This window comes from Psychrobacter sp. PAMC 21119 (assembly GCF_000247495.1).
GTDB lineage: Bacteria > Pseudomonadota > Gammaproteobacteria > Pseudomonadales > Moraxellaceae > Psychrobacter > Psychrobacter glaciei.
In genome coordinates, this window is the sequence record NZ_AHVZ01000024.1 from 1 (window position 1) to 57,671 (window position 57,671).

Sequence of the window (57,671 nt, forward strand, 5' to 3'; positions counted from 1 at the left end):
AAAATAGTATGTCCTGCCTCTTCAAGAAGTACTTTGGTATCAAGCCGTTTGTGGAAGGTGGCATTGTCCATGACAATAACACTATTCTTGGGTAGTTCAGGTACTAACAGTTGTGTCACCCAACTGTGAAAGAGATTGCTATCGATGCTACAGTCATAAAGCCCGACCGCGAATAGTTGGTTGTTACGAATGGCACCAATGGCATTGGTCTGATTTTTTAACTGCCAATTATATTCACCAAAGCACTTTTGACCTTTGTAGCAATAGCCGTGAGGTCTATTGTCATGAGACTTAAAGCCACTCTCATCTAGGTAGATGACGGGTCTATCTTGGTCTTCAAATTGATGCAATTGCTCAAGGAATACGCGCCTTAATTCGATATCTGCTTTTGGATGATTAAGTGTCTTTTTTTTGAGAAATACCCAGTCTTTTTAAGGCCATACCAATGCCTCTTGGACTACAACTAAGCCTGATAGCACGCTCATGATGATAGCTGTCAGGATAGGTAGCCACATCTTCTATCAGTTTTTGGTTGTCAATTTTTAAGGGACGAAAAACACGTTGCTTGCGCTTAGGGTTTTTCTTCCAACGTTGTATAGTCGCTGGGCTAAGTTGATATTCTGCTGCAAGTTCTCGAAAGCTATCACCTTCCTCAAGCTTGCTTAGTATCATTTGTCTGTAATCTTCTGAGTATGCCATTTGATTAGTGTACTTGTTCTATTTTGCTTTTACTATAATATCGAAACTGACATCAAAAATAAAAAAGTCCGCTTATAGGCGGACTTTTTCGTCAAAAATATGATTAAGAATATCGGTGTAATTTTGAACGAACCTCGAATCAATTAACCCTAATGCCATAGTCGGTTCAAGAACATTCAGGTACAAGGAAGGCAAGTTAAAGCACTACAAATAGTAGACTGAACGAGCCTGCCACCGTACCTGATTTATAGTGGATTGACTATATTAAGCAAGCAAGACATCACCATGCTCATCACGTAAGTTATTTTTCATCATTTTCCCTGCGCCGTTGAGCACAATATTATCTACAAAGACGACTTTATCAGGTATTTGCCAACTGGCCACTTTACCTTTATAGAACTCAAGAATCTGCGCTTCATCTACTGCCGCATCTGCTTCTTTGACGACAATTAAGACTGGACGCTCGCCCCACTGCTTATGAGTCGCTGCAATCGCTGCGGCCATCTTAACCTCTGGATGCTCCACAGCGATATTTTCTAATTCCACAGAAGATATCCACTCGCCTCCTGATTTGATCAAATCTTTTGAGCGGTCACGGATATTCATATAGCCGTCAGCATCAATCGTGGCGATATCACCGGTATCAAACCAGCCATCTGCAGTAATGGCATCTTTATTTTCAGTAAAATAATCATCAATGACCCAATGCCCACGAATCTGCAAGCGCCCTTGTGACTCGCCATCTTCAGCAACTGGCTTATCTTTTTGTTCCGTATCCATCAGACGTATCTTGACACCATAAGGAGGCCGACCTTGCGATTTACGCAGCTCATTAATTTCTTCTTTACTGAGCGACTTGTGCTTGGCTTTTATCTGATTCATCGTGCCGAGCGGACTGGTCTCAGTCATGCCCCAACCATGTATCGCATCACAGTTAAAATCCTCTCTAAAGGTTTTGATAATTGATGGCGGACATGCTGCACCGCCGACGATTGTACGCGTCATACTGTCCAGCTTACTGCCTTTGTTTTTGGCAGCGGTTAGCAGACTTTGCCAAATAGTTGGCACACCCAAAGCCACAGTCACTTTATAGTCATCAATTACTGCGACTAAGCTGTCACCATCAAGATTTGGACCGGGCAATATCAAAGAGCAGCCAGTCAGGGCAGCGGCATAAGGCGTGCCCCACGCGTTGACATGGAACATCGGCACTACTGGTAGCAAGACATCTTGGGCAGACAACGAGGACACATCGGGCATACACAAAGCCATCGCATGCAGAACTGAGGAACGATGAGAGTACAAAATGCCTTTGGGATTGCCTGTCGTTCCTGAGGTATAACAGAGTGAGCTTGCAAGTTTTTCATCAAACTGCGGCCAGTAAAAATCAGGGCTATTATCTGCCAGCAACTCATCAAAGAACAGAGCATTCGGTAACTGCTCCAAGACTTTTTCGTCTCTATCACCCAAATAAATAAAGTGCTTAATGCCTTTGATATGCTCTTTGATAGCGGTAATTAGTGGCAAAAAAGTAATGTCAAAGAATAAAGCTTGATCGTCCGCATCGTTAATGATGTAGGCAAGCTGTTCGGGGAATAAACGGGGATTAATAGTATGGCAAATCATACCGCTACCCGAGATTGCGTACCACGCTTCTAGGTGACGGCGATTGTTCCATGCCAAGGTTGCGATGCGCTCTGATGACTTAAGTCCCAGTGCTTGTAGCGCATTTGCCAAACGTTTTGAGTTATTGGAGACGGTCAACCAATCACTCTTGGTCATCTCGCCATTGACTTCTTTTGACAAGATAGCGGTATCACCATGATATTGGGCGGCGTGCTCAATGAGGCTGCTAATGAGCAGCGGCTGATACATCATTTTTCCTAACATCTGAATATCCTTATAGTGATTTTAGTGCTCGTCCGTGGGCATATTTTATATATGGAGCCTCATCAGTATACGTCAGTCTGAACAGTTAGAAAAATTAATTTCGTCTGATGGAAATAAAGGATAGATCTTTTTTTCTTAATTAAGTAGCCGTTGTAGATGTCCTTATCAGTCTCTTTATTAGCGCTTTCAAGACTGCCTATTACGTGTTCGTTCATCGGATGAACATGCTTATTTACACTTATGTTTGCCCGTTATTTTCTAGAAATATACTGTCTCAACTTACTTTCAACAAGACATATTAAAAAACGAAAGTCCGCACCTGTTTATGACCCAGACTGCAATACAGCATCAGGTAAGCTTTGTACCGCTCTGTTTGCCGCGTCAATAGCCCCAGCGACATAGCCAGGAAACTGCGCTGACCATTCGCTACCGCAACCAGTCAGACTGTCTTGCCACACACCTGTTGTTGGCTTGGAAGCAGGTGCTACTGCATGCTGACCTGCGCCACTGGCATCAGCAGGCATCGCCGTAAATGGATCTTGCGCCCAGTCTTTGATATATTCAGCTTTTGGAGTACCTGCTTGCACACCAAATAGACGTACCATCTGCGCGCGGCAATGTGCTTTTAGCTCCATCTCTGAGACACTTTGGCGCACTTGCGCAGGGACGCCAAAGAAACCAAACACAGCGCCTTCACCCTCTACCAATGAGGCATCATGTATCTCAGTGAGCGGCCCTATCGCACTTCGTGCTGCACCCGAGAGACCGTTATCTCGCCAAAAGGGCGAATCATAAACGGCCACATACTTGGCATGTGGCGCCATCCAAGTGACGGTCTCTTGCCACTCCATCGCTAAATCGTGCGGTAAAGCAGGTTCAAATACGATATTACTAATCGCCAACCGAGGTGGTAGCGCAAGTAGTACATGCTGTGCTTGATAAGTGATGAGCTGACCAGCCTTGATATGTTCAGAGCCACACTCGCTGTCTATTTTAATATGCTGACCAGTCTTGGTTAAGCGCCTTACTATCTGACCCTTAACGATACGCTTGGCATCTAAGCGAGCGTATAAAGCATCAGTTAGCGCCGTCATTGCACCCACGAGGCGCATGGATGGTGGTGAGCTCTGATAGCCTGGCGCACGGATAGGCAACTCACTGGCGCCACGTTCAACCATCATGTCGCCTGCTTCAAATTGAGCGAAACGTGGTAAACCTAATGCCTCGATAAGACTGCTCAGCTGTGGCTGATACTCCGGCCAAAACCAAGACGGCCCTAAATCAAATCCGTCGTTTGATTTTTCATGATCAACACTTTGGCTGCTAGCATTCATATCTGCTGATGACTTGGCAATAGCAATGCGACCGCCCAATCTATCACGAGCCTCTATCAATATATAGTCGATGCCTTTTTGCTCTAATAAAAATGCCGCATATAGACCGCTTAAGCCACCGCCAACAATCACAATAGGTACATCTTGCATATAAAATTATTCCTACTTAGTTGAGATTATTCAGCCAATAACTTAGTCAGCATCTCATCTATCTCAACCTTAAACTCTTTATCTTCAATCTTATTGGCCGTGATTTTGGCATTTTGTAGACTTTGAATAGCCGCTTCTTTGTTACCTGTCTCAAGCTGTAACACCGCCATAGAAAAAGCAATCGACGACAGATGATCTTTCGAATTGATTGCCGTGGCTTTGGTTAGTGCTTTGTCATAAATGACCAGTGCTTCGTCCAAGTCTTCTGTAAAGTCAGCCAACGTCTCCCACTGCTCTGGATGGTCTTTGTCCGTATTTTCATTGTCGGTACAGATGGCTTTTAAGTCGGCATAAAATCCATCAAATGCTTCTTGATTACCGATACGATCAGCCTCTAGTAATTCTTCTGCCAATTTATAAATAGATTTATATATTTTGGTATTGATCATTGCTTACAACCTTTTATTGACTTGGGTATAGATTATTTGGTTAGGATTATAACGTAATTCTAGGGCGTGTCCTCATTTTAAAAATGGTGATAAAAATGAGATAAATTGCAGTCAAACAAGGAAAATAGCGCAGATAATATCAGGATATTAACCAGCTATTTAACGATGTTTGGCAAAATTTAGCCATTTTTAGCCCGTTTAGATATGATCAATTGAATTGAGGACACGCCCTAGCGAGCGGCTCAGATGATTGCCACAGAAAAGGACACGATATTTATATGGCTGTTATTAAGATTGCTATGAACCTTATTAGGGTTGCTATTGAGGCTATAACTCTCGCCAGTGCAACCAAAGCCGCGTATCTAGCTCAAACTGATGATATTCAGGCTCCATATGGCAGCATAATTGATAAAAAGCTTTGTTATGGTCATGCTCTTTAAAATGCGCCAACTCATGCACGACGATCATGCGCAAAAACTCAGGCGGTGCTTCTTGAAACAAGCTGGCCACCGTGATGCTGTTGTGCGATTTGAGCTTGCTACCTTGTATGCGAGACTGGGTGGTATGAATACCTAGCGCATGTTTGAGAACTTTTAACTTGCTGCTATAGCTGACATTCGATAGCTGTCCCACTTTGCGCATATACTGATTTTTAATATCATTGATATACTGATAAAGAGCCTTATCACTTTTTATTTGGTGCTGAGTGGGATACTTTTTTTCTAGATAAGCACCCAAGTTACCATCGCTAATAAGCAATGCCGCTTGTGTTTGAACTTGCTCAGAATAATGAGCGATGTACTTTAATGTGGTCACAAATTTATCCTTTGCTGAGTCGTTGGCGCTTGTCTCTATAGATTTTACCCTATATCTACTATCTGCCTATCATTGGTTCATAAATAAACCCCATAAGTTGAATTCAACTTATAGGGTTATCTCTTACAATACTTTTATTTAGAACCTACCACGTATAGATGGTTTTATACGCGATTGCCAATGAATTCATTAACGCCCTAAATGTAGATACTGCAAATGGCGCTCGTATTGATTTAAGATATCGACCAATACTTGCTCTTTGGAGTAGCCAACCAAGTCATACTCTTGCGAGCCTTCACTTAAGAACACTTCCGCACGATAATAGTACTCTGCATTCTTAGTTGAGGTGCTCAATGTAAAGTTAGGACGCTCAGCTTTGATCAAGTTAACTTCATAAATAAAGTCATCTTCATCGCCATGTCCAACACGCAATTTGAGACCATCTATTTGACCGCTACTCTCATCCATACCTTCATCTATATCTTGTCCGATATGTGCAGGGTTACGGATATCCAAAGACGTTTTTAGACCGCCTGCGGCAAACTCTTTTTCAACTTCCGTCATGGCAGGTCTGACCACATTTTGTAAGAACTGCTCCACTTGTGCATGTTTAGGGAAACTGACGATACGTTGCAAGCGTGCTTTCCAGCTCTTACCGCTATCGAGCACGTTAGCCGTACCAATCGTACTGGCTTTGCGTTTATTGCCTTCTTCTTTTAATGATCTCCACATCGCCACCATATAGAGCACAAGGATGAGTGAGAATGGCAGACCTGCAATCACAGATACTGACTGTAATGAGGCGAAACCACCAGCAAACAATAAGCCTAAGGTAATAAGACCGGTCGCTGCTGCCCAAAACAGACGCAACCAAACAGGTGCATCCGTATCATTGGTCATACCACGTGAGCTCAAGTTTGCTAATACTAACGCGCCTGAGTCAGCTGAAGTCACAAAGAATACTAGCCCAATCACAACACCTGCAAATGATAGCACTTCGCTGTAAGGAAAATACTCAAACAAGGCAAACATGCCCATTGCCGCATCATTAACTGCGATTTCACCCAGCTCAGTGGCACCATTGGCAACCAAGTCTATTGCTGAATTACCAAAGATAGAGAACCAAGCAAAGATGAAACCAAGTGGGATAAACATCACACCAAATACGAACTCACGCAGGGTACGACCACGGCTAATACGTGCAATAAACAGACCTACGAACGGTGCCCAAGCGACCCACCATGCCCAGAAAAATATCGTCCAGCCTGATTTCCAGTCAGCGCCAGCTTGACCATCATAAGCATAAACATCAAAAGTTTTGAAAACGATGGTTTGGAAGTATTGACCAATATTTTGGGTAAAGGTATTCAGCAAATAAACCGTATTACCCATTACCAATATCGCGATTAATAGCAATATCGAAGACAGCATGTTGAATTCGGATAAACGGCGGACGCCTCTTTCCACACCAGTCATCGCAGAGATCGCCGCGGCAGCGACAACACCTATGATGATAAAGGTTTGAACCATTTTGCTGGATTCAATCCCAAACACATGAGTCAAACCCGCATTGGCTTGCAATACACCAATACCCAAACTGGTCGCGATACCCATCAAGGTACAAACCACACCAAAGGTATCAATACCATCACCAAGCCAGCCTTTGATTAAGCGTTCACCAAAGATAGGTGTCAACGGCGAGCGTAGCGCCAATGGCATGTTTTTGCGATAAGCGAAGTACGCTAGCGCCATACCAATCAGTGCATAAATACCCCAACCATGCAGACCCCAATGCAAAAAGGTCTGCGCAAGTGCTTCACGCATAGCCGCCTCACTGGCAGGCTCTAACCCCGTATGCGGCGTCAGGTAATGCATCAACGGCTCAGACGCACCAAAGAATAATAAATCAATACCGATACCAGCGGAGAACAGCATCGCGGCCCACGCTAAAAAGGGAAATTGCGCCTTTTCGTGGTCTTGACCAAGCTTGATATCGCCATACTTAGAAAAGCCAACAAACAAGGCAAATATACTATAAGCAGCAACCACCAGCATGTAATACCAGCCAAAGCTCTGGGATACCCATGCCATACTTGAACTTAATAATGCCTCACTATAATCTGGAAACGCAATCGTCCAGATTATCAATAAAATAGAAATAATAGCTGAGCCTAAAAAAACCGTCTTATTTAGAGTCAGGGGTTTCGTCGCATCCTTTGATGGCGAGCTGTACATAAAAGACCTCAATAGGTAAATTAAACAGGGTCTGATATTGCTTTGTCCGTCATAATCTTATGACTGATAACCGCATAACATACAAATAACTGCATGACGCACAAAGCAGTACCAATAAATAAAAATTTGTTGCTCAAGTAATGATCACTTCCATAATGGCTACTTCAGTAATTACTTAAGCAACAAGGTAAGTCATTAAAAAATCAATTTTAATGGTGTTCGTTTTCTAAAACAGTAGCGCGGATAAAAAAGACCTTTATAAAAAGGCCTTCTTATTAGGGTCTGTTGAACATTCAAATGTGGAACTGGCAGTGGCTATTTTTTAGACAATACGCAGTGAAATTTTTGACGCCTAGTCATTCTAGGTTAGACAATTTCGCCATGTATTGGCAAAAAATAGCCCTGCCCTGAAAGGCTGATACTAAAATCACCCCAAACGTTGTTGTAAACCTAGCTAAGGTCTCGACATTATCGTCGGTTTACGCCTGATTTGATAAAAGGTTTGATGCGATTTTAGCAATCAGCAGTCCTAATATTTGAATGTTCAACAGACCCTATATCAACAATGGAAAATGGACTTATGATTACTTTGCATGGTTTTGCTGCGAGCAACTATTACAATATCGTGAAACACACCCTTTTATTCAAAGAACTATCCTTCCAAGAAAACCTTGTCTACGGTAGTAGTGACGAGTTGATGAAAGTCAGCCCAGTTGGCAAAGTACCTGCCATCACAACCCCTGACGGCTTTGATTTGTCAGAATCGAGCGTTATTTGTGATTTTTTAGAAGAAACTTACCCAGAAAAGCCGTTATATCCTAAAAATTCGGCAGAACGCGCAACTGTGCGTCAAATTATGAAGATAGCAGAGCTTTATTTTGAGCTGCCAAGTCGTAGGCTAATCCCTTATGTTTTTTCAGGCACCGATGCCCCTGAATCTGTCAAGGATGAAGTACGCCAAGTATTGAGCCGCGGTATTATTGCCTTGAATCGCTTGTGTCAATTCTCGCCTTGGATTGCAGGGGAGCAGTTCACGATGGCTGACATCTATGTTTATTATGTGAATACTATTGTCAGCGCATTTGCCTCTACCCAACTTAACTGGGATGTGCTGGCAGAAATCTCAGGTATGAAAGAGTGGAATGCTGCTATGAGAGAGTCTGATACTGCCAAACAAGTAGAAGAAGGTCGTCTAGCAAACATGCCAGAGTTTATGCAGCATGTGACAGCCCAAATTAAAGCCGCAAACGCTGGCTAGTTTGATATTAAAAAGTACTTAACTACAGAACAACTTTTGTATTCAATAACCAAAAAATAGGGCCAATACAATACCGTCATTGGTTCAATAACTATAACGATTTGCAGGAGCAAACCCTATGACTGATAAAAACATCCAACTGACTTCAACCATCAGCGAAGACAACAAATTGACATTGGCATTACAAGAGATTGATATGCCGCAGCCTGGTGCCGATGAAGTCGTTGTGCGCATTGAAGCGGCACCATTGAACCCATCTGATTTGGGGGTTATGTTCAGCGCCGCCAATATGGCAACAGCTGTACAATCAGGCACCGACGAAAACCCAGTCATCACGGCTGATGTCCCCGCCCAGTTTATGCCATCGCTAAAAACACGTGTGGGTAAAGCCACGCCTGTGGGCAATGAAGGCGCAGGGACTGTGGTCGCAGCGGGCTCATCAGATGCCGCACAAGCATTGATGGGTAAGACGGTAGCTGTGATTGGCGGTGGGACTTATCGTCAATACCACTGTGTCAATGTACAGAGCTGCCTAGAACTAAAAGAAGGCACCACGGCTAAAGAAGGCGCCTCTTCTTTTGTGAACCCGCTTACTGCGTTAGCGATGGTTGAAACCATGCATGCTGAAGGGCATAAAGCCATCATTCATGCAGCGGCAGCCTCTAGCCTTGGTCAAATGTTAAACCGTATTTGTATGGCTGATGGCATTGATTTGATCAATATTGTACGTAGAGATGAGCAAGAAACGCTACTGCGTGATATGGGCACAAAATATGTGGTCAACTCAAGCAGTGACAATTTCATTGCTGATTTAACGGCAGCGATTATCGAAACAGGTGCCACTATCTCATTTGACCCTATTGGCGGCGGTCAGTTAAGCAGCGATATTCTTAACTGTATGGAAACTGCTATCACTCGTGATGTAGAAGAATACAGCGTTTATGGGTCTGACACTTTTAAACAAGCTTATATTTATGGCGCACTAAACCGCGGCCCTATTACATTGAACCGTAACTTTGGTTTTGCTTGGGGTGTTAATGGATTCTTATTGTTCAATGCGCTAGGCAAACTGGGCACCAAGACAGTCATGTCGATGCGCAAACGTGTTGCAGAAGAAATCACCACGACATTTGCCAGCAGCTATACGCATGAGGTGTCATTGGCAGAGGCATTAAAACTACAATCAATCGCCGCTTACGGTAAACAAGCGACCGGTGAGAAGTACTTAATCACGCCTCAAAGCTGATCTTTGCCTGAAGATAGCTACTTAAAGATAGCCACTTAAAGAGTGACTTTGAAATATAAAAAATCAGATATCGATTATGATATCTGATTTTTTATTGATTGATTGATATCTTTGGATATTCTCTCAATGATTAACAATCTCCCATTTTAAGTTGTGAATATCTAATTCAGCATATTGCTTTTGAAACTGCTCGTTACGCCCATGATCTCGATAAAATTGCTCTAACACATCTATTGGTGTATTAGGCAGATTTAGGATCAGCTCATCAATATCTATGTTTCCTGCCTGATCAGCAGAAAGATTCATTAATTCTTTAAATTTCAAAGCTACCTCACAATGTAAATTTCAGAACACCTTGTAGATAATAGAGAGCTTTTACATGTAACAGATTAAAAAATCGCCCGCTATAATGGCCAAAAGCGCGTATTACCCTTGTTAAGACTGAGACTTGCCAGCCTAACTAATCATTGGTTTCGCGATACAGGGTACTCTGCGACTCTTCTCTAAAATCCTCGTAAGTAATCGCTGCTTCGTTGTCCAAGCCATCGGTAGTTGCTTCTACTATCTGCTCTGTCTCTTTATCCGCTGCGACACTTGATGGCGCATCAGTTTGATTGGGATTGGTCACTGCTGATGGTTCAGCATCAGCCACTGGCGGATTATTCGAGAGGGTTATCGCCTTAGCTGCCTTAGCCTGAGTCTTAGGTTGAGTATCGCTACTGGCATTGGTCTCAATATCGCTCGCCACCTCTTCAGAGGCGCCAGACACTGTACCTTCTGTCGAAGGAGATAAGATGCCACTGGCATTAATGGTTAACACAATAATAGCGGCCAATAATGTCCCGATAGCAATCCCAATGATGAGAGGCTTTTTATTACTGGCGAGCTTACTCTGCGGTTTTATTGCTGCGTTGTTAACAGGTTCTGCCGTATTTTCAACGACTGTATTTTCAGCAACTTGCTCATCATTATGAGCTGGGTGAAAAGTATCAGTATCGTCACTGGTATGCTCAACATGATGGCTGTCTAGTTCAAGGTCTGAATTTTCATCCAAATCATAGCCATCCAGATAGTCTTTATTTGATGATTGAGGCGTATCTGCTAGTGATTCATCGTTGCCAAAGATTTTCTCTTCATTAATAAAGTCAAAGCTGACATCTGTAGTTGTCGTATCTGATATATCAATGTCTATCCCCTCATTACCCTCTGAGGTGGCAAAAAACTGCAATTCTTCTACGCTTAAAGACTCATAATTAGGAGATTGTCGTATATTTTCCCATGGCGTTAAGTGGTCAGACTTGCCCTCATTTTGATTGTTGTCTTCTGTACCGTCAACACGACTGATAAAGCGTTCATAGATATTATTTTTGACAAGCTTACGCGATTTTTTATTAACAAGTTTGGTCAACTCCTCGTCGAAATCAGTACCGATGTCTTTTTTTTCATCGTTCATAGAATAACACCAAGCCAGTTTATTCTACTGGCGTTAAATGACTGCTAAAATGAAATTGTAATTTTTCTTGCGCAAGTGTAACAATGTTACCCACCCTCAATATAGTTGCTCACCTCACTATCTTCAAGCATAATTTATTCGATATCACTAATATTTATACGTAGCCTCTCAAACAGTAAGGTGAATACGTATGGAAAACCGATCTCTATAGAGACACCCTATACCATAACAGGCGCAATAATATGGATTTAAAACAGCTCAATGCGTTTATTGCTGTTGCAGATTTGCGTAGCTTTAGCGCAGCAGCGACTAAAACTGGATTGTCACAGCCAAGTCTGAGTCGCCTGCTCAAACAGCTTGAGACCGATATGGGCGTGGTACTCATTGATCGCTACCATCGACCGCTCCATCTGACTGAGGCGGGTGCGTTTTTTTACGATAAAATCAGTACCATACTGACAGAGATCGATACCGTTACCAGCATGACGCAACGCTTATCAGCGCCAAGTAGCGTCTTAAACATCGGTTTTGTACCGTCAGTGCTGTATGGACTACTGCCTGAAATAATTGCAACGCTCAAACAATCCAATCCTGATATCGAGGTCAATTTAAAGGACATTAGCTCTTATCAGCAAATGGATGCCCTAAAAAGTGGTGAAATTGACATTGGTTTTGGTCGTTTTGCTCATCAGGATGCATGGATTCAACAGATATTATTGCGTCATGAGCGTTATGTGGTGGCGCTTCCTAAAGCCCATCCGTTGGCTCATGTGCGTGAGCAGCGTTTGATTGATTTGGCAAACAACCGCTTGATTCTATATCATCAAACGCATCTGCCAGTCTTGACGACAGCCAGCACATTAACGGCTGATACAGGAAGTAGCGCGGTAAACGCTAATAATGAGCAGCCACCGCTGAATGAGCCCATCACCGAACCTTTGCTACATCTGTTTGCACAATATGGTATTTCACCATTTATGACCACCACAGTGAGCGACTTGCAAGTCGCACTTGGTTTGGTGGCTGCGGGCGAAGGTATTACCCTAGTGCCTGCCAGCCTACAAACGGTACGCACCGAACAAATCAGCTATCAACGTTTGGTTCATGAAAACGTCACCTCGCCTATTTTTCTGCACACCCTCAAAGATTTTGTGCATCCAAGAATACCTGATTTGCTCGTCGCCATTTATCATGTCTATGAGCGGCGCGGCATCACTTACCGGCAGCAAAAATTTGTGTCAGAGCCTTAAATTATCAGCTATCGAATGAATATTGTGTTATAAAGAACCGCCAAAAAATAATCAATCCTAATGCTTGATATTATGGATTGATTATGCTAACTAAAAAGAATGGCAATGCAAACAAATAGTAATAATGACTAGGGTGTGTCCTCATTTTAAAAATGGTGATAAAAATGAGGTAAATTGTAGTCAAACAAGGAAAATAGTGCAGATAATATCGAGATATTACCTAACTATTTGACGATGTTTGGCAAGATTTAACCATTTGTAGCCCATTTAGAGCCCTATCGATTGAATTGAGGGCATGCCCTAGAATAATCGTTCTCCTGAGTAGCATTGGTGTGCTAAAGTCGATACAAGATGAATCGTTTTATATTTAAGCAAGTGATAGACCGATTCTCTAATGATCATTGGCAAGCTGACACAGGAAAGTGATAATTTGCCGTTTTAACCATTTCGAGGTATTTATGACCACACAACGTATGAACAACCCTGATAGCGCTACTGCCCAGGAAGGCTTTAGTTGGCGCATCTTTGGTCCCGGCATTCTAATGGCAACGGCTGCCATTGGTGGCTCGCATTTAATTTCATCAACGCAGGCGGGTGCTATATATGGCTGGCAGCTGGCAATCATGATTATTTTGGCCAATGTCTTCAAGTATCCGTTCTTTCGTTTCGCAACAGATTATGTCTATGACACGGGCGAGAGTTTAATCGCTGGCTATGCCAAACGCTCAAAAGCCTATCTGTGGATTTACTTTATCTTATCCATTTTATCAGCCGTCATCAGTACTGGCGCAGTCTCTTTGATCGCCGCAGTGATATTGGGCTTTATGCTCCCCGCCTCCCTCGGGTTATCAACGATGGCGTTGTCGTTAATCATCGTTGCCGTTTCTTGGTTCTTTTTGATAGCAGGACATTATAAGCTGCTCGATGGCCTGACCAAGTGGATTATGATTGCGCTGACGACGGCGACCGTCGCTGCCGTGATTATTGCTGCTGGCAAGCCGACAGTGATGACCGTTGACTTTGTTGCTGCCTCTCCTTGGAATTTGGCGACCTTGGGTTTCATCGTCGCGCTAATGGGCTGGATGCCAGCGCCGCTCGAATTTGCCGCCATTACCTCTATGTGGACGTCTGCTAAAGTCAAAGCCGACCATACAACCAAGCGTCAAGGGTTACTGGACTTTAATGTTGGTTATTCAATTTCTGCTATTTTGGCATTGTTCTTTTTATCGCTTGGTGTTTTTGTGCAATATGGCTCGGGTCAAGAGATTGAGCTGGTCGGCGGTGCTTATATCAATCAGTTGATCAATATGTATACGGCGACCATCGGTGAATGGTCGAGACTGCTAGTCGCTTTCGTTGCCTTCATGTGCATGTTTGGCACCACGATTACCTGTGCGGATGGCTACGGTCGCGCCAATGCAGAGTGCTGGCGTTTGATTAAAGGCGAAAGTGAAATCACCAAAAAACAAATTGCTTTTTGGACGACCTATGCCATCGGTGGTGGCTTGGTTATTATCACTTTCTTTACTGGACAATTAGGCTCTATGCTCAAATTTGCTATGATCTCCGCTTTTGTCTCCGCGCCTATCTTTGGCTGGTTAAACTACTCGCTGGTTCGTAGTCATCAAAAACTATCGGCAGGCATGAATGCGCTATCAGTTGCAGGCTTAATCTTCTTAGGCGGCTTTGCGCTACTATTCCTAGCTAATTTGGCGGGTCTGTTTGGTTAAATAAACACTGATAACCTAACGCGTCTAGTCGTATGTCATAAAAGCCCTAATAGCTGAGTTATTAGGGCTTTTTTAATGGCTACTGATAAGTAGACAAAGCGATAGTGCTTCCAATAATTGTAACTAAATGTAAAAAATTAGTCATAAGAATTTTGATTGCTTGAGAAAAATGAATAGTCAACCAAGCAGATCGTTATAAAACGCATAATGCTATTCACTTTATGAATATTATTAAAAATACTACATTTGCTTATTAAAATAAATAAATAATAATTCAATTCATAGCCTTTGCAAGGGTGATTAATTGGGTATAATCAACAACAACGATAACACTATCCCTCCACGTAAGGACTACGACATGACCTCACCATCGGCTGGCGCGCGCTTCCGCAGTGCAATGAAACAAAAAAATGATAACAATCAACCATTACAGATCGCTGGTGCAATCAACGCCTATACAGCGATGATGGCGACGCAGGTCGGTCATCAGGCTTTATATCTATCTGGGGCTGGCGTGGCCAATGCCTCATTCGGCTTACCTGATTTGGGTATGACTAGCCTTGATAATGTCCTAGAAGACGCCCGCCGTATTACGGATGCGGTTGATACGCCGCTGCTTGTCGATATTGATACTGGCTTTGGTGGCGCATTCAATATCGCCCAAACCATCAGAAAAATGGAAAAAGCAGGCGTGGCAGCGGTACATATCGAAGATCAAGTCGCTCAAAAGCGCTGCGGTCATCGCCCAAATAAAGAAATCGTTAGCATCTCAGAAATGGTTGACCGCTTAAAAGCCGCTCTTGATGCCAGAACGGATAAGGACTTTGTCATCATGGCTCGTACTGATGCCTTATCTGTTGAAGGGCTTGATGCAGCCGTTGAGCGCGCCGTTGCCTTTCAAGAAGCGGGCGCTGACATGATCTTTGCAGAAGCCTTAACCGATATCGAGATGTATCGTAAGTTTACTGATGTACTTGATATCCCAGTGCTAGCGAACATGACAGAGTTTGGTCAGACGGATTTGTATACCACAGAGCAATTATATGCCGTTGGTGTTGATATGGTGCTGTATCCACTATCAGCTTTTCGCGCGATGAACAAAGCGGCATTAAACGTTTATCAGCATCTATTGAATGATGGCACCCAAGACAAAGTTGTAGATACCATGCAAACCCGCATGGAGCTGTATGATTTCTTGAATTATCATGAATTTGAGCAAACGCTAGATAACTTGTTCGCTGATAATAAGTAGTTAGTCATTAATAGTTAGCACCTGGCAACGCCGTAAAGATAAATCACCTTTGGGCGTTTTTATCTCTATGAAATTCGTCTTTATTTAATTTTAGGTTATTTATGTCATTTTTTAATTCTAATTCTGTTGTAAAAGCTTCAATACTTAGCAGCACGCTTGCCGCTTTGTTATTCACAACAGGCTGTGATAAAACACCAGAAACCGCTGATGACACGACCAGTGATGCAAGTGACGTTGCTATTGCCGATACGTCTGCTGCACAGCCAGCCAGTCAAGATGATCTGGTAATGACAACAATTACGCTAGATACCGTCAACAGTCTGTTGTTCGCTCCGATTATCACTAGCGGTGCGCTCAGTGCAGAGCAAGTAAGCTGCCTTGAATCGCGTGACAAAGACTTGGGCAAAGCGGAAGTCGATAGCTTCTATAAAAGTCAGTTCACCGATGCTGAGTTAAAAGAGTTGGATAAGTTTTATACCTCAGAGGTAGGGGAAAAGTTGATTGCGTTTGGCAATGAGCAACTGCGCGTCATGAATGGTGAAGAAGTTGCAACGCCAATGGCTGACCCTACCCCAGAAGAAATGACTGAAATCCAAACCTTTATGGAATCACCGCTTGGCGTTAAGTACATGAAAATTAACAATGCAGAAGGCGCAGGCAGCGCGATGGAAGTATTAAATGTGCCTATTGAAGCTGAGTTTGAGCGTTGCAATGTCGATTTAGATGATACACAGCCTGAACAGCCTACGTAGCTGTCAGTTAGCGATATAGTAAGTCATAAATTAACGGTAAGAAATACTCCCTTTTCAATTCAAAAAAGCTACCCACAAAAGGAATTTAATCATGGCAGCACAGAACCCATCAACAAAAGTATTGTCAGGCGCAGGACTACGCGGTCAAGTCGCTGGCAAGACTGCTTTATCTACCGTTGGCAAATCAGGCTCAGGCTTGACGTATCGCGGTTACGATGTGTCAGAGTTGGCAGACAAATGCATCTTTGAAGAAGTCGCCTATCTATTGCTTTATGGCAACCTACCTATGCAGAGTGAGCTTGATGCGTATCAAACCAAGTTAAAAGGTCTACGTGGTCTATCTCAGCCGCTAAAAGACGTGCTTGAGCGTATCCCAAGCGATGCCCATCCGATGGATGTCTTGCGTACTGGCTGCTCTATGCTCGGTAACCTTGAGACTGAAATGAGTTTCGACGAAGAAAACGACCAAGCTGATCGTATGCTTGCTGTTTTCCCATCTATCATTAACTATTGGTATCGCTTCACGCATGACAATGTATGTATCGAAACCGAGACGGATGATGAAACCATCGGTGGACATTTCTTACATCTACTAAAAGGTGAGAAACCAAACGAGCTACATACGAAAGTGATGAACGTTTCGCTTATTTTATACGCTGAGCACGAGTTTAACGCTTCAACCTTTACCGCGCGCGTCTGTGCCTCTACCCTATCTGATATCCATTCTTGTATCACTGGTGCAATTGGCACCTTACGTGGTCCTTTACATGGCGGTGCCAACGAAGCCGCGATGGATATGATTGAAGGCTTTAGCTCACCTGATGAAGCTGAAGAAGAAATGATGGGGATGCTGGCTCGTAAAGACAAAATCATGGGCTTTGGTCATGCCATCTATAGTGAGTCAGATCCACGCAATGTCGTGATTAAAGGTTGGGCGGAAAAACTGGCTGCTGACGTTGGTGATGAAGTGCTGTACCCCGTATCAGTACGCTGTGAGGAAGTCATGTGGCGCGAGAAGAAATTGTTCTGTAATGCTGACTTTTTCCATGCGTCTGCCTATCATTTCATGGGTATTCCAACCAAGCTGTTCACACCTATCTTTGTTTGTTCACGCTTGACGGGCTGGGCATCTCATGTATTTGAGCAGCGTGCGAATAACCGTATCATTCGCCCAAGTGCCGAATATACGGGTGAAGAGTTGCGTTCTGTACCAGATATGAGTGCGCGTTAATTTAGCACTTAATGTTGAGTAAGTTTTAGCTTGATAGGGTGTGTTCCATCGTATTAATAACGACTTTCAGGTACACAGGTCGCACCCTACATTTTCTTACTCTTACCTTTATTTTCCTTGCAAATTTATACCGTTTTTTTAGCAAAGCCTGCCAGCACTACTAATGACAACATTAGCGATAACAACGGCATAGCAATGATTTTGCTAAAAAAATTTCAACCTAAATTAATCAGCCAACCGCCAAAGGTGACTTATGGACAACGCCCTAGTACAACCCATGAATGAGCAATTCAAAAAGCCATTACCTGATACGGATTTATATTACTTTGATACCCGTGAAGCCGTTGAGAATATCGAAGTGGGCGCATATGACAAACTACCGTACTCATCCAAAGTACTGTGTGAAAACTTGGTTCGTCGTTGCCCACCTGAAGACTTAACCGCCGCATTGACCCAGCATATTCAGGGTAAGCAAGACCTTGATTTTCCTTGGTATCCGGCTCGCGTCGTTTGTCATGATATCTTGGGTCAGACAGCGTTTGTTGATTTGGCGGGCCTGCGTGATGCCATCGCTGAGCAAGGCGGTGACCCATCGAAAGTAAACCCTATCGTTCCTACTCAGCTCATCGTTGATCATTCACTAGCTGTTGAGCATGCAGGCTTTGAAGAAGACGCCTTTGAGAAAAACCGTGCTATCGAAGAACGCCGTAACGATGACCGTTTTCACTTTATCAACTGGTGTGAATATGCCTTTGATAACGTCAACGTCGTACCGCCTGGTAACGGCATCATGCATCAAATTAACTTAGAGAAAATGTCGCCAGTGGTACAAGTCGTAAAAGGCAAAGACGGTCGTGAAGTGGCCTTTGCTGATACCCTCGTTGGTACGGATAGCCATACGCCTATGGTTGATGCCTTAGGTGTTATCTCAATCGGTGTTGGCGGCTTAGAAGCCGAGAGCGTCATGCTGGGGAATCCATCCTATATGCGCCTGCCTGATTTTGTTGGCGTAAAATTAACCGGTAAATTGCAAAAAGGCGTTACTGGTACCGATTTGGTCTTGGCAATGGCTGAGTTCCTACGCAACGAAGGCGTGGTCTCTACTTATATTGAATTTTTCGGTGATGGCGCACGCCAGCTAACCGTTGGTGATCGTGCTTCTATCTCTAATATGACCCCTGAATATGGCGCAACGGCAGCGATGTTCTATATCGATGAGCAAACCATCGATTATCTGCGCCTTACCGGTCGTAGTGAAGCGCAAATCAAACTAGTCGAGCAATATGCTAAGCAAACTGGCCTATGGGCTGATGGCATGGAAAACGCCGAATATGCGCGCGTCCTTGAGTTTGATTTGTCAGCAGTCGTACGTAATCTGGCTGGCCCTTCGCGTCCACATGCACGGGTATCGACCACGGATTTGGTTGCCAAAGGCATTGCTCATGGCGCTGACGAAAAACTACCTGAACCAAAAGACGGTCTGATGCCAGATGGCGCGGTTATCATTGCTGCCATTACCAGCTGTACCAACACTTCTAACCCTCGCAACATGGTTGCGGCAGGCCTCGTCGCCCGTAATGCCAATGCAAAAGGCTTATTACGTAAACCTTGGGTGAAAACATCACTAGCCCCCGGCTCTAAAACGGTAAAAATGTACCTAGAAGAAGCCGGTCTCATGTCTGAGATGCAGCAAATAGGCTTTGATGTGGTTGGCTTTGCTTGTACCACCTGTAATGGTATGAGTGGCGCGCTTGATCCTGATATCGAAAAAGAAATCATCGATAACGATCTATTCACCACCGCAGTTTTATCAGGCAATCGTAACTTTGATGGTCGTATCCATCCTTATGCCAAGCAAGCCTTCTTAGCATCACCACCACTGGTTATCGCTTATGCTATCGCGGGTAATATTCGCTTTGATATTGAAAAAGACTCATTAGGCCAAGACCAAAACGGTAATGAGGTTTACCTAAAAGACATCTGGTTCGACGATGACGAAGTGGATGCTATCGTGGCAGAAGCCGTGAAGCCTGAACAGTTCAATGCCGTCTATATCCCGATGTTTGATGAGGCCAAAAAAGACACGGGCAAGGCTTTAAGCCCATTATACAACTGGCGCGAGATGACCACTTATATCCGCCGTCCGCCGTATTGGGAAGGCAAAATGGCAGCGATGAACAAATTAAAAGGTATGCGTCCGTTGGCAGTATTGGGCGACAATATCACGACCGACCATATGTCACCATCGAATGCTATTTTGGGTGATTCAGCGGCTGGTGAATATCTTGATACCATGGGCTTGCCTGCCGAGGACTATAACTCGTATGCCACCCATCGCGGTGATCACTTAACGGCACAGCGTGCCACCTTTGCCAATCCTAAGCTATTGAACGAGATGGTACTCGACGACAGCGGTGAAGTCATCCAAGGCTCACTGGCGCGCGTAGAGCCAGAAGGTCAAGTCATGCGTATGTGGGAAGCAATTGAAACCTACATGAACCGTGAGCAGCCGCTCATCATCATCGCAGGTGATGGCTATGGTCAAGGCTCAAGTCGTGACTGGGCGGCCAAAGGTGTGCGTCTCGCTGGTGTGGAAGCCGTCGTCGCTGAGGACTTTGAACGTATTCATCGTCAAAACTTAGTTGGCATGGGCGCGCTACCTTTACAGTTCGAAGAAGGTACGACTCGTCATACATTAAATATCGATGGCACGGAAACCTTTGATGTCACGGGCGAAGTCTCTGCTGGCGGGTTGATGACACTAGTTATTCATCGTACTGATGGCAGCACTACTGAGACACCTATTATCTGCCGTTTAGATACGGCTGATGAAGTCAAAATGTACAACGCAGGCGGTATGCTACAACGTTTTGCCAAAGAGTTTATCGAGGGTACGCTAGATATTGTGTAAATCCTTGCCTTTGCTTCAAGTTTTTTAAAACGTAGAGACAAAAAGAGCTGCTTTAAGAGTGGCTCTTTTTTTAATTTTCGCTAAATTAATGAACAAAATTCAGCCTTTGTTCTCTTGCTATAGGTTTCAAACCCGATTGATTTATAATATACTGGTTTGGTTCACAAAGTATTATCCTGATAATTGCATTATTTCATTGAACTCTTATCAGTTTTTGTTATTTCACTATTTACTGTAAAGACTATAAGGATAAATAAGATGGCATTATCTATAGTAGACATCAAAAACACAGTGAGCCCTCAAGAAGACAACCGCCGTCATATCGTATTGATTGGTGCAGGCTTTGCCGGTATTCGCTGTCTTGAGCAATTGGCCAAATATAGCGCTGATCGTATCACCTTAGTTGACCGTAATGACTATCACTTTTTCCCACCGCTGATATATCAAGTCTCTGCTGGATTTTTAGCGTCATCAGATATTAGTTATCCGCTACGACGATTCATCGAAAATTATGACAATGTGCGCTACCGTCAAGGCAATCTCCTTCGTATCAATACCGAAGATAAAGTCGTGACCCTTGATACAGGCAATGTGTCTTACGATCGCCTGATTATCGCCACTGGTGCTGAGACCAATTATTTTGGTAATAAGGATATTGAAGCTTATGCACTGCCTATGAAGACGATCAAGGATGCCTTGAGTATTCGCAATCATATGCTGGCGCAATTTAATTACGCTGCCTCTTTGCCAGTAGAAGAGCGTGAGCCTTATCTCTCTATTGTGATTGCAGGTGGTGGCCCTAGTGGTGTTGAGCTGGCAGGTGTAATGTCCGAGATTCGCTTATATACGCTACATAAAGAATATCCTGAGCTACTAGAAAATGTCGGTGGTATCACGCTGGTCACGGCTGATCCCGTTTTGCTCGCACCGATGAGTGCTGAGGCGCAACGCTATACCCAGCTGCAAATGGAAAAATTCAACGTTGATCTTGTTTTTAGTGATCCTGTAGCGCGTTACGATGGTCATATAGTCACACTAAAAAGTGGTAAAACCCTTCACACACACAATCTGATTTGGACGGCGGGTGTCACTTGCGAGCCTATAAACGGTCTTAATGTCGATGATTATGGGCGCGGAAATCGCTTAATGGTCGATGCTCATTTGGCTCTGATAAATCACAAAGATATCTATGCGCTTGGTGATATTGCACTGGCGACTCATGATGACCACTATCCTAATGGTCATCCTCAATTGGGACAGGTTGCGAGTAGTCAGGGTACGTACCTTGGAAAATACTTAAGTGACAAAACAGTTGAACCATTTCAATATAAACATAGTGGTGATATGGCGATGATTGGACGCTTAACAGCAGTCGCCGATATAAAAGGCATGCACTTAAAAGGCATCATAGCTTGGCTTGCATGGGTGGTTATTCATATCTTGTCGCTCAGCACTGCCAAAAATCGTTTGGCAACAACTTGGAATTGGATGACTGCTTTTTTGACTGGCAATCAGTCGTTTCGGATGGGTATTCAGCCTCACGAAGACAAGTTAACCCTAACCAAAGATAGTACAGCGGCAAAAGAGTCGTAAGTCATAATGATATTGAATGGTTGTACTTAATAGCGTAATATGTACGATATATTGTACAAGTTATAGAGTATGTCATGAAAGGAGTAAGCCATGAGAGTCGTTAGTTTTTCAGAAGCCAGAAAGCACTTAAAGTCCGTCCTAGACACAGTAAATGATGATGCCAACGCCACTATCGTGACCCGCCGCGATGCTGATGATGCAGTGGTTATGTCACTAGACTATTACAACAGTCTGATGGAAACCGTCTATCTATTAAAATCTCCTGCCAATGCGGCGCACTTAGCGGATTCTATTGCCCAATATAAAGCGGGCAAGACTGTTACGCGTGAGCTAATTGATGCGGCAGAAGGCAGTGGTAAAAGTGATGGTAGCAGCGGTGATAGTGAGCATACGGATAGCAACATTGAGAATGCTTGAACTCAAAGGCTTTAATAACCATAAAAGGTCTGATAATGAGTGATCAATTAGCATGGACAGATGCTGCGTGGAAGGACTATTTGTACTGGCAGACACAAGACAAAAAAACACTCAAACGTATCAATAAGCTCATCATCGAATGTAAGCGTAATCCGTTTGATGGTATTGGCAAGCCTGAGCCCCTAAAAGAGAATCTATCAGGGTTTTGGTCCCGACGCATTGATGACGCCAATCGTTTGGTCTATGCCGTCGATGATAATTACCTCACGATTATTTCTTGTCGCTATCATTATTGAGAGTCACTTTAAAACTGATTTAAACGACTATCTAGCTAAAAATTTACTCAACATTCATCAATAATTTATGCATAATAACGGTCGTATTTATCACTGAAAAAAATTGAGAGGGTTATGGGTTGGTTTAAACTATTGATTGCCGCAGGAGCACTATATTTGGCTCAAAGTTATTATTTACTGACCCCCAGTCATGTAGAGACGTTTTTGATGGAGCATCAGACGCTGGCTATGAATGATCCTGTCGCTGCTTGTGACAACTACAGCGATGAGGTAGAGGTGACGATCAATCACAAAACGACTGACGGTACATGGGAAGTTGAGGGTGGTAAAAATGAGCTGTGCGGCTATTTGAAGCAATCTCAGGCGGCTTTTGTCATTATGCAGGCGAGTACCTCGGGTCATTTTGAAAACGTGGACGTTATCTCAAGCTTTCCTTGGCAAAAATCCCGTGCCAGTTATGACGAAATCAATAACGTCAGTATGGGCGCGATAGGCGCAATCAGTAGTAAAACACATGACACACTCAAAATTAAAAGAACCCTAACGGGTTTGGAGATTGTCTCTGTCACCTCTGTGGGTGGGACGACCAATTCAATGAGATAATAAATAATGATACTCTGACAGATGATGCGGTTATCATGTTACTTGATTATTATAATGGCTTGATAGAGACTGTCTATCTGATCAAATCACCTACTAATGCGGCTCATTTAGCTAAGTCCATTGCGCAGTATTGAGCTGCTAAGAAAAATCTCAAAGCAGTAATTTAACATCACGATAAAAATTCTCATGTGTACCAATCATTAATAAGGTAAGGACAAGCTGCCCATCATCAATTTGATAAGCCAATAAGGTTAACTGCTTTAGCATTTTAAACTTGTAGACACGTACAGAGGCTAAGTCACCTACCTTCTGCACACCTAAATCAGAATTTTCAATGATGGAACGTACAGCATTATCTAAATCAGCCTTTTGATTTTTATGCAATTTTTTAACCGCTTTTTTGAAACTGTGCGATTGGATAACGCTTAAAGGCTGAGTCATTATTTATCCAAATTCATAAGGTTGAACCATACCAGCATCAACTTCTGCTTGTGCAATCAAAAGCTGACGAACAAATTCATAAGATAAATCAGGATTGTCTTCCATGATTTGCCCAATGGTTGCCCAATGTTCAATTTGCTTTGGTGGAGTACGATGTTGTGCTTTTGCAATGGCATGTGCTTTATCAACTAATAATCGGTCAAGACGGATACTGGCTGTGGCCATAATAGTCTCCTCAATATACTAAAATGAAGTAAATTTCTATTAAACTCAGTAATTTACAATACTGTGGTATTTTACCACAGATAATCAATATGAACGAATTTAATTACTTTAAGTCAGAAAAGGATGTCCAAGAATGACTCAACCAACTTCTCAAAACAAAGCAAAATTCGCCCCGCAAATCTCCGTCCCAGCCACCTACATGCGCGGTGGCACTTCAAAAGGTACTTTCTTTAAATTGTCCGATTTACCTGAGCGCTGCCAAGTTGCTGGCGAGTCGCGCGATAGTTTCCTATTGCGGGTTATCGGCAGCCCAGATCCTTATGGCAAGCAAATCGATGGTTTGGGTAATGGTAGCTCCAGCACGTCAAAAACGGTGATTTTATCGGCCTCTGACAAATCAGATCACGACGTGAACTATCTGTTTGGACAAGTCAATATCGCCAAGCCAATGATTGATTGGGCGGGTAACTGTGGCAACTTAACCGCAGCAGTCGGTGCGTGCGCTATTAATATGGATTTGGTCAATGCCGATAAAATTGCTAATAGCATCGATGAAGGTGCTGAAAGCGGTATTTGTGAAGTACGCATTTGGCAAGAGAATATCGGTAAAACGATTATCGCTCATGTCCCAGTCTATAAAGACGCAAATGACAAAGTACAAGTTCAAGAGACGGGCGACTTTGAATTAGATGGCGTGACCTTCCCAGCTGCTGAAGTCAAAATTGAATTTATCGACCCTGTAGATGCCACCAGCGATATGTTCCCTACTGGCAACTTGGTCGATGACTTCGATGTTACCGGCTGCGGTCTAAACGCTGATAGTGTCAAAGCCACCTTCATTAGCGCTGGTATCCCAACCATCTTTATGAAAGCGAAAGATTTGGGCTTTACCGGTACTGAATTGCAAGGTGATATCAACAGTGACGGTGAGCTACTTGCCAAGCTGGAGAAAATCCGTGCCAAAGGTGGTGTGGCGATGGGAGTGTTTAAAGATATCAGCGAGGCGCAGACCAGCCAACACATTCCTAAAATCGCTTGGGTGGGCGCAGCACAAAGTTATACGGCCTCTAGTGGTAAATCGGTCGATGCAGGCGAGATTGATTTAGTCGTACGTGCCATGAGTATGGGTCAGTTGCATCATGCCATGATGGGTACAGCAGCAGTTGCTATTGCTGCCGCGGCAACCACACAAGGCACGCTCGTCAATCAAGCGGCAGCTGGTGAAGGTCAATCTGAAAAGCAGCTTAATGAAGTGCGTTTTGGTCATCCATCAGGTACATTGCTCGTCGGTGGAAAAACTGAACTGGTTGATGGACGCTGGCAAGCCAAAAAAGTGTCTATGAGCCGATCAGCAAGGCGTATCATGGTTGGTGAAGTTTTTGTGCCAGCGGATGCTTTTTAAACGTTAACTCTCGTCTCACCATATATCATTAACATCCCACCTATAGTAACTAAGGCTAAGCCAGCGATTTTATAGATATCTATCGCTTTAACCTCTAAGCCAAACAATCCAGTTTGGCTTAGTATCAGGGCAAAATACATTTGCCCAAGAAACACCCAAAGCAGCGTATTCCCTGCGCCTATCTTTGGCGCGGCAATGAACATGAATAAGATATAAAAACTGCCCAAAAATCCTGGCAACCACATCCACCACGTCGCGTTTTCGATCATTGGCGGCTTGATACCTCCGCTCATTATATACGATAGTACTAAAGAAGCTAATGCACCTCCTAAGTATAAATAAAAGGTAGATTGTATTTGAGAGGCTTGTGTACTTTCTCGAAAAGCATTGACGATAGCCAGTTGCAGCGGAACAATAGCACCACCTAAAAGGCTGATTAAGACGTAAGGAAGGATTTTCAAACGGTATTCACCAAAATTAAATAAAAAATGTCTTTATATAATACTAAACTTTATTTCAATAATTTAATATAAATACGATTTAGTGAAATATTAATACCTATGAGTTAAGCGTTTATGCCAAATTCTCCCCAACCGAGCCGCGTGTCACTAGATAAGCCACTAGACAAGAGACCTCCGATCAAGAAAACTGAACGGCGGGCGTTGCTGTGGGATATTTTAAAAAAGCTGGCAGTATTTGCCGCGCCTTACAAAACCTTAATTATTGCCACTTTAATATTAACAGTGCTTGGTTCCTTTACCGCTCAGGTCAACGCCTTTGTACTGCGTTATACCGTTGATACCTTGACTGAAATTGCCACGCTTGCTGATCCATGGCAGGCTGGTCTGCGTATGCTAGGTATTATTAGTGCGGTGCTTTTGACCAAAGAAATACTGTCGATATTTATCTCTTTTGGTCAGCGCTTTTTTGGTGAAAAAATTCGTATTAACTTGTCTCGCGATTTATCGCAAAAAATCATTGAGCGCATTCTCACTTATCGAATGGCGTTTTATACCAGTAGTGAAAACGACAGCGGCAAATTGCAAACGCGTATTGATTATGGGGTCAGTAGCTTAACCAGTTTAGTGCAAAACTTCTTTATCGATATGCTGCCGCTGTTTGCCAGTGCGATCGTCTCACTCATTATCATGTTTTCGACCAATTTTTGGATTGGTCTGGTCGGTCTTATTATCATTCCCATTTACTTTTTCATCAGTCAAAAACAAGCGCGGCGTCTGCAAGGCTTCCGTCGGCAGATGCGTGGCTATAGAGAAGCTAAGAGTGGTTTGGTTATCTCGCTGATTAACTCTATCAGTGTGGTGAAATCCTTTGTCCGTGAGTCCATCGAAGCTGAGAAGCACTTAGCCATTCAAAAGGAAATGACCGACAACCAGCTGCGTATTCGCAGTATCGGTTTTATTTATGATGCGATAAAGACCTTTATCGAGCAGATTGGTGTGGTGGTTATCATTCTTCTCACGGCTTATTTTGTGTTAAAAGGCGAGATGACGATTGGCATGATTTTGTTTCATGTCATGCTGTTCCAAAACGTCGCGGCCCCTATCCGTCAATTACATCGTATTTATGATCAAATCAATAATGCCCTGACCTATGCCGAAGGGTTTTTTGAGATATTAGAAGATGACGAGCAAGTTGAAAATATCACTGGCAGAAGTAGTCAAGATTTAAAAGGTCACATTGAGCTAAAAAACGTCGATTTTACCTATCCTAATGGTACACAAGCACTAAAAGATGTCAGCTTTACTATTAAGCCAAATCGTATCACTGCACTGGTGGGCTTAAGTGGTGCTGGCAAGAGCACGATTATTAGCTTATTGGTAAAATTTTACGCGCCGGATGCTGGCATGATATGCTTAGACGGGCATAATTTAGCCGACTGCGATACGCATGAATTGCGTCAAAATATCGGTCTGGTACTACAAAGCAATCATATTTTTTCCGGTACGATTAGCGAAAATATCCGTTATGGTGATATGAATGCGACTGATGAAGATATTATCATTGCAGCAAAAAAAGCCTCCATCCATGAGCAAATCATTAATTTATCTAAAGGTTATGAGAGCACCGCAAAATCCCTATCAGGCGGTCAACAGCAGCGTATTGCCTTGGCAAGGATGTTTTTAAAAGACCCGCCTATTGTGTTTTTGGATGAGCCAACCGCCAGCCTCGATGCCATCGCCAGCCAACAGGTAAAAAAAAGCCTAGATCTCATCAAAAAAGACCGTACCGTGATTATGGTCTCACACAATATTGCCCAAATCATCGATGCTGATGACTTGGTCGTGATAGAAGATGGTCGCGTGGTTGAGACAGGTACGCACGAGGCACTTTATGCCCAGCGTGGCAAATACTTTGAAATCTTTAGCGCTATGTCGGATAGCCTAAACTTAGATAAGATCAGCCAGACCCTAAACGGTTAGGAATGGTTAATACCTGCCTAAATCGTTATAATGCCCATTATTTTACCGCCTATTGCCAGAAGCTAGCCCACTATGACTTGTGAATTTTCTATAAAAACCTTTGACGAGCTGACCGCAGTTGATCTTTATCATATTTTAAAAGCGCGCTCGCAGGTCTTCGTTGTCGAACAAAACTGTGCGTATCAAGATATGGATGAGGTGGACTTTGATTGTCTGCACTTAGTTGCGCATAAAAATGAAACGTTGATTGGCTATTGCCGCATCATTCCACCTGAATTCAATAAGCTGAAATCAAATCTATCAGTCGCCGATCCTGCGGTTAAGACCAATCATACGTCTATGCCTGCCATCGGTAGAGTGCTGGTATTATCAGAGCATAGAGGGGACGGCCTAGCACGGCAGATGATGAATCAAGCCATTGCGCACTGCCGCAAAAAGTATGGTAAGAAGCGCCCGATCATACTCTCTGCACAGGCTTACTTACTCAGCTTTTATGAGTCTTTGGGTTTTGTGCCTGAAGGCGAGCATTATCTTGAGGACAATATCGAGCATGTGAAAATGGTGCTATACGTTGCTAAGAAAAACAAAGTCAAAAAAGAGAGCACGGATACCGCGACAACGACGACCAAAATTTTGGGGTTTTTGCTGTTTATTATGGCCGCTTTGTTTATTTTAGGTCTGCTGTATTTAATGATTTAAACGGCTGCTAACGTCTTAATTCTTAACATAATTCAATTTGGTTGTTCCATATTGAGTATGCTACTTTTAAATGATGACTGCTTTAAAAGGATAACCAAGATAATTGGTTAAAGAAGTAGCACACTCAAGGAAAAGGAGACGACCATGTCAAACAGCAACTCAGATACGACCAATCCGGATATAAGTAGTGCGACAGTAGAAAGCAACGTCCGTCCAGAATATGACGATGAAATCCAAAAAATCGCCGACTATGTTTTAACTTACTCTATCGATAAAGACTCCGAAAACAGTGATGATGCTTGGAGTACCGCCCGTTACTGTTTAATGGATACACTGGGCTGTGGTTTACTGGCGCTACGTTTCCCTGAATGCACCAAGCATTTGGGTCCCGATTGCCCTGATCAAATCACTCCAAATGGCGCGCGTGTGCCCGGCACGAATTATCGCCTCGACCCTATCAAAGCCGCCTTTGACATAGGCTGCATCGTACGCTGGCTAGACTATAACGATACGTGGTTGGCGGCCGAATGGGGACATCCGTCAGACAATCTCGGTGGTATTTTGGCAGTCGCAGATTATATTAGTCAGCAAAACGTCAGCCAAGGTCGCGCACCGCTCACCATGAGAGACGTGCTCGAATCGATGATTATGGCGCACGAAATCCAAGGCGTATTGGCACTAGACAATTCCTTTAACCGCGTTGGTCTTGACCATGTCTTCTTAGTAAAATTGGCCTCAACTGCGGTCGTCGCCAAGCTCTATAACCTACCGCGCGAGCGTATTATGGCGGCTATCTCACAAGCCCTCGTCGATGGACAAGCACTACGCACCTATCGTCATGCGCCCAATGCAGGTAGCCGCAAGTCTTGGGCCGCAGGTGACGCGACCAGCCGTGCCGTACGCTTGGTAGATATCACCAAACGCGGTGAGATGGGTATTCCTGGCGCATTAACCGCACCGCAGTGGGGATTCTATGATGTGTTGTTTAGCCACACCAATAAAGACTTAGCCACCAAACCCGAAAGCGAGCGTCGCTTTACCTTCCAGCGTGACTTTGGCAGTTATGTGATGGAAAACATCTTATTTAAAATAAGCTTCCCCGCTGAGTTTCATGCGCAGACGGCATGCGAGGCGGCCGTTATTTTGTACCCGCGTATCGAAGACAGAATTGATGACATCGAAAAAATCGTTTTGACGACCCATGATTCAGCGATTCGGATCATCTCCAAACAAGGTGAGCTTGCCAATCCTGCTGACAGGGATCATTGCTTGCAATACATGGTGGCTGTGCCGTTGCTCACAGGAGACCTAATGGCAGAGAACTATGAAGACGATTATCATGAGCAGCATCATATATTGATCGATGAGTTGCGCCGCAAAATGGTGGTAGAGGAAGATCCGCGATATTCAAAAGACTATCATGACCCAAGCAAACGTTCGATTGCCAATGCCATTCAAGTGTTCTTTAAAGATGGCACCAGTACCGATAAAGTCGCTGTAGAATACCCTATCGGTCACAAACGCCGCCGTGAAGAAGGTTTGCCTGTATTAGAAGCCAAGTTTCGAGCCAGTCTGGCGACGCGTTTTATAGACAGTCGCTGTGAGGCTATTTTTGCGTTATGCAGCGATCAAAAACGCTTGGAGCAGACGCCCGTGCATGAGTTTATGGACTTGTTTATGGCGAACTAAGCATTTTCTCACCTAGAGATTTACGCTTAATTTATCCTTGTATTATCAATAAAATAGGGCGTGTCGTTAATATCATGATAACGACACGCCCTATTTTGTTCTATTGAATTGAATCAATTTCAATGTTCAATCGTTTGGCGCTACCAAGGTATAGATTCCCCTGCCCAATCAACAAAGCTGCCCGATTGCGCAGCCTTCATGCGACTTAGCACTTCTAATAAGCATTCTGCACTATAGGCTGGCGAGAATAACTGCCCATCAGCCACATTACCTTGAAAAGGCGCTGACAGTTGCGTGTTGACGGTTCCGGGCTGCATGACGACCACGCACACATCCTTTAGCGACCGTGACCATTCGATACTCAGATTTTTCATACCCATATTGAGCGCCGCTTTGCTCATCCTATAGCTATACCAACCGCCCAACTGATTGTCACTGATACTACCGACTCGTGCAGAAATAGTGGCAAAAACGGCAGGATTGTCATTACTACGCTCAGATTTGGCCAATAAAGGTTTAAAGTGCTTAGCAATAAGCAGACCGGCTAAGGCATTGACCTGCATATTTATTAAGAAAAAATCCGTCTCAATCTGACGTAGTGATTTTTCTGGTTGCTGCGTCGCGGTATGTAGAAGTCCTGCACAGTTAATGAGCCAATCAATATGGCTGGTATGCTGGCTAATGACATCCGCCGCTTGTTTGATACTTTGTTCGTCACAGATGTCCATGGGCACCCAATAGAGATTGTCCGCTGCAAAATCAGGAACGCTCTTATGATAAGTAGCAAAGACGCGCAGGCTATCCTTGTCTCCACTATTGGCCGTACTCTCTACCAATTGCTCTACCATGGCTTTGCCAATGCCACCCGTACCGCCGATGATTAGATAAGTTTTGGTACTCATAACGATTCCTTTTTTTGTATTTCTAAAATGAGGACATGCCCAGTATATGGCTTATCTTTATGGTTATGACTATCCTGTCTATCATTCATTCTGGCTGATTTTTATCACCTTTACCATGACAAAAATGCTTAATAACGGCTCATTTAGTTAGCATTGGTTTATGACGCTGCAAAATAACAGCAGTAATCGTCATTATATATACGCTACAATAATCAAAAATTGTCTTCTAAATGAACGCTTTTATACGGATATTATCACCTTATGCTCTCACCACAAGATCAATTGACTGAGCTGGTACGCACGCTTGAGACGCAGCAGCATGTCTTTGCCACTGACCCGCTACTCATCACGGAAAAACTGCAAAATGAGGACGGAAAACCCGTCCAAAAACTGCATCGCCGTGCCTCACGTATCGATAGTAACGGCGCGCTGGCACGAGTATTGGGCAAGATTGATGGGCGCATCAAAGGCATCATGGTAGTCATGAGTGTGGTCTGGTGCATCTCGGGGTTTTTAGGATTATTTACCTTACTACAAGCCAATGTCGTCAATTTCTTTTATGTCTTGGTCTGTTTGCTTGGGTTTCATACCCTTATGCTGGCTGGTTGGCTGGTCATGACCTTGCTTAACCAAGGTCGTCAGTCGCCCAGCTGGTTTGCCAGTTTTGTCAGCCCTAGTTATCTTATCCGTGGTAAGGACGATGTCACCCAAGCGGCGGTTGACTTGTACGAGCGTCAATTACAGCACAGTGGTATGCGCTGGTATCTGGGTCGCTTTAGTCATCAGTTATGGCTTGCCACCTTAACCGGTATGCTCTTTGCGATTATATTCTTATTGATTGTGCGCCAGTATAGCTTTAGTTGGGAGTCGACGCTGCTATCCGATCAGGCACTGATTACCCTCACCCAAGTGCTTGGCTGGCTGCCCAGTATGGTCGGATTTGGTGTACCTGACAATGCCGCTATCGTGCAGAGTCGACTGGTGACAGATGCCATGCCATTGTCTGTCGCGCGGCAATGGGCAAGCTTGTTAATTGGTAGTTTGCTGATGTATGGTATCGTGCCACGGGCGATAGCGTGGGCGTTTTGTGCCTTCATGTTCCGTCGTAAAAAAATGCGCTTAGATATCAAGCTGCCTTATTATCAAAAAATCCTAAATTTCTGGCAGCGTCATGTGGTTGATGCCGACGATTTTACGGAGGTAGCGGCGCCTATCGCTCCAAAGGCAACTGTTAGCGCTGGCAAGAAGCTGGTTGCGCTACTGGAATATCCTTCAGAGCAAGATAACTGGTGGCAAAAAGGTCTTGATGCCAATACCGATAATAATAGTGAGATAGAGAATTTCGGCATCGTTGATGACCGTGATGATATGGATCGATTAACCGTGTATCTAAAGACCCATCCAGTACAAGTATTGCTCGGTATTCATAGTAAAGCACTGCCTGATCGTGGCACGCTACGCAAGCTTGATCAAATTGCGGCGCATGCTAAAGACGGGCTTATTGTGCAGCTACTTAATGATGCGCCTGACACTACTGACGCCTTGCAACAAGATGTGCGATATCAACAATGGCAAACAGCTCTATCAGCACGAAAGATTGGCTTGGTAAGTACTTATACTGCTTAATAAAAAATGATAATAACTTTTTCAAATTTTCACCAGACTCTAATAAATATAATACGGGATCAGATGATGGATAATAATAAAACAAAGAATGAGCCTGTCGGTCTCTTCGCCGACAAGGCTCTAAAAGATGAGCCTATCAACGTAGAAAATTCAATGACAGCACCTACCCAGCCTATTAATATTAATAAAACCAGTGCTAGTCATACAACCGACGTCGCCACTTCCATCAATACCAGTTCTAATTATGAAGCAGAAGATTCAACAACTCGCGAGAGTAAGAAAACTACGATAGCCAGCGGTGAGGCATTAAAATTGGCGGTGGTTGGTCATACCAATACGGGTAAGACCTCTATTTTGCGTACCCTATTACGTGACGTGTATTTTGGGGAAGTCAAAAACGAAGCCGCGACGACACGCCATGTCGAACGCGCCCAACTGACCGATAGTCAGAGCGGCGAAGTATTGGTGGCGTTATATGACACACCAGGTCTAGAGGACGCATCGGGATTGATGGATTGGTTGGAGGACAATACCGCCAGTCGTCGCGATGGTATTGAACGTCTACAGCAATTTTTGGCAGCTGATATCGCTCAAGGTGGTGATGCATTAAGTAGCAATGAGAACTATAGCCAAGAAGCCAAAGTTATCCGCCAATTGCTGGCAAGTGATATGGCGGTTTATGTCGTCGATGCGCGTGAGCCAGTACTGGGTAAATATAAGGATGAACTCACCATTTTATCGTGGGCAGCGATACCTGTTATGCCGGTGTTCAACTTCACTGATAGCCAAAATGCCAATATTGATGAGTGGCAGACCATGCTGGCAAGACGCAATCTGCACATTTCTACCCGCTTCGATTCAGTCGCTTTTGAATTCGAAGATGAAATGCATTTGTGGCAAAATCTTGCGACCATGCTTACCCATTCAGAGATGCTTGAACAGCTCATGCAGAGACGCACAGAAGACTGGGCACAGCTATACGATGAGGCTAATATCATCATTGCGGATTTTTTATTGAATGTTGCCGCTTTCGTGCGTGAGATTAGCGATGATGACGACCCGATGCCAGTATTGCAGCAAATGCAAGAAGCCGTTAGGCAGAGTGAGCGCGCGATGCAGCACAATCTGCTTAATTTATATAAATTTTATGATAATGCGGTAGCAGCGACTCCGCTTGAGTTACAAGCGTATCAGCAAGATCCTTTTGACCCTGAATTGCTCAAAAGCTATGGCATTCGTACGACATCGGGCGCGGCAGCTGGTGCACTGCTCGGATTGGGCATTGATGCGGCAGCACTTGGCACGACGTTGGGATTGGGTGCGGCAATAGGTGGTATCGCAGGTGGGCTATTATCAAATACCAGTAGCATCGCCGACCGGATTACTGGAGTAAAACGCTTATACATTGACCCTGCTACCCTAACCTTGCTCGCCACTCGTGCGATAGATTTACTCACTGCCCTACGCCATCGTGGTCACGCTGCGACTGATGCCACGCAGCTATTATACAAAAGTGATAAAGACAGTAACGATCTGTCTGGAGAAGACAATAACGTGACACCATGGCCAACGAATAAGCTACCAAGCGAGCTAAAAAAAGCACGGGGCAAACCGCAATGGTCATCGCTCAGCAGCGGTAAAGCAGAGCTTGCCCAAAGTTTACGGTTGGACATGGCATGGTCACTGTCAGGAAAGCTACAATCACATAAGCGTGAGTCATAAATTGCTAGCGAACTATCTATGTACTCTATGCATTTAACAGCGCACTCAATGCTTCAGTGCCGCGTACGTCAGTTTGCTGCAGATAAATTGGATATAGCGGATACTTGGTAAAAATTCTCTCTATATCTTGCATCAATTGCTGCTGCCTATCTGCCCGACGCTGCCAGAAATCATCCGACTGTGTGGGAGTTATCAGCTGATTGATGACTATCGCTGCTGGCGTGAGCTTACTGTCTTCTAACTGTTCGATAGCACGTTTGGTCTCAGCCAATGGTAAGACATCAGCGGTCATAACCAATACGATCGCCGTTTGGGTACGGTCATGTAGCAGTGCTCCCGCCTGACTAAACAACTCTTTACGTTTCTCCAGCACCGATACTGCTTGCTCCCAGCGATCAGATTTCTTTGCGGCAAATGGATTTGCAACATCGTTTTTGAGGCTGTCTGTTTGATCGCCCTTTTGATTGTGACTGTCCAAATGTGTTGCTACCGAGCGCAGTTTGGCTTGCCTTCGTTGCTGAGCCAGTAGACCATCCGTCCATGCACCCATCATCTCTGGTAGTACCAGCAATCGTAAGGTATGACCTGTCGGCGCGGTATCAAATATTATATGATCATAACCAGCATGTGCCGCCTCGACTAAATGGTGGCACATGGATTCAAGCATCGCTGCTTCTTGGGCGCCAGGTGCCGACTTAGATAGTCGTAGATGCTCACGAATTTTTGGCATCATATCTGGATTGGCATAGGATTTAATCGTACGTTCAACTTGAGCAAAGTGCGCATCGATGATCACGTCAGGGTTTAACTCAATAGCATCTAGATAAGGCGATATCGTGGTTTTTTCGTTCTTTAGACGCATATTGAGCACATCGCCCAAGCTATGTGCTGGATCGGTCGAAACAATCAGTGTTTTTTGCTGCTGGCTTGCATAATAGCTGGCTAGTGCAGCAGCAGTGGTGGTTTTCCCCACGCCGCCCTTCCCTCCGATAAATATAATCGGCTGCGTCGCCAGCTGCTCTACCAATCCATGTAAAGGGTGTAATGCCATATTTTTATCTCGTTATTCAATCAATACTTATTTTTTATAATCAACAAATTCTTAGCAGCAACCAACGTGATCAAAGGGACATCTCTCCATCCCCATACGCGTGTGCCATTCGTGGAAATTTTCTAAAAACAATGGCTGTAGCTCTAGTGTATAAAAGCTGGCTGGGTTATCAATTCCCAAGCTCTCAGCAAACATAAGCAACATAAAAAAATCTTCTTCATCACGAGCAGCGCGCGCCATCGTCTGTCGATAAGGCGCATGGTAAAACTCATTCAATCCAGCCACAAACCGTTGCCACCATGGTTGGGTGTTTTCTAGCTCATTTGGTGTGTTTTCGTCGTCCATAATGACCTCTTATTTTATTTAATACTTATAATCCATCATGCCTATCCGATACAAAAAACGCCAGCAATTGCTGCTAGCGTTTTTTGTTAGATAGACATTCAGTATGATTTAGCGTTTAAGCGTCGCCGCTTTTACCCTTGTGTATCGACCACTCTTTACGCAATACCGATAGACTCTCAAATGTCACTAAAATCGTGGCCACCAATATAATGATATCCATAATGATAAGCAGCCAATTGCCATCAGTAAAGAAGGTTTTGAGCTGAATCAGCAGTGCAAATACGGTCATAACTAGTAAAAATGATAATGGTGCTAAGGTATACCAGACTGGTTTGCCTTTACGTAACAAAATAACAGTGACAATCATGAGTGTTAGTGCCGCCATTAACTGGTTAGTCGTACCAAATAGTGGCCAGATAATCATACCACCAGCACCATCGATACCACCGGCACCAAATGCCAATAGCAAGCAGCTTCCGACAGCCAATAGTGTTGCGACGACACTTTTATTCAGTACAGGCAACTTGTAAATCTCACCAACTTCTTGGAAGATATAACGTTGCAAACGTACGCCAGTATCCATTGTAGTACCTGCGAATAGCGCAGCCATTACTGTCAACATCGTTTGTGATAGCACCATATCGATACCAACACCAGCATTCAAGATGGTCGCGCCGCCATCGATGAAAGCACCAATAGAGCCATCGCCAAATTTTTGATAGACCGCTTGCCAATCACCAAGCGTAGCAAAACCTGACGTTGCCGCCAAAATTGCACCGAGTGCGAGCATACCTTCACCCAACGCACCGAAGTAACCAACGAAACGAACGTCTTCTTCTTTATCAATCTGCTTGGATGTCGTACCAGTTGCCACTAGACCGTGGAACCCTGATATCGCACCACAAGCAATTGTCACAAATAACAATGGCATGAGTGACGGCGTGCCAATTGGCAACGCGGTGTTGATAGCGGGCGCGACAATATTTGGCGTAGCAATAAAAATAGCAGCATACAGCAGAATCAAACCGACAAATAGCTGCAGGCCATTGATATAATCGCGTGGTTGCAACAGCATCCAGACAGGTAATAATGAGGCGACCGCCGCATAACCAAACAAAATAAGAATCCAGACAGCGTTATCAGGTAAACCCATGACGGTTTCAGGTAACACAATAGGGAACATAGGGCCAAGATAGATCAGCCCATATAGAGCACTTACTCCGATAATTGATACCCAGACCAAATTCATCTTGTAGCGATAAATACACTGTCCAATGATAAAGGCAACCACTAAGGCACCCCAGACTGGTAACACAGCAGATGGGGTTTTGATCATCATATTAGCAATAGCAACACCAAATACAGCATTCACCATTAGTAATAATAAGAAAATAACGACCATCATCAAACTACGGACACGTGTGCCCATAACATTACCAGCGATAGAGCCAATCGACTGGCCTCTATTGCGCATACTCGCCCAAATGGCCGACATATCATGCACACCAGCCATAAAAATAGTACCCAATACCACCCAAATGATGGCAGGCACCCAGCCCCAAATAACCGCAATTGCAGGACCAATAATCGGTGCTGCCCCTGCCACTGACGTAAAATGATGTCCCCACAATACATACTTATTGGTAGGCACATAATCCACCCCATCTTTCATTGTATGTGCAGGCGTTGGACGACTGTTGTCCAAGGCTAAAATTTTGGTGGCGATAAATTTTGAGTAAAACACGTAGCCGCAGAGCATAGCAGCCACAGCGAATACAAGTACAATAGCACTATTCATCTTATCTCTCCCTAGACAAGTATCGGTAGCCTTATAAGTTCAAGCTTTTTGAATTAAAATATGAAAAATATGCTAAATTAGTATGCGATGATTGACTCAGCTCACCTATCGTTTAGGTAAATCCTAGCAATTTGTAAAACTATTGCCAATCAACAAAGTCATCCAAAAGTCATGTATTTTATAACTAGGGCATTTCACTAATTCGCATCTCGTGTGATGAGCCTGAGATTAAAGACTTTGTTTAAATAATAACCGATTTGACGATAAATGTAATGCTAGTAAGACATGAAAAACAACAAATAAAGGAAGTATCATGGAACATTATTTTGGATTCGTACCTTCAGATAAATTAAAAGCATTAATCATTGAGGCCGAGCAAGTCATTGCTTCAAATGAGCAAGTGGATTATTACCCTTATCGCGATGCGCTTACGCATCAGACGGCTCGCGACCTTACAGATAAATTATTGGTTGGCTTGGTAGATATTATTCCTAATCCCGAGCGTCAAGCCTCTATGCGAAAAATTGTTGTAACGATTGAGCGTGCCACCGATACTCTACTCAATATTTTATTGGGTAAAGAGAACAATGAAGAAGTGCTTCCTAGCTTTCATTTTCTAAGGGATCGTGCCACATTTATCGACAATGAAGGCGTCAAGCGTATAGGTTTCAAATTGTCAGATTCAGATGCAAAAACCATCGATGAAGGTTTTGCCGCTATTACACCTGAGCATGTGGATAGAGCGAAGTTCAAAACAGCACTCGAAACTGTCAATGAAGAGACGCTTACCCACTTTGTCAGTCGCTTTGCTGAAACGCTGAAGCTTGGCATGATTAAACGTAAGTCTGTGCCAGTTGCCAAAGCCGCCATTGATAAAGGAATGAGCATGGCGCTGAACAAGTTATTGCCTGACCTACCTGATACGTCGCTGAATCGTTTGGCCAATTATTACCGTCCATTCATTGTCAAAAAGCCATCATAATAAAATTTATATTTTTATTAAAAAGGTAGTGTTGGGCAAATTTGCTAAAATTTGCTAAAATAGGCGGCACTTTTATCCAAGGCGCAACTCATGACCCAAATTAGTAATCAAGAAATTGAAAAAACCCTACGCAACTCAGAGTGCCTTATCAGCAGTATCGAAGTAGCCGCTGCTTATGAGCGCCTTGCCGCCCAGCTTAATTTACATTATGCGGGCCTAAACCCAATCGTTATGGTCGTTATGAACGGTGGTCTTATCCCAGCCGGTCAACTGCTTACTCATCTGACTTTCTATCATCGCATGCATTATATCCATGCCTCACGCTATCGCGATAATGAAGGTACTAGTGAGCTTGATTGGAAATTTAAGCCTGATGTTAGCATCGAAGGCGAACACGTTTTATTGATTGATGATATTTTTGACGAAGGCATCACTCTAAAAGCCATCGTTGAAGAACTGGGTAAAGAAAAGCCATTGTCTATCGAGTCTTGCGTCCTACTCAATAAGCAACACGATCGTAAAGTTGAAGGGTTTGACGTTGATTTTGTGGGTATTGATGTTGCAGACCGTTATGTTTATGGTTGTGGTATGGATTTTCATGGCTACTTGCGCCATCTGCCTGGTATCTATGCAATCAAAGAAGGCAAAATTTAAGTCTTATACTTTGAATGCTTAAAAATATTTGAGTTCTAAAAAAGCATCCAAATTGGATGCTTTTTTATTGCTTGGATTTTATAACTCATACAATGCTCGTATATTTTCTGTAGGTAGTATGCCTGTATCAGTAACCGTGAAGAAATAATTGAGCTGCCAATTCTGAGTCTTTAAAGCCGTATTACTGGTTGGCTTATCCCAGCTGGGATATACCCTTATGCCCATCTTACCTTTTGTAAAATGAGACTGAAGAATGTTATGCTTAAGCAAGACATGCTTCGGAAAAACAAACTGACCAAATGTATGATTGTCTTTAAATGTCGTGATTACTAACAAGTCTGGTGATTGATCATATTGGAAAGGTTGATTAATGCCTGTGGTGTCCTTTTCCCAAAAGGTAACGAACTGCCCTATTTTGGTAGTTGTTTGCTTAGCCACTCTACCTCTAGCTGTTTTAATAGCCGACCGAGAGGATAAGGTAAATAATCCTGCTGCGTATTCCGAGTTTTGTACCTCCTGTTTAATCGAGGATACAATGAATTGGTGAGGCTCATAAATGATTTCATTGATATGATCTAGCACACTATCAAAGGTATGCAACTTTAACCCTCCTTTTATACATCTTGTACTTTCATGTCCTGTAATACTTATCTATTAAAGCTTAGAAAACTGTAATGCCAAGCCTGTATGGCGCTCAGTCGGTGTTTTGACAGCACGTTCGAAAGCTTGCTTGGTACTATAAATGGTCACTTGTTTCTTAGCACGAGTCACTGCTGTATAGATAAGCTCTTTGCTCAATAATCTTGCATGACTATTATCAAAAGTAATAGCCACATGATCAAACTCAGACCCCTGCGACTTATGAATGGTCATGGCATATGCGGTGGCAATCACTTCTTCATTTAGTAAGTTGACAGCAATTCCCTGTGCCTTATTTTCAAAGAACACTTCTAGTCGGCTTCTATCATCGCTGGTCTGCAAGCAAAAACCAATATCACCATTAAATAATCCCAATTCATAGTTGTTTTGTAAGACCATGACAGGTCGACCATGGAACCATGTGTTTTGACCCAATGGTAGTTTTAGCTCAGCAAGATGCCACTGGGTGAGATAGTTATTAATATAATGATCGCCCCACTCACCATTATGACCAGCGCTTAAGACTCTAAACTGGTTAAATATTGCCATTAATAGAGTTATAGTATTTTTTACTGACTCTGGCATGGATTTTTCTATTGTATTTTCCAGTAAATTTTGAATTTTACTTACGTATGAATGGTAATTTTTGCTAATATTTAATAATAAATTTTCATTGCTTAGGCTATTTTTTATTTGGTTATCTAATATAGACTCCGTTTGCAGCGTATTGACATATTGAAAGCTCAACGCTTCATCTTGTCTTAACAACTTCCAAATGGCTTGTGTATCTACCTCTACTTTATTAATTTGAGAGGCAAGCTTTCCTATTCCGGACTCTGCGCTAAATCGCCGACTTTCGGTTAGCTCTGCATGAATGGCTTGTAGTCGTGGAATACGACAGAGATCAGCCAGTACAGCCCCTGCATCTACCGCTGCTAGCTGATTCGCATCGCCTAATAGTATCAGCCTTGCACCCGGTTTTACCGCACTCACAAGATAATTGGCCAACTCAACCCCAAGCATGGATGCTTCATCAACAATGATGATATCTTCCCCTAGTGGGTTATCAGCATTGTAACGAGGCCTGCCTGTCCGACCAATACCTAACAAGCGATGAATGGTTTTTGCTTCTTGCAACTGTAGCTCAACATTCGCCGCGTCTAGAGCCGCCTGCAGAGACTCCTGCATTCTCTGAGCAGCCTTACCGGTCGGTGCTGCCAATGCCAGACTGGCACTGTCCGTACTGAATCTAATGTTCTCAAGATCATCGCCCCTACTCTCTGTCGCCTGTTGCAACGCGATGACTAACTGAGCAACAGTGTAGGTTTTACCTGTACCTGGACCACCGGTAATAATACTAAACGCATTATTATTAGCGACATTGATTGCCTTCACTTGGTGCTTATGAAGGTTTTCAGGCATTGCTATCTGTAAAGGGCTTACTTGCTGATTTAAGATATTGTTGATATTTTTTGCTAAATTAAACTCTGCTTGCCAAGCACGGTGTAACCAAAAGGTGAGCGATATTTTTGTTTCATTATCTGTTTCGATTTTTTGCATTTGGTATACGATAGGTTTTTTTTTGCTTAGGCTATTCTGATATTTATTACTGTCATTATTCGCATCAACATTAGCAAATAAAGCGTGCTCATGAATTGAATGAACGAAAGCAACTGAGTCACTATTTTTCAAACGCTGATATAACGTAGCTATTGCATCAAACCGTTTGACCAGCATCTCTTTTTCATGGTTGCTAAGTGCTAACTGCGCCCATAGCTGAGCTCGTTTACTAAACAAAGTATCTAATGAGCCAAATAATGGCAGCTCAATTGAAGAGTCATCTTTTGATGGCGTATCTATTTGAGCGGCCATTAATGCGAGTATCGGCGTTGCCATCATCTCTAGTAAGTTTTGCTGCCACGCATATAGTGCGACCAACTCACCATTGATTTGACCTTGTAGCGGCGTGTCATGCTCAGCTGCCTCAATGGTCAATACGGTATGGCCCTCTTCCAAATGAGTGGCCAACATAACGAATAAAGCCGTAAATAAGCCGTTATCCTCTGTCTTACCGATATGTTTACTCTCAGTCTCTACCTTTATATCTGTCACGTTATACGCTACATGCGTTTGCTGACGACGCAGCAAAATATAATCACTGAGATTACTGGCCCAACTCTCTTGTAAGCTAATGACTGACTTGCTCTTGTTGTTATTATTACTCATCGTGTGCTTGTCTCTTTTTGATCTGATTAAGTGTTATAACAATGTTTGCCCATTTAATTGTCATATTAAGTTTATTAATCTGGCAGGCCAAATAGTGCGTCTAAACCTTTAATAAAGTCGATGGGAATATCCCAAGTGACCAATCCATAGCAGCCATGTTTCTCTGAGTTGTTACTGCTAGGCTTATTATTATCTTGAGATGTAGTGTCAGCGATTTTAGCATTTGGATCATACACACCGCGTAAGAACACGTACTCTACAGCGCCTAAGTATTTATCTTCGTTACCCGTATAATCACTGATTCTCATCGCAAGGAACCGATGTAAAGCCACTTGATAAATCGCTGCTTGTAGCCAATACCCCGCTTTAGACATTGCTTGTTTGAGCGTATTTTCATTATAATCGCTTAGGCTATTTCCTAAAAAGTTGCTCTTATAATCGACCACATAATACTTGCCAGCATGCTCATACACTAAGTCAATCTCACCACGCAGATAACGATATAGATGTGCCTTGTTTTGCGGAACTAGAGTGACATGCTTATCTATCTCATCAGGTAAATACTGTTGAAAAAGCCTACTGATATCCTGGGCTTTGAAGTTCTCTGATAACCCCATATTGAACTCTAACTCAGCAAATCGCTTACCTTTATCAAGAGAAATCAAGGATTGATTAGAAGATAATAGCGGCGCATGTAGCACCTCTTCAATCCAATTAATTAACGCCTCATGCTTCGTTATATCTATTGACTCAAGATCAAGCCCATCGCTATTTCTTTGTTTTTTGCCTTGTGATCTGCGGCTCTGTTGTTCAGCACTGCTATATATAAGCGGCAACTGATAGCTACTAATCGCTCTATCAATAACCTGAGGCCACTGGGCTTTATTGGTGAAATCAATTTGTTCAAATATCTCATGTAAAAACGTACCGGCATTGGCACCTTTTACAAAGGTAAAGCGGATATCATCTTCTAACTTGAGGCTTAGTTCACTGTCTTGTTCGAGAGACTCTTTGCTATTCAGTGAAGAGAGGTCTGAAACAGAAGACTCTGTCATATCAATGTCTATCGCATCATCAATACGCTCATCCACTATCGCCATCGCTTGTGTAGATTCATCGAGCTGACGTGCCAAAGCGGTAAAGCTGGTCTTAGCCCAGCCATAAAAATAATTGGTTTTCATAACCTCTGCAAAAGGCGCATACTCAATAGTCTCTGTGGCAGGCTTATGAGCACTTGACTTGGTAAGAGCGAGCTGAGCACTGTCATTTACGCCTGCTGAGTTGGCGTAATTATTGTCATAAAACTCATTAACTTTATGACCTCTAAGTATACCTACAATGCCTTTGAGCCTATCAGGTAGCTCAAATTTTGCTTCTGGCGATTCAAACCAATAAAACACTGGCTTTAGCTCAAATCCTGTCTTGTTACTCGGATCTCGCAGCACAACATACAGCTGCTCACTGGCCCGAGTAAATGCCACATAACCAAGCCGTCTTATCTCATCAAAACCTTCTTGTGTTTCGATATCCGTATAGTAACCCTCAACCGTGGCAGAGCCTTGCAATGGTGAGAAGCGGCGCTGATTTCCCGTCGATTGACTATCTAGCGACTGCTGTACTTCTATCGACTGCCGCACTAGCGCTGAAGGCGCTTGTTGCGCGTTGTATAAATACAGCCCATAGTCTTCTTTATTACCAGACTTCCTACTGGCATCACCCATTCCCAATACATAGACAATAGGGAACTCAAGCCCCTTTGACTTATGAATGGTCATTAGCTGCACACCAGACTCTGTCGGTAGCGGATATTGCTTAGCCCAATCACTATTAGGCGCTGCATCTATATGCTGCCTGAACCAAGCTAGTAGCTCATGTTCACCCATGCCTAGACCATACTGCGCCAAGATATCCATCACATGACGCAAGTCCATGATATGGCGATCGCCTTCTGGATGAGCAGCTAGGGCCTGCCAAACGCCTTGTGGTTGCACAGGGCTTTTATCTAATAAATAATGTAGCCCCGATAATATGCCAAAGTGCTGCCAACGCTGTGCACCTTCTTTTAAATAGGTAATAAAGTCTTGATAGCTCTTTTTATTATCAGTAGCTTCATTAGTTGAGAAGTCTTTCAAATTAGAATTATTTGAATGGGAGCTTGTTGTACTGCTGCCCTCAGTAATGCCTGACTCATGGTCCGTCATCATGGCTTTGATGTTTTTGATACTCAGCCCATATAGGTGACTGGTCAACACCCGATTAATCATGTCATGACGATATGGATATAGCATAGCACTCAGTAATGCTGCCACATCTTCTGCCATGATAGTCTCAAATATGCTGACATCACTGGTGGTCAAGGTCGGCACATTGAGTTTTACTAGCTCATCTTCAACTTGTTTTAAGTCTTTTTTAGCGCGTGCTAGCACCCCAATATCACTCGGTTGAATCGGCTTACCCTTTAGCATCTGACCACTACTGAGTAAAGTGGCTATATGGCGAGCTGTTATTTCATGCTCATCGTAGTCAAACTCTTTTTCCTTGTCATAAGGCAGGTGCAATAAGCTCACTGGCTGAGCAGAAAGCACTTCTGTCACCAGTACATCATCCAAGCTATCTGACGCATTAAACCAAGATAGCTCGTATTCCGGTTTTGCTGCTTTGATATGTTGATAATGAATACCAGTACCTAGCTGCGACAGCTTATTCTCAGCAGTTGTTGCATTAGCCATACCAAACCAACAGTTCAATGCGTTAATCACACCAGCATTCGAACGGCGATTGATATCAAGCGTCCAAAGAGCACTTTTATCAAACTGGGATTTCATGTAGTTGTAGTTGGCCACATCGCCACCGCGAAACCCATAAATAGCCTGTTTGGGATCACCAACCAATAACAGAAACTCATGATTGGCTTTTTTAGTGGTTGCTTGCTTATCACTGTCCGACTGTTTACGTTTATTCTTTGGCAAGTAGATGCTTTCAATCATAATGGCTTGCTCGCCATTGATATCTTGCGACTCATCAATCAATGCCACAGGATAGTGATGACGAATATAACGCGCCAGCTTATCTCCTTGGCGACCAGTTAGCGCTTGGTTTAAGCGTACCATTTGTAAACTAAAGGTCGTCTCACCACGCTCTTCTAAAATAACTGGCAGTCTATTACGCACAGCAAGCACAATATGGCGGTTAAGATTGGCCAATACCAACAATATATGCTGATTTAAACCGTCTAGCATGTCTAAGAGAGCCATTAACTTGCTAATGGTCTCTAGCTCAAAAAGTGTCTGATGCTCTTTTTCTTTATTCTTATTAAAGTTCTTAATTTTGCCATCTTCATCTGGATATCTAGAATCCTGCAATGATGTCAAAATCTTATTCTCGCTCTCATTCAAATAGCTATTAAATGCTAGCTGATATTCCGATATCTTTTGATGCACCTCGATAATGGCATCAAACTGTTTAAATAAGTTAGAACGTCCATTGAAGCCTTGAGACTTTCTATAATCAGGATTTAAATAAGGCTGAATATCGGCTAAATCTAACTGAGAAAACTCGTTGATTAGCTTGTCATAGGCATCAAAATCAAAGCTTTTCTCATGCCTTATCTCATCAATCGGTGCAGAGATAAAGTTGAGCGAGCGAGTCACATATTTCTTATGATCGCCGACCTCAGTCAGCTTACCTTGCTGATCCATTAATGCATACAGCTTAGGCTGCTCATAGTATAAGCGGCTCTGAAACTGACGCAGCTCATCATGGATAATACTGTCCGTCACCTGTTCAATACTGCTGTCTTCAATAATCCCCATGCCCTGCTGGTGACCAGTCTCGCTGCTGTACTCCGTCAACCATTTTTGCGCCAAGCTATCGAGCGTGCCTACAAATAGCTTATCCAATGTGGTTAGTACCAGTGCCGTACGCCGAATGGCATCTATCATAGAATAGCTGTACACGTGATCTAGCAAATAACCGACGAGATGCAGGTTAATAGGATCTTGCATAATGCCATCTAAGCGCACATATTTGGCCTGATTAACCAACCAATCTTCGCGGTCTTTCTTTGCTTGTTTACGTTGCTCAGCCGCCGCTTGCTTATCAACAGCAAGGTCTTGATTTAACTCGTCAATATCTGTCTCAACGTTTGCGTCTACGTCTGAATTACTGCCTGCTTGTGCGTCTTTATTACCCTCAGGCATGACTTGCAGTATGTTGGGATAGAGACTCTCTTTGTTGCTAGTATCAGCACTTAGGCTATTAACCCATTGTAATAATTGATAGAAATCTACCAAACGATCATGAATACGCTGACGCATTTCGGCAGCGGCGGCTCGAGTAAAGGTCGTGGCAATGATTTGCTCTGGTGCACGTCGCGCTTCGATCAGTAGGCGCAATACAATACCGGTCAACGTCCAAGTTTTGCCCGTGCCCGCTGAGGCTTCAATCAGGTGTTTACCCGTCAGATCAACATCAACTGCCGGTATGACATCATTTTTACGTTCAGGCACAGCAGACGAAGGCAGCTCATCTGAATATTCATCAAATAAATTCGGTTGTGTAGACAAGTCAATGATACTGGTTGGGTCGGTAAAGTCTGTCATATAGGCGCATACTTTTAATTATTATTTATTAGAGCAAGAGAGCAGAAAGAAACTATTCTAAACTGTTAGCTATCTAAGTTAGTTAACGCATTAAACATCGGCTCATACAGTGGTTGGGCTAATGTAGTCAACGCTGCCGATAGCGCTTTGAATGAATCTTGGTCACGTAGTACATATTGCCAAATAGCATGCTGCGAACAAGTATCATATACCGTGTCTGAGTTGTAGTTAGGTCTTAACCAGTCCGAGAAGTCGGCACGTTTTGGCCAATAGCTATTACCGGCACCTTCTTCAGGCTTTAGATACTTATCAAGGTAATTAAGTGCATATTCTGGCAGTAATGTAATAGGCACTTGACCCGTTAAATTGCCAAAAAACGCCCATTTTATCAACTCAATCACAGCGTCTTCATAGACAATTGGGCTTAGTTTAAATGCGATTACATCTTTATAGTTACCAACTTGTGAGCTGGGCTTATTAAAACGCCAAATACTCACGCCATCATTTGAGGCTACTTGCTCGGCAGTGGTACGTCTGGCCACTTGCCAATACAAATGTGACAACCAAAACTTGAGCAAATGCCTAGGACTGGCAGAATTGGGCAATATGTTTAACCATTGCTTGGGTGATTGCTTAGCATAAGGCACGCCCGCCTGAATAATTGATATGGGTGCTAATATAGGTACTGAGCCTTTGATCTTAATGACTTTTGGCAACAGCTTAAACAGTGTTTCTGTACCCTCTATATTCGTCTGATTACTTGACTCGTTGTCAGTGCTACTCAGTATATTTTTTAGCTCTATCTGAACAGGATGCTCGGCGGTCGGGGTTAGTAGTTGTAATGCTGTCGTACTACTCCCTCCACCCTCATTGAGAATACTGCTTTCGTCAAAGCCATTAGCAATTAATTGTTCTTTAAATTCCAAGCATTGTTGTTGCAGTTTTTTTTGTTGATTGGGTAATGTAGTTTGGCGAGCGACACCAGCTGGCATAATTTTTTGATACATTAGGATTGGAGTGGTGGTCTCAGCCACTGCATTACTATCATTCTTCTTAGTCTCATCGGCGACCAATTGCTTAATCAAATGGTCTTTGATTTGATAGGTAGTTAAACTGTTTAGAAATAGCGGCTCTTGATGCGACAGTGCTTCTTCACCTTGCACCACATGCACTTTTTGAGACCGTAAGAACGCTTTGGCAGGATGGCGTACTTGGTAAGCCAACACCCCTTCAATATCTAGCTCTCCGATGTTAAATATGCTATCAGATAGCACCTCTGTCATGCTACTGACATCGCTAGCGTCAACAGCTGTATCTAGCGCCAGCAATTCAGCCAATGCAGACAAGGTTTGATTGTCTACTTGACCTAGCTGACCCAAGCCTTGACCAAGCACCTGAGCGATTGATTCATACTGCGCTTTTGTGGGTAAGCCGACCAGTTGCATAGGCTCACCAGACACTCGCCCTTTCAATGTATCAAACACCGCTTGCCAAAGCGGCGCAGGCGGAAACTGTTTTTTCTGAGCCAGTTTGGTTTTGCGCATGGCTGTATTTAATAGAGTATCCAGCTCATCAATCATATCGACAGGGCTGGAATCCTGAGCATTGATAGTAATGTTGGCATTAACGTTGGCATTAGCATTGTCATCAATATCAGGAGACGCTTGCTCAAAAACATTAGCACCTTCAATTTCTGTCTCAAACAGGCTCTCATGAAAAGGCAGTGCAGGATGCTCAGTCACTAGCCACTGCTTAATCAATTTAGGTAAGTAGCGTTTGAGACTCTCGGTGGTGGGATCAATATTCTCAGGTAATGTCTCCAGCGAGTTCACCTGCCATTGCACTTCGCCTTGTAGGAATTGCAATAACTCGCTCACTGGGTTGGCTGGCAGATGCTCATGGGTGTCCGTCAAGCTTTGGCCGTTATAGAACATCCAGCAAGCACTGCGCGCACACAGTAGCGCATCTAAAAATGCGCCGTTGTCATCATCTTCACTGACTCTGTCACCGCGGCGGGCATTGGTCGCTTTCATCAAATCATAGCGGTTGTCACGGTCACGCCCTGGGAACTCAGAGAGATCCATATTGAGCATCACCACCAGCTCAAACGGCACGTTTCTTAGTGCACCGAATCGACCAAAGGTAATTACTCCAGTTGGCTCCGCACTGACCTGCTGACTCTCTAGCTCCGCTTCGATACTGTCTAACATAAAGCTCAGCTTGAGCGGCAATTGTTCCACACCTGCCAGCCTCTGCTCCACTTCTCTGTTGTCGATATCACCACTAGCGTACTGTCTATAGTGACGATTGGCTCGTAGACTTGATTTAAAGCCATTCATCGCGTTGTAAATGGCGCGCATGGTACGCGTTTGGTCCACATCGCCAAAGTAGCGATGGATAACTTGTGTCTCAATCTGATCGAGCCAGTCTTCCGCTTTCATTTTTTGTGTATGGTCATCACGTCGTGCGACCAAGCCAGTATAAATACGGCAAAGCGCTTCAACAATCAGCGCATCATTTAGGCTCACTTGTGGTAGCGGTAATGTCATTTCTGGCAACGCAGTGCTTGGCCATTCACCCTCATCTAAAGGATATAAACAGTCGCTTAACTCGGCCTCGGGCATCACCAGACCTAAGGTCAATCTGTCTAACGCTTGCGCAAAGCTAAAGCGATAGTCGTAATCATTACTGTCCAACGTTTGCTTAAGATGCAGCTCATCAAAACCACGAATAAAGCCCGCCTCTACCAACAAGTCACAGCCACGGCTCATTTGCTCATGAGTCAGTCCAAAGCTTTCAAATAAAGGCGATAACATGAGCCAGTCTAATACTTCAGCCGCTTCAAAACGGGCGCTATGACTGCCCAATAGCTTGTAAAAACCGATAATCGCTTCCCATAACTGGCGAATGTCGGCATCAACAACACCAGTCACTTTAGCAGGCAAAGTCAAGCCGTCTTGACCTTTACCATTGACGAAGATAGACCCAATCAATGCATGATGACGTTCAACATCGGGTAGCAGCACAACAATGTCAGATATATGGCGTTTCTTTTCACCAAGTTTGATAGGTTCATTCAACCAACGGCCAATCATAATCCGCAGCACTTCAAGCTGACGCTGCAAACTATGACACGAATGAATGCTTAGGCTATTATCTTGAGAAGATATTGCCCAAAAACGGTCTACCTCAAAGCGCTTACTCTCTAACGCCTCATCTTCATACCAAGCCGTTGCTGGCTTAGCTTCATCAAAGCTTGGCTCTAGTTGCTTACTTACTGCTTGCGAGACTGTAGCGGCTGTTGCTTGCTGGGTCGATTGCTCATCAAGCATCAACACATCGTTCTGTAAACGCCTTAACAAACTTGGACTATTTTGAGTACTACTAGCATCATAAATATACTCAGCAGCAACCTCATCATTGAAACCACTATCAAAATTATCTTGCCACTCTACAAGCGCATCGTCGTACTGCTCATTACCAGACAAGTTAGCAAGCATGGCAAAAGCATCGCGCGATTGCTTGCCCAAACGTGATAGCAAACTATGACCGTAATCACGTAAAAAGACACTCTCAGGGTTAATAATCTGCTGACGCTGCAACCATGATTTATCAACGATATCTGCCCAAAACAGCTTTGATGGATTGTAATGTAATAGCGTGATATTCATGTATTGTGACAAGCGCTGTAGAAAATCAAGCTCGGTCTGTGGCAGTTGCTGGATGGTAAAAATACGCAGTATGGTTGGCAACTGAGCACGCTCATTTGCCTTGTTATTTTTTAAGGCCGACCAGAATGCGCGCTCCAGTGCCACACGGTGTAGATGAACATCAGCAAATAAATGCGCCCACAAGAATCGTTGGGCGATTTCTAACTCAACATAATGCTCGACCAACCACTCAGGCGTGCCACGCGCATATTTATCAAAACGCAATGACAGTTCATCTTTATCCGCTATCAACTCATCCACATTCAGCGGTTTATTATGTGACCATAGCGCCAGCCAATCCTCACGATGGGTTAAGTATCGGTTAAACACTCTTGCCAAATCGCTTGCCAGCTGCCAAATACGGGCATCTTGTTGCGCCTTATCCTGTCGCACATTGTCCTGCTGAGCATCTGCCTGCGGTTCATCAATCAAAGACGCTAGCAACGGATGAACCGGATGCTTTTCATCTGCAACAATCGACTCTTGGTAGTAAGTCAAATACCCAAACAATCGCCATTGCATTACCGTTGGTGACAACACCGCCACTTCCGGCACGTTTAGAGTTTGCGCTTCAGGGTTTTGCGCTAGTAAATAAGCGTTATGGCGGGTTAACACATCTTGCATCAGCGTCCATTGATACTGACCCCAAAATTTAGTACGCACCAAGGTACTAATACCAGCACGGCTAGCAATCGTCTTATCCAACCAATCGCCCAATACCATGGAGGGTACAATGACAATGAAAGGCTCAAATACAGGCTGATCCTTGGACTGGTATTGTACAAGCAATTGATCAACAAGGTTTTCGGTACGGTGCGATTGAATTATTTTAAACATAGAAGGGCAATCTGATTGGAATAAGGGTGAGATACTAAGATTGATAAAAAAGGTTTAATTTATAGATGGGATGTCTGTATCCAATTTCACAAACGCTATAAAACGTCCAGACAAAACAAAAATCAATACTCATCAATCCATGTTTGATGGTCGTTACTGTTATGCATTTCTGCTAGCATGAGGGCCATAAACAAAAACAACCATAGTAGCAAATTCTACATATCCATTGATGACGTTGACATGCCGAATTCGCTATCAGTGTGCCATTGATGGTTATCGTTTACTAGTGTAGATGCCGACATTATAATAAGCTTGCGACACTTAGTGTCGTTTTATACTATCATTCATCTTTATTATGAAATAATTTCATTGCGGTTTTTAAATTGACCTTTACAACCTGTATATAAATAACACTTTCTATTGACGAGATTACTTAATATTATGCCATTGCGTCCCATTGATGCCATTTTTGTCCATCCAAAACAACGCTTATACGTCGTGTATTATCGCGGTGAGTTGTGGCAATTGCCACGTATGAAAATCGATGACAGATCATGGCAGAACAGACGACCCTATAAGGATGATAGTAGCTCACTTTACCTGAGTATTCATCAAGCTATCAGCGATCCTTTACTTGCGCAGAAATTGAGAACGCTAGATCTGCCTGTGGCGGTACGTGGTAGCACGTTGCCACGTTTTGAAGCATGGTGGGAGGCACATGGGTTTAAATGGTTAAAAGACAGACTATTAACAGGTGAATCACCATTAGCAGCGCATACTGAGACAGGCGCTATCAACGATGGCGAAAATGACTCTACTGCAACGCTAAACAGCAAGTCACCCTCAGTCAATAACAAGAGCGCTGGACAGCAGAGCCGTGTACAAAATAGCGATACTAAAAAAGCACGCAAACAAGATGATAACTTGCAAGCAAAGGATGTGTTTGCTGATATGCTGGCAGACTTGGTAGAGGAAGTGTTGTATAAATAGCTTTATATTTAGCAGAAAATCACTCACTATATGCCATTTGAAGATTTAATTAAATCCACTAAAACAAGAACGATAATATATGAAAGACTACAAGCTGCTATTGGCTGGCCTGCTTTTGCTGCTGCTGATTATACTTATCGCTGTCTTTACTTGGCTGTGGAGTAGCAATCGTAAAAACATAGACCCGCTGCCCATTATGGCAAGCGAGAATGAGCCAATGGCTGGGGCAACTGAAGACGATGCTAAAACTACCACCGATAGCACTTTGTATTTGCAAGTAGAGGACAGTTTGCAAACCCCACTAGACCATGTTATCACTCGCTTTGAAACCCGCTATCCGCATGTGCAGGTGTTGGCAAGCTATGTACCTTCGACAGCGCTTTTGACTTTGCCAGAGGGCAATACTAATGGTATGTCTGTTATCAACAATACCGATATAATTATTGCTGATGATGGTCTGTCAGTCGAGCAACTGTCACCCTTACAGACCCAGATCGACGTCGAGCAAGGCAAGCACAACCAGCGCAAAGCTAAGACTGATAGTACCGCTCAAGATAACTCTGATAGCGTGAAAGCAAATAAAATTGCGGTAACGGATAATACTGAAGCACGTCGCCTGAATTCTTTTAGCTATGCTATAAAAGACACACAAAAAGTTGATGGTGTCATTTTAACAAATAACCCTGCTGCCATCAGCTTTCGCAACTTTTTGCTTTCAAGTACTGGACAAGATATATTGAGAAAATACGATTATTATAATATTGATGGCTATAACAACACTGTGAACGACTTGTTTAAACCCACGTCAAACCCCCAAGCGTCAGCTAATGGTAGTGCTGTAGAAGTGGCTGATGCGCTAACTAATGGTAAATAGTCGCCTATAATCTAAAATTATTGACCATAATAGTTTTCATTGATTGCTTTTATGTCTTCTTTTTTCTACAATAGCACTCCATAATGCGCCTATAGCTCAACAGGATAGAGCAGTTGCCTCCTAAGCGATCGATCCGAGTTCGAGTCTTGGTGGGCGCACCACATGAATATAACAAAAGACCCCTTAACGCCCTATTACAAAGGCTTTCAGGGGCTTTTTATTGTCCAAAATTTACCTTATATACCCATAATTACCCCTTGCTTACTGTAATTTTTACAGTATTCTATACAGTATGAGCGCAAAAGTACTGTACAGGATACTGTAAAAATGGCAAAAACCGTCAAACCCCTTACCAATACTCAAGTCGATAAGGCAAAGCCTTTGGATAAACCATATACCTTAACTGATGGTGGCGGTCTTTATTTACACATTAGTAAGGCCGGCACAAAAGCATGGCGCATTGACTATACAACACCTATCACAAGAAAACGTGTCACAGTAACACTAGGTCAATATCCAGAGATCACTTTAGCAGCTGCAAGACAGATGCGGACTGATATCAAGTATCATCTTGCTAACGGTGATGATCCACGCGATATTAAAAAAGATGAAGAGCGCAAGCAGTTGCTTGAGTCTAAAAATACGTTTGCTGCAATTGGTGAAGAGTATATGAGCCGCAAGACTCATATCGCCCCCTCTACTACTCAAAATAACTATAGACAGCTTAAACGGCTGAATACTCATCTTGGTAATATGCCTATAACAGACATCAAGCCAATGGATGTATTAGAAGCCTGTAGGTCGGCTGAAGCACAAGGGCTTATTGAGACAGCGGTAAAGATGCGTACGATGGCAGGACAAGTATTTAGATATTCTGTGCAGACTGGACGCTGTGAGCGTGATATTACGCAAGATTTATTAGGGGCACTAAAGACACCAGTCGTACAGCATCATGCTACTATCTTAGATACCAGTGAACTTGGTAGATTGCTTAATGATATCGATGACTATCAAGGGTCATTTGAAGTTAAAATCGCTATCAAGCTAATGCCTATGGTGTTTGTAAGGGCTGGCGAGTTACGTTACGCTCTCTGGGATGACTTTGATCTTGATGCCGGTACCTGGACTTTTACTCCAAGAAAAACTCAACGTAGAACTGGCTTATCTCTTATAGTCCCACTACCTACTCAAGCTATTGCTTTAATCCGTGAATTATCCCTACACGCTCGTAGCAAGTACCTATTCCCAGCTATTCATACGACTGTACAACCAATGTCGGAAAACACAATGAATCAAGCTTTAAAGCGGCTTGGTTATAGTGGATCGAAACAAACAGTTCATGGGTTTAGAGCCACAGCAAGAACTTTAATTGTAGAAAAGCTTGGTTTTCCTGAAGCATTGGTAGAGCAACAGCTTGCTCATCGTGTAAGAGATATGCATGGCAGAGCTTATAATCGTACTGTGTTTTTACCAGAACGCAAGGTAATGATGCAGGCGTGGGCTGACTATTTAGATGAGTTGAAAGCAGCCACTGATTAATAGTCATTACTGAGATTTAGAAAAATTAAATTACATTTTATTCATAAAAGTAGGCCGCTAAATTAATAGCGGCTTTTTTGTATTTGATCTTAGTTCTATATGGCTAATTGCTAGAAAAATCAGAATCGGTTATAGTCAATCAAAATTAATCGAGTAATAGAATGAATATCAAAAGCATAATATTGACAATGCTTGCATGGTTTTTTGGAATACTCTTTCTTATAGCGGGACTAGGAGCTATATCTTCTGAAGGGTTCTTGACTGGATTAGTATTCATAATAGGGAGCACTCTTTTATTGCCACCTATTAAGCATATTTTGATAAATAAAGTACCCAAGCTTAGTAGAGGTAAACTAACCCTTTTAGGGTCTGTGATTATATTTGGTACATTAATGACAGTCTCTCCCTCTGAAGAACCAGTTGGGACAAACCAGACTACAGCTGATATTGATAATACGTCTAAAACTGTTGCTGAACCAGTAGTTGAGACTAAACCTGAACCACCGCCTGCAGAAGAACCTCTGCCAGTTGAAGCAAAAATTTCAGCTGAGGACAGTACTATATCTAATCCTTTTGATAGCACCAATAGCACACCAGTAGCATTAATGGAACAGCCTGAGCCTGAAATTAAACCTGAACCTGTACAAAATTCCACTACCTCAAACCAAGATTGTTCAGGACTTCCTAGAACATGCGGTCAAATGTCATCATGTGCCCAGGCTCAAAAAGCATTACAGTGTGGCAATGGTAGATTGGATAGAGATAACGACGGGGTACCATGCGAATCAATCTGCCCAGGTGGCTAGTTAGTTTAATGGCTTTATCAATAGCTGCATACTCATCTGTCCACGAAGAAAGTCATGGCTATGGTTTCGTTGAAGTAAACGAAGTGTTTTGGGGGGCGTATCACAATACGCCCTACCCATTTACTACAAATGGCGAGATATCATGTGGTATTCATCCAGAGTTTGGCCCAGCTGTATATTTTGAGCCTGAAGGCTTTGTTGATGAATCTTCTATTGGTACTCCACTTAAAAAAGCGGCTGCTGAGTCTCTAAAGCAAGCAGATATGACTCCAAATGTGCCTTATAGCGTTAAGAAGGGTGCTGATTTGAGTGAGGTTAGAGAGATTAGGTTGAAAGCATGTAGTGAGATGTATGAAGATATTTAGAACTGTTTAAGAAGCAAAACTAGTGGCAATAAAAAAGGCACGGCGTGAATTGACCACGAATGCCTTTTTATGCACTTGATTCTTAGTTGTTTTTCACTTATAAAACTTTAGCTTACTAATTTGGTTTTTACCTGTCGAGTTCACCTTAACTTCAATAACTTTTTTTGATTTGGTGAAGTGCTGATCACCATTTTTAATATAGAAATCAATGCGCTCTTTGTTCTGTTTAAAAGAAGACTCAGCGAAATCTATCTCTTCAACTGTAATATCTAAGCCTATATGATATTCTGCCTTTTTTCTGAGTTCATGGTATCTTTCAAGGTCCACACCCAAATCAACTAAAACTCTAATTTTTGAGCGTTGCAAGCTCATGTATATTTTCTGGTGAGAGCCATACTTGGGGGTTCTTTCAGTTGGGTTAGGCGGATAATCATATTTCTTCAATACATGCCCGTTCGAATGGGGATTATCAAATAAGGAGCTAGCGTATAAAAAAGTAGCATAATAGCCACGAATAATTTTTAGCCGCTTATGAGCTTCTGTACACTCAAAACTCATTACGTCAACTTCTGACTTCTGTTTGTATAAATCCTCAATTGTTACCGCCATTTAAGCCACCAGCTCTTCATTCATACCTAGGTATAAAGCATCTGGATTTTCAGTGCCATCGTAACGGCTCTTCTCCTGTTTGAAGAAGACTACGAACTTACCTAATAACTCATGACGATCATTATCAAATACATAGTCCACAAAATAAGTGGTGAATTCTGTATTTAGATAGGATGCCTCATCTGCATTTATGTTTAAAAACACCTCAATTTTTACATTTCTATCTAACCCATTGTTAATACTAAAACGAGGATTAAAGTTCTGTCGAGTATTTTGTAAAACAAAGCTCGAAACCAATCCTAGGAACTCTGTATATTCCTCTAATGAAATAGAAATTAAGTTAATATCTTTTTTTAATTTATCAAGGTGCATAACCAAACCTGTATCCTCTTCGGCAAATTTACTGCCTGCAAACTTATTGAGAAATCCAGTATCTAGTGTATTTATAGCGATACGGCGGATACTATTAATAACACTAGAGTCATAGAGTTTTGATTCTATCATCAACCTTTCAAGTATAACTTTCGCCTTTCTATACTTATTCCTATCGACAAGCAAGGTAGCATAATTTCCCAAAACAACTATATTGCTAGAATCGATCTTCATTGCCACGCAATAGCTGTAATCGGCTTCTCTCAATTTACCTTCTACTGTGCTAACTAAAGCGCATATATAGTGATAATCAGCATAGTTGCCAGCTTTATTTTTCTCTGCCCCATTAAGATATTTCTGCACTTTTAAATTATTAACTGAGTAGAGGCCTGATTGACTTTCAAGACTTGTGCTTACAATGTCATTAATAATATCCGTTAGAATGTCTTGTTTGGTTTTAGGCTGACGTGGTGCCATAATTCACCTTTATTTCGTCTATATTTCTTTATATATATAGTCAAGATACAAAAAAATACCCGTAAGGGTAGTTTTTTGCATTGT

General features: G+C 43.1%; 46 protein-coding genes, 1 tRNA gene and 2 pseudogenes. 27 read left to right on the plus strand and 22 right to left on the minus strand.

The genetic code is table 11. The features are described from left to right. From RH96_RS09510 to betT, 7 genes are all read right to left on the minus strand, one after another. On the minus strand, nucleotides 1-350 hold a 350-nt coding region (locus RH96_RS09510; RefSeq protein ID WP_010200372.1), incomplete at its 3' end, for a transposase. A gap of 46 nt (nucleotides 351-396) precedes the next feature. Next, nucleotides 397-699, minus strand: coding sequence for an IS630 transposase-related protein (locus RH96_RS09515; RefSeq protein ID WP_010195977.1), 303 nt, complete (start codon nucleotides 697-699; stop codon nucleotides 397-399). Nucleotides 700-963: 264 nt separating this feature from the next. Next, a complete protein-coding gene (locus RH96_RS09520) occupies nucleotides 964-2,589 on the minus strand; it encodes a long-chain-fatty-acid--CoA ligase (protein ID WP_010200374.1) in 1,626 nt (541 codons plus the stop codon). Nucleotides 2,590-2,912: 323 nt separating this feature from the next. Continuing rightward, the gene (locus tag RH96_RS09525) at nucleotides 2,913-4,073 is read right to left on the minus strand and encodes a flavin monoamine oxidase family protein (protein WP_010200376.1); all 1,161 of its coding nucleotides are present in this window, start codon (nucleotides 4,071-4,073) and stop codon (nucleotides 2,913-2,915) included. A 26-nt stretch (nucleotides 4,074-4,099) separates the two neighbouring features. Further along, nucleotides 4,100-4,522 (minus strand): hypothetical protein, encoded by a 423-nt coding sequence (locus RH96_RS09530; protein WP_010200380.1) that lies wholly within the window; start codon nucleotides 4,520-4,522, stop codon nucleotides 4,100-4,102. A gap of 327 nt (nucleotides 4,523-4,849) precedes the next feature. Continuing rightward, the gene (locus tag RH96_RS09535; RefSeq protein WP_010200383.1) at nucleotides 4,850-5,338 is read right to left on the minus strand and encodes a M48 family metallopeptidase; all 489 of its coding nucleotides are present in this window, start codon (nucleotides 5,336-5,338) and stop codon (nucleotides 4,850-4,852) included. A 189-nt stretch (nucleotides 5,339-5,527) separates the two neighbouring features. Further along, nucleotides 5,528-7,573, minus strand: a complete 2,046-nt coding sequence (betT, locus tag RH96_RS09540) for a choline BCCT transporter BetT (RefSeq protein ID WP_010200385.1) — start codon at nucleotides 7,571-7,573, stop codon at nucleotides 5,528-5,530. 580 nt (nucleotides 7,574-8,153) lie between these two features. Here betT and RH96_RS09545 point away from each other — a divergent pair. Both RH96_RS09545 and RH96_RS09550 read left to right on the plus strand, forming a co-directional pair. After that, a complete protein-coding gene (locus tag RH96_RS09545; RefSeq protein ID WP_010200388.1) occupies nucleotides 8,154-8,831 on the plus strand; it encodes a glutathione S-transferase family protein in 678 nt (225 codons plus the stop codon). A 118-nt stretch (nucleotides 8,832-8,949) separates the two neighbouring features. Then, nucleotides 8,950-10,077 carry a zinc-binding dehydrogenase gene (locus RH96_RS09550; protein WP_010200391.1) on the plus strand — a complete coding sequence of 376 codons (1,128 nt, stop codon included), beginning with the start codon at nucleotides 8,950-8,952 and terminating at the stop codon, nucleotides 10,075-10,077. A gap of 123 nt (nucleotides 10,078-10,200) precedes the next feature. Here RH96_RS09550 and RH96_RS09555 read toward each other — a convergent pair whose 3' ends face one another. Together RH96_RS09555 and RH96_RS09560 are read right to left on the minus strand one after the other, a co-directional pair. Then, nucleotides 10,201-10,401, minus strand: coding sequence for a hypothetical protein (locus RH96_RS09555; protein ID WP_141629737.1), 201 nt, complete (start codon nucleotides 10,399-10,401; stop codon nucleotides 10,201-10,203). A gap of 136 nt (nucleotides 10,402-10,537) precedes the next feature. Continuing rightward, nucleotides 10,538-11,530, minus strand: a complete 993-nt coding sequence (locus tag RH96_RS09560; RefSeq protein WP_010200396.1) for a hypothetical protein — start codon at nucleotides 11,528-11,530, stop codon at nucleotides 10,538-10,540. Nucleotides 11,531-11,772: 242 nt separating this feature from the next. Between RH96_RS09560 and RH96_RS09565 the strand changes: the two genes are divergently transcribed. The 11 genes and pseudogenes from RH96_RS09565 to RH96_RS15245 all read left to right on the plus strand — a co-directional run. Continuing rightward, complete coding sequence (locus tag RH96_RS09565) at nucleotides 11,773-12,780, plus strand: LysR family transcriptional regulator (protein ID WP_010200398.1); 1,008 nt, start codon at nucleotides 11,773-11,775, stop codon at nucleotides 12,778-12,780. A gap of 458 nt (nucleotides 12,781-13,238) precedes the next feature. Then, nucleotides 13,239-14,510: an NRAMP family divalent metal transporter gene (locus tag RH96_RS09570; protein WP_010200402.1), complete on the plus strand. Its 1,272-nt coding sequence runs from the start codon at nucleotides 13,239-13,241 to the stop codon at nucleotides 14,508-14,510. A gap of 358 nt (nucleotides 14,511-14,868) precedes the next feature. Continuing rightward, nucleotides 14,869-15,762 carry a methylisocitrate lyase gene (prpB, locus tag RH96_RS09575; RefSeq protein ID WP_010200405.1) on the plus strand — a complete coding sequence of 298 codons (894 nt, stop codon included), beginning with the start codon at nucleotides 14,869-14,871 and terminating at the stop codon, nucleotides 15,760-15,762. A gap of 101 nt (nucleotides 15,763-15,863) precedes the next feature. Continuing rightward, nucleotides 15,864-16,514, plus strand: coding sequence for a DUF2059 domain-containing protein (locus tag RH96_RS09580; RefSeq protein ID WP_010200407.1), 651 nt, complete (start codon nucleotides 15,864-15,866; stop codon nucleotides 16,512-16,514). A 91-nt stretch (nucleotides 16,515-16,605) separates the two neighbouring features. Next, on the plus strand, nucleotides 16,606-17,745 hold the full coding sequence (prpC, locus tag RH96_RS09585; protein WP_010200410.1) for a 2-methylcitrate synthase: 1,140 nt from the start codon (nucleotides 16,606-16,608) through the stop codon (nucleotides 17,743-17,745). 277 nt (nucleotides 17,746-18,022) lie between these two features. Beyond that, nucleotides 18,023-20,656 (plus strand): Fe/S-dependent 2-methylisocitrate dehydratase AcnD, encoded by a 2,634-nt coding sequence (acnD, locus tag RH96_RS09590; protein WP_010200413.1) that lies wholly within the window; start codon nucleotides 18,023-18,025, stop codon nucleotides 20,654-20,656. 258 nt (nucleotides 20,657-20,914) lie between these two features. Beyond that, nucleotides 20,915-22,249: an NAD(P)/FAD-dependent oxidoreductase gene (locus tag RH96_RS09595; RefSeq protein ID WP_010200416.1), complete on the plus strand. Its 1,335-nt coding sequence runs from the start codon at nucleotides 20,915-20,917 to the stop codon at nucleotides 22,247-22,249. Nucleotides 22,250-22,339: 90 nt separating this feature from the next. Further along, nucleotides 22,340-22,588: pseudogene (locus RH96_RS09600) on the plus strand (type II toxin-antitoxin system Phd/YefM family antitoxin); the annotation flags it as partial. Nucleotides 22,589-22,701: 113 nt separating this feature from the next. Then, nucleotides 22,702-22,962 carry a Txe/YoeB family addiction module toxin gene (locus RH96_RS09605; RefSeq protein WP_010200420.1) on the plus strand — a complete coding sequence of 87 codons (261 nt, stop codon included), beginning with the start codon at nucleotides 22,702-22,704 and terminating at the stop codon, nucleotides 22,960-22,962. 114 nt (nucleotides 22,963-23,076) lie between these two features. Beyond that, entirely contained in the window at nucleotides 23,077-23,565 is a 489-nt protein-coding gene (locus RH96_RS09610; protein WP_010200422.1) for a hypothetical protein, read from the plus strand. A gap of 26 nt (nucleotides 23,566-23,591) precedes the next feature. Further along, nucleotides 23,592-23,699: pseudogene (locus RH96_RS15245) on the plus strand (type II toxin-antitoxin system Phd/YefM family antitoxin); the annotation flags it as partial. A gap of 16 nt (nucleotides 23,700-23,715) precedes the next feature. On the opposite strand, the gene RH96_RS09615 reads toward RH96_RS15245, so the two are convergent. Continuing rightward, nucleotides 23,716-24,006, minus strand: coding sequence for a type II toxin-antitoxin system RelE/ParE family toxin (locus RH96_RS09615; protein ID WP_010200428.1), 291 nt, complete (start codon nucleotides 24,004-24,006; stop codon nucleotides 23,716-23,718). A gap of 3 nt (nucleotides 24,007-24,009) precedes the next feature. Then, entirely contained in the window at nucleotides 24,010-24,231 is a 222-nt protein-coding gene (locus RH96_RS09620) for a TA system antitoxin ParD family protein (protein WP_010200429.1), read from the minus strand. 133 nt (nucleotides 24,232-24,364) lie between these two features. Between RH96_RS09620 and prpF the strand changes: the two genes are divergently transcribed. After that, nucleotides 24,365-25,633 (plus strand): 2-methylaconitate cis-trans isomerase PrpF, encoded by a 1,269-nt coding sequence (gene prpF / locus RH96_RS09625; protein WP_010200431.1) that lies wholly within the window; start codon nucleotides 24,365-24,367, stop codon nucleotides 25,631-25,633. On the opposite strand, the gene RH96_RS09630 is transcribed toward prpF, so the two are convergent. Continuing rightward, complete coding sequence (locus RH96_RS09630) at nucleotides 25,630-26,094, minus strand: DMT family transporter (protein ID WP_010200434.1); 465 nt, start codon at nucleotides 26,092-26,094, stop codon at nucleotides 25,630-25,632. The genes prpF and RH96_RS09630 overlap by 4 nt on opposite strands. A gap of 114 nt (nucleotides 26,095-26,208) precedes the next feature. On the opposite strand from RH96_RS09630, the gene RH96_RS09635 reads away from it, so the two are divergent. From RH96_RS09635 to RH96_RS09645, 3 genes are all read left to right on the plus strand, one after another. Next, nucleotides 26,209-28,074 (plus strand): ABC transporter ATP-binding protein, encoded by a 1,866-nt coding sequence (locus RH96_RS09635; RefSeq protein ID WP_010200437.1) that lies wholly within the window; start codon nucleotides 26,209-26,211, stop codon nucleotides 28,072-28,074. 72 nt (nucleotides 28,075-28,146) lie between these two features. Then, nucleotides 28,147-28,773, plus strand: a complete 627-nt coding sequence (locus RH96_RS09640; RefSeq protein ID WP_010200440.1) for a GNAT family N-acetyltransferase — start codon at nucleotides 28,147-28,149, stop codon at nucleotides 28,771-28,773. A 144-nt stretch (nucleotides 28,774-28,917) separates the two neighbouring features. Further along, nucleotides 28,918-30,462: a bifunctional 2-methylcitrate dehydratase/aconitate hydratase gene (locus RH96_RS09645; RefSeq protein ID WP_010200442.1), complete on the plus strand. Its 1,545-nt coding sequence runs from the start codon at nucleotides 28,918-28,920 to the stop codon at nucleotides 30,460-30,462. A 140-nt stretch (nucleotides 30,463-30,602) separates the two neighbouring features. On the opposite strand, the gene RH96_RS09650 is transcribed toward RH96_RS09645, so the two are convergent. After that, on the minus strand, nucleotides 30,603-31,364 hold the full coding sequence (locus RH96_RS09650; protein WP_010200445.1) for an SDR family oxidoreductase: 762 nt from the start codon (nucleotides 31,362-31,364) through the stop codon (nucleotides 30,603-30,605). Between the two features lie 261 nt (nucleotides 31,365-31,625). Between RH96_RS09650 and RH96_RS09655 the strand changes: the two genes are divergently transcribed. Both RH96_RS09655 and RH96_RS09660 read left to right on the plus strand, forming a co-directional pair. Continuing rightward, the gene (locus RH96_RS09655) at nucleotides 31,626-32,990 is read left to right on the plus strand and encodes a DUF2868 domain-containing protein (RefSeq protein WP_010200446.1); all 1,365 of its coding nucleotides are present in this window, start codon (nucleotides 31,626-31,628) and stop codon (nucleotides 32,988-32,990) included. 66 nt (nucleotides 32,991-33,056) lie between these two features. Then, nucleotides 33,057-34,712 carry a DUF3482 domain-containing protein gene (locus RH96_RS09660; RefSeq protein ID WP_010200448.1) on the plus strand — a complete coding sequence of 552 codons (1,656 nt, stop codon included), beginning with the start codon at nucleotides 33,057-33,059 and terminating at the stop codon, nucleotides 34,710-34,712. Between the two features lie 25 nt (nucleotides 34,713-34,737). Here the strand turns inward: RH96_RS09660 and RH96_RS09665 are convergent, their stop codons facing one another. The 3 genes from RH96_RS09665 to RH96_RS09675 all read right to left on the minus strand — a co-directional run bounded on the left by RH96_RS09665 (nucleotide 34,738) and on the right by RH96_RS09675 (nucleotide 37,906). Beyond that, entirely contained in the window at nucleotides 34,738-35,763 is a 1,026-nt protein-coding gene (locus RH96_RS09665) for an ArsA family ATPase (protein ID WP_010200450.1), read from the minus strand. Between the two features lie 51 nt (nucleotides 35,764-35,814). Next, nucleotides 35,815-36,108, minus strand: a complete 294-nt coding sequence (locus RH96_RS09670; RefSeq protein WP_010200452.1) for a cory-CC-star protein — start codon at nucleotides 36,106-36,108, stop codon at nucleotides 35,815-35,817. 115 nt (nucleotides 36,109-36,223) lie between these two features. Then, a complete protein-coding gene (locus RH96_RS09675) occupies nucleotides 36,224-37,906 on the minus strand; it encodes a carbon starvation protein A (RefSeq protein ID WP_010200453.1) in 1,683 nt (560 codons plus the stop codon). 313 nt (nucleotides 37,907-38,219) lie between these two features. Here RH96_RS09675 and RH96_RS09680 point away from each other — a divergent pair, with 313 nt between their 5' ends. After that, nucleotides 38,220-38,888, plus strand: a complete 669-nt coding sequence (locus tag RH96_RS09680; RefSeq protein WP_010200454.1) for a hypothetical protein — start codon at nucleotides 38,220-38,222, stop codon at nucleotides 38,886-38,888. Between the two features lie 90 nt (nucleotides 38,889-38,978). Then, complete coding sequence (locus RH96_RS09685) at nucleotides 38,979-39,542, plus strand: hypoxanthine-guanine phosphoribosyltransferase (protein ID WP_010200455.1); 564 nt, start codon at nucleotides 38,979-38,981, stop codon at nucleotides 39,540-39,542. A gap of 78 nt (nucleotides 39,543-39,620) precedes the next feature. Here the strand turns inward: RH96_RS09685 and RH96_RS09690 are convergent, their stop codons facing one another. The 4 genes from RH96_RS09690 to RH96_RS09705 all read right to left on the minus strand — a co-directional run bounded on the left by RH96_RS09690 (nucleotide 39,621) and on the right by RH96_RS09705 (nucleotide 51,555). Next, entirely contained in the window at nucleotides 39,621-40,142 is a 522-nt protein-coding gene (locus RH96_RS09690) for a MepB family protein (RefSeq protein ID WP_010200457.1), read from the minus strand. 54 nt (nucleotides 40,143-40,196) lie between these two features. Next, nucleotides 40,197-42,407: an exodeoxyribonuclease V subunit alpha gene (gene recD / locus RH96_RS09695; RefSeq protein WP_010200458.1), complete on the minus strand. Its 2,211-nt coding sequence runs from the start codon at nucleotides 42,405-42,407 to the stop codon at nucleotides 40,197-40,199. A gap of 74 nt (nucleotides 42,408-42,481) precedes the next feature. Then, nucleotides 42,482-47,008 carry a UvrD-helicase domain-containing protein gene (locus RH96_RS09700; protein ID WP_010200460.1) on the minus strand — a complete coding sequence of 1,509 codons (4,527 nt, stop codon included), beginning with the start codon at nucleotides 47,006-47,008 and terminating at the stop codon, nucleotides 42,482-42,484. A 65-nt stretch (nucleotides 47,009-47,073) separates the two neighbouring features. Beyond that, nucleotides 47,074-51,555 (minus strand): exodeoxyribonuclease V subunit gamma, encoded by a 4,482-nt coding sequence (locus RH96_RS09705; RefSeq protein WP_010200461.1) that lies wholly within the window; start codon nucleotides 51,553-51,555, stop codon nucleotides 47,074-47,076. 441 nt (nucleotides 51,556-51,996) lie between these two features. Here RH96_RS09705 and RH96_RS09710 point away from each other — a divergent pair, with 441 nt between their 5' ends. The 6 genes from RH96_RS09710 to RH96_RS09735 all read left to right on the plus strand — a co-directional run bounded on the left by RH96_RS09710 (nucleotide 51,997) and on the right by RH96_RS09735 (nucleotide 56,129). Beyond that, entirely contained in the window at nucleotides 51,997-52,545 is a 549-nt protein-coding gene (locus tag RH96_RS09710; RefSeq protein ID WP_010200462.1) for a hypothetical protein, read from the plus strand. Nucleotides 52,546-52,624: 79 nt separating this feature from the next. Further along, a complete protein-coding gene (locus RH96_RS09715) occupies nucleotides 52,625-53,419 on the plus strand; it encodes a hypothetical protein (RefSeq protein WP_010200464.1) in 795 nt (264 codons plus the stop codon). 85 nt (nucleotides 53,420-53,504) lie between these two features. Beyond that, nucleotides 53,505-53,580, plus strand: a tRNA-Arg gene (locus tag RH96_RS09720). Nucleotides 53,581-53,746: 166 nt separating this feature from the next. Next, nucleotides 53,747-54,958, plus strand: a complete 1,212-nt coding sequence (locus tag RH96_RS09725; RefSeq protein WP_010200466.1) for a tyrosine-type recombinase/integrase — start codon at nucleotides 53,747-53,749, stop codon at nucleotides 54,956-54,958. Between the two features lie 161 nt (nucleotides 54,959-55,119). After that, a complete protein-coding gene (locus RH96_RS15250; protein WP_010200467.1) occupies nucleotides 55,120-55,764 on the plus strand; it encodes an excalibur calcium-binding domain-containing protein in 645 nt (214 codons plus the stop codon). Between the two features lie 8 nt (nucleotides 55,765-55,772). Further along, the gene (locus RH96_RS09735; RefSeq protein WP_010200468.1) at nucleotides 55,773-56,129 is read left to right on the plus strand and encodes a hypothetical protein; all 357 of its coding nucleotides are present in this window, start codon (nucleotides 55,773-55,775) and stop codon (nucleotides 56,127-56,129) included. Nucleotides 56,130-56,222: 93 nt separating this feature from the next. Here RH96_RS09735 and RH96_RS09740 read toward each other — a convergent pair whose 3' ends face one another. Both RH96_RS09740 and RH96_RS09745 read right to left on the minus strand, forming a co-directional pair. Continuing rightward, complete coding sequence (locus RH96_RS09740) at nucleotides 56,223-56,738, minus strand: hypothetical protein (protein ID WP_010200469.1); 516 nt, start codon at nucleotides 56,736-56,738, stop codon at nucleotides 56,223-56,225. After that, nucleotides 56,739-57,587, minus strand: a complete 849-nt coding sequence (locus RH96_RS09745; RefSeq protein WP_010200470.1) for a hypothetical protein — start codon at nucleotides 57,585-57,587, stop codon at nucleotides 56,739-56,741. It lies immediately after the preceding gene. Between the last annotated feature and the right edge of the window lie 84 nt (nucleotides 57,588-57,671).

Bases quoted from the DNA above. Each gene is read 5' to 3' on its own strand.
- RH96_RS09515 (WP_010195977.1), bottom strand. From the start codon at position 699: ATGGCATACTCAGAAGATTACAGACAAATGATACTAAGCAAGCTTGAG.
- RH96_RS09520 (WP_010200374.1), bottom strand. From the start codon at position 2,589: ATGTTAGGAAAAATGATGTATCAGCCGCTGCTCATTAGCAGCCTCATT.
- RH96_RS09525 (WP_010200376.1), bottom strand. From the start codon at position 4,073: ATGCAAGATGTACCTATTGTGATTGTTGGCGGTGGCTTAAGCGGTCTA.
- RH96_RS09530 (WP_010200380.1), bottom strand. From the start codon at position 4,522: ATGATCAATACCAAAATATATAAATCTATTTATAAATTGGCAGAAGAA.
- betT (WP_010200385.1), bottom strand. From the start codon at position 7,573: ATGTACAGCTCGCCATCAAAGGATGCGACGAAACCCCTGACTCTAAAT.
- RH96_RS09545 (WP_010200388.1), top strand. From the start codon at position 8,154: ATGATTACTTTGCATGGTTTTGCTGCGAGCAACTATTACAATATCGTG.
- RH96_RS09550 (WP_010200391.1), top strand. From the start codon at position 8,950: ATGACTGATAAAAACATCCAACTGACTTCAACCATCAGCGAAGACAAC.
- RH96_RS09560 (WP_010200396.1), bottom strand. From the start codon at position 11,530: ATGAACGATGAAAAAAAAGACATCGGTACTGATTTCGACGAGGAGTTG.
- RH96_RS09565 (WP_010200398.1), top strand. From the start codon at position 11,773: ATGGATTTAAAACAGCTCAATGCGTTTATTGCTGTTGCAGATTTGCGT.
- RH96_RS09570 (WP_010200402.1), top strand. From the start codon at position 13,239: ATGACCACACAACGTATGAACAACCCTGATAGCGCTACTGCCCAGGAA.
- prpB (WP_010200405.1), top strand. From the start codon at position 14,869: ATGACCTCACCATCGGCTGGCGCGCGCTTCCGCAGTGCAATGAAACAA.
- RH96_RS09580 (WP_010200407.1), top strand. From the start codon at position 15,864: ATGTCATTTTTTAATTCTAATTCTGTTGTAAAAGCTTCAATACTTAGC.
- prpC (WP_010200410.1), top strand. From the start codon at position 16,606: ATGGCAGCACAGAACCCATCAACAAAAGTATTGTCAGGCGCAGGACTA.
- acnD (WP_010200413.1), top strand. From the start codon at position 18,023: ATGAATGAGCAATTCAAAAAGCCATTACCTGATACGGATTTATATTAC.
- RH96_RS09595 (WP_010200416.1), top strand. From the start codon at position 20,915: ATGGCATTATCTATAGTAGACATCAAAAACACAGTGAGCCCTCAAGAA.
- RH96_RS09605 (WP_010200420.1), top strand. From the start codon at position 22,702: ATGAGTGATCAATTAGCATGGACAGATGCTGCGTGGAAGGACTATTTG.
- RH96_RS09610 (WP_010200422.1), top strand. From the start codon at position 23,077: ATGGGTTGGTTTAAACTATTGATTGCCGCAGGAGCACTATATTTGGCT.
- RH96_RS09615 (WP_010200428.1), bottom strand. From the start codon at position 24,006: ATGACTCAGCCTTTAAGCGTTATCCAATCGCACAGTTTCAAAAAAGCG.
- RH96_RS09620 (WP_010200429.1), bottom strand. From the start codon at position 24,231: ATGGCCACAGCCAGTATCCGTCTTGACCGATTATTAGTTGATAAAGCA.
- prpF (WP_010200431.1), top strand. From the start codon at position 24,365: ATGACTCAACCAACTTCTCAAAACAAAGCAAAATTCGCCCCGCAAATC.
- RH96_RS09635 (WP_010200437.1), top strand. From the start codon at position 26,209: ATGCCAAATTCTCCCCAACCGAGCCGCGTGTCACTAGATAAGCCACTA.
- RH96_RS09640 (WP_010200440.1), top strand. From the start codon at position 28,147: ATGACTTGTGAATTTTCTATAAAAACCTTTGACGAGCTGACCGCAGTT.
- RH96_RS09645 (WP_010200442.1), top strand. From the start codon at position 28,918: ATGTCAAACAGCAACTCAGATACGACCAATCCGGATATAAGTAGTGCG.
- RH96_RS09650 (WP_010200445.1), bottom strand. From the start codon at position 31,364: ATGAGTACCAAAACTTATCTAATCATCGGCGGTACGGGTGGCATTGGC.
- RH96_RS09655 (WP_010200446.1), top strand. From the start codon at position 31,626: ATGCTCTCACCACAAGATCAATTGACTGAGCTGGTACGCACGCTTGAG.
- RH96_RS09660 (WP_010200448.1), top strand. From the start codon at position 33,057: ATGGATAATAATAAAACAAAGAATGAGCCTGTCGGTCTCTTCGCCGAC.
- RH96_RS09665 (WP_010200450.1), bottom strand. From the start codon at position 35,763: ATGGCATTACACCCTTTACATGGATTGGTAGAGCAGCTGGCGACGCAG.
- RH96_RS09670 (WP_010200452.1), bottom strand. From the start codon at position 36,108: ATGGACGACGAAAACACACCAAATGAGCTAGAAAACACCCAACCATGG.
- RH96_RS09675 (WP_010200453.1), bottom strand. From the start codon at position 37,906: ATGAATAGTGCTATTGTACTTGTATTCGCTGTGGCTGCTATGCTCTGC.
- RH96_RS09680 (WP_010200454.1), top strand. From the start codon at position 38,220: ATGGAACATTATTTTGGATTCGTACCTTCAGATAAATTAAAAGCATTA.
- RH96_RS09685 (WP_010200455.1), top strand. From the start codon at position 38,979: ATGACCCAAATTAGTAATCAAGAAATTGAAAAAACCCTACGCAACTCA.
- recD (WP_010200458.1), bottom strand. From the start codon at position 42,407: ATGAGTAATAATAACAACAAGAGCAAGTCAGTCATTAGCTTACAAGAG.
- RH96_RS09700 (WP_010200460.1), bottom strand. From the start codon at position 47,008: ATGACAGACTTTACCGACCCAACCAGTATCATTGACTTGTCTACACAA.
- RH96_RS09705 (WP_010200461.1), bottom strand. From the start codon at position 51,555: ATGTTTAAAATAATTCAATCGCACCGTACCGAAAACCTTGTTGATCAA.
- RH96_RS09710 (WP_010200462.1), top strand. From the start codon at position 51,997: ATGCCATTGCGTCCCATTGATGCCATTTTTGTCCATCCAAAACAACGC.
- RH96_RS09715 (WP_010200464.1), top strand. From the start codon at position 52,625: ATGAAAGACTACAAGCTGCTATTGGCTGGCCTGCTTTTGCTGCTGCTG.
- RH96_RS09725 (WP_010200466.1), top strand. From the start codon at position 53,747: ATGGCAAAAACCGTCAAACCCCTTACCAATACTCAAGTCGATAAGGCA.
- RH96_RS15250 (WP_010200467.1), top strand. From the start codon at position 55,120: ATGAATATCAAAAGCATAATATTGACAATGCTTGCATGGTTTTTTGGA.
- RH96_RS09735 (WP_010200468.1), top strand. From the start codon at position 55,773: ATGGCTTTATCAATAGCTGCATACTCATCTGTCCACGAAGAAAGTCAT.
- RH96_RS09740 (WP_010200469.1), bottom strand. From the start codon at position 56,738: ATGGCGGTAACAATTGAGGATTTATACAAACAGAAGTCAGAAGTTGAC.
- RH96_RS09745 (WP_010200470.1), bottom strand. From the start codon at position 57,587: ATGGCACCACGTCAGCCTAAAACCAAACAAGACATTCTAACGGATATT.